Annotated in this window: 51 protein-coding genes (1 of these 51 running past the window's edge); 37 read left to right on the forward strand and 14 right to left on the reverse strand. The window is 64.8% G+C overall.

Going from position 1 to position 57,305, the window contains the following annotated elements; genetic code table 11:
- Positions 1 to 347: 347 nt before the first annotated feature.
- The 15 genes from KVX96_RS14835 to KVX96_RS14905 all read left to right on the forward strand — a co-directional run bounded on the left by KVX96_RS14835 (position 348) and on the right by KVX96_RS14905 (position 17,291).
- Positions 348 to 554, forward strand: coding sequence for a hypothetical protein (locus KVX96_RS14835; RefSeq protein WP_261195471.1), 207 nt, complete (start codon positions 348 to 350; stop codon positions 552 to 554).
- Positions 555 to 716: 162 nt separating this feature from the next.
- Positions 717 to 1,553: a Flp pilus assembly protein CpaB gene (gene cpaB / locus KVX96_RS14840; RefSeq protein ID WP_261195472.1), complete on the forward strand. Its 837-nt coding sequence runs from the start codon at positions 717 to 719 to the stop codon at positions 1,551 to 1,553.
- Between the two features lie 187 nt (positions 1,554 to 1,740).
- On the forward strand, positions 1,741 to 3,150 hold the full coding sequence (locus KVX96_RS14845; protein WP_261195473.1) for a type II and III secretion system protein family protein: 1,410 nt from the start codon (positions 1,741 to 1,743) through the stop codon (positions 3,148 to 3,150).
- Between the two features lie 4 nt (positions 3,151 to 3,154).
- Positions 3,155 to 3,787 (forward strand): OmpA family protein, encoded by a 633-nt coding sequence (locus KVX96_RS14850; protein WP_261195474.1) that lies wholly within the window; start codon positions 3,155 to 3,157, stop codon positions 3,785 to 3,787.
- Between the two features lie 239 nt (positions 3,788 to 4,026).
- The gene (locus KVX96_RS14855; RefSeq protein ID WP_261195475.1) at positions 4,027 to 5,277 is read left to right on the forward strand and encodes a CpaE family protein; all 1,251 of its coding nucleotides are present in this window, start codon (positions 4,027 to 4,029) and stop codon (positions 5,275 to 5,277) included.
- 16 nt (positions 5,278 to 5,293) lie between these two features.
- Complete coding sequence (locus tag KVX96_RS14860; protein ID WP_261195476.1) at positions 5,294 to 6,733, forward strand: CpaF family protein; 1,440 nt, start codon at positions 5,294 to 5,296, stop codon at positions 6,731 to 6,733.
- 5 nt (positions 6,734 to 6,738) lie between these two features.
- Positions 6,739 to 7,707 (forward strand): type II secretion system F family protein, encoded by a 969-nt coding sequence (locus KVX96_RS14865; RefSeq protein WP_261195477.1) that lies wholly within the window; start codon positions 6,739 to 6,741, stop codon positions 7,705 to 7,707.
- Between the two features lie 9 nt (positions 7,708 to 7,716).
- A complete protein-coding gene (locus tag KVX96_RS14870) occupies positions 7,717 to 8,715 on the forward strand; it encodes a type II secretion system F family protein (RefSeq protein WP_261195478.1) in 999 nt (332 codons plus the stop codon).
- Between the two features lie 6 nt (positions 8,716 to 8,721).
- Positions 8,722 to 9,285 (forward strand): tetratricopeptide repeat protein, encoded by a 564-nt coding sequence (locus tag KVX96_RS14875; RefSeq protein WP_261195479.1) that lies wholly within the window; start codon positions 8,722 to 8,724, stop codon positions 9,283 to 9,285.
- A 28-nt stretch (positions 9,286 to 9,313) separates the two neighbouring features.
- Positions 9,314 to 10,168: a tetratricopeptide repeat protein gene (locus tag KVX96_RS14880; RefSeq protein ID WP_261195480.1), complete on the forward strand. Its 855-nt coding sequence runs from the start codon at positions 9,314 to 9,316 to the stop codon at positions 10,166 to 10,168.
- A gap of 4 nt (positions 10,169 to 10,172) precedes the next feature.
- Entirely contained in the window at positions 10,173 to 10,670 is a 498-nt protein-coding gene (locus KVX96_RS14885; RefSeq protein ID WP_261195481.1) for a prepilin peptidase, read from the forward strand.
- Between the two features lie 110 nt (positions 10,671 to 10,780).
- Entirely contained in the window at positions 10,781 to 12,091 is a 1,311-nt protein-coding gene (locus KVX96_RS14890) for an ATPase (RefSeq protein ID WP_261195482.1), read from the forward strand.
- A 42-nt stretch (positions 12,092 to 12,133) separates the two neighbouring features.
- Complete coding sequence (locus KVX96_RS14895; protein ID WP_261195483.1) at positions 12,134 to 14,539, forward strand: ligase-associated DNA damage response DEXH box helicase; 2,406 nt, start codon at positions 12,134 to 12,136, stop codon at positions 14,537 to 14,539.
- 46 nt (positions 14,540 to 14,585) lie between these two features.
- The gene (gene pdeM, locus KVX96_RS14900; RefSeq protein WP_261195484.1) at positions 14,586 to 15,251 is read left to right on the forward strand and encodes a ligase-associated DNA damage response endonuclease PdeM; all 666 of its coding nucleotides are present in this window, start codon (positions 14,586 to 14,588) and stop codon (positions 15,249 to 15,251) included.
- Between the two features lie 126 nt (positions 15,252 to 15,377).
- Positions 15,378 to 17,291 carry a response regulator gene (locus tag KVX96_RS14905; protein WP_261195485.1) on the forward strand — a complete coding sequence of 638 codons (1,914 nt, stop codon included), beginning with the start codon at positions 15,378 to 15,380 and terminating at the stop codon, positions 17,289 to 17,291.
- 23 nt (positions 17,292 to 17,314) lie between these two features.
- Here KVX96_RS14905 and KVX96_RS14910 read toward each other — a convergent pair whose 3' ends face one another.
- Positions 17,315 to 17,884 (reverse strand): hypothetical protein, encoded by a 570-nt coding sequence (locus KVX96_RS14910; protein WP_261195486.1) that lies wholly within the window; start codon positions 17,882 to 17,884, stop codon positions 17,315 to 17,317.
- 377 nt (positions 17,885 to 18,261) lie between these two features.
- Here KVX96_RS14910 and KVX96_RS14915 point away from each other — a divergent pair, with 377 nt between their 5' ends.
- The 11 genes from KVX96_RS14915 (at position 18,262) to KVX96_RS14965 (ending at position 30,830) form a co-directional block, all read left to right on the forward strand.
- On the forward strand, positions 18,262 to 19,800 hold the full coding sequence (locus KVX96_RS14915; RefSeq protein WP_261195770.1) for an arylsulfatase: 1,539 nt from the start codon (positions 18,262 to 18,264) through the stop codon (positions 19,798 to 19,800).
- Positions 19,801 to 19,886: 86 nt separating this feature from the next.
- Positions 19,887 to 20,861, forward strand: coding sequence for an HAD family hydrolase (locus KVX96_RS14920; protein WP_261195487.1), 975 nt, complete (start codon positions 19,887 to 19,889; stop codon positions 20,859 to 20,861).
- A gap of 5 nt (positions 20,862 to 20,866) precedes the next feature.
- Positions 20,867 to 21,865 carry an AAA family ATPase gene (locus KVX96_RS14925; RefSeq protein ID WP_261195488.1) on the forward strand — a complete coding sequence of 333 codons (999 nt, stop codon included), beginning with the start codon at positions 20,867 to 20,869 and terminating at the stop codon, positions 21,863 to 21,865.
- 4 nt (positions 21,866 to 21,869) lie between these two features.
- The gene (locus KVX96_RS14930) at positions 21,870 to 22,865 is read left to right on the forward strand and encodes a DUF58 domain-containing protein (protein WP_261195489.1); all 996 of its coding nucleotides are present in this window, start codon (positions 21,870 to 21,872) and stop codon (positions 22,863 to 22,865) included.
- A complete protein-coding gene (locus KVX96_RS14935) occupies positions 22,862 to 23,335 on the forward strand; it encodes a DUF4381 domain-containing protein (protein WP_261195490.1) in 474 nt (157 codons plus the stop codon). The genes KVX96_RS14930 and KVX96_RS14935 overlap by 4 nt, the downstream gene beginning before the upstream one ends.
- Positions 23,332 to 24,339 (forward strand): VWA domain-containing protein, encoded by a 1,008-nt coding sequence (locus KVX96_RS14940; protein WP_261195491.1) that lies wholly within the window; start codon positions 23,332 to 23,334, stop codon positions 24,337 to 24,339. The genes KVX96_RS14935 and KVX96_RS14940 overlap by 4 nt, the downstream gene beginning before the upstream one ends.
- The gene (locus tag KVX96_RS14945) at positions 24,336 to 25,865 is read left to right on the forward strand and encodes a vWA domain-containing protein (protein WP_261195492.1); all 1,530 of its coding nucleotides are present in this window, start codon (positions 24,336 to 24,338) and stop codon (positions 25,863 to 25,865) included. Before KVX96_RS14940 ends, KVX96_RS14945 begins: the two co-directional genes overlap by 4 nt.
- A complete protein-coding gene (locus tag KVX96_RS14950; protein WP_261195493.1) occupies positions 25,862 to 27,193 on the forward strand; it encodes a hypothetical protein in 1,332 nt (443 codons plus the stop codon). Before KVX96_RS14945 ends, KVX96_RS14950 begins: the two co-directional genes overlap by 4 nt.
- Positions 27,190 to 29,133, forward strand: a complete 1,944-nt coding sequence (locus KVX96_RS14955) for a multiheme c-type cytochrome (RefSeq protein WP_261195495.1) — start codon at positions 27,190 to 27,192, stop codon at positions 29,131 to 29,133. Before KVX96_RS14950 ends, KVX96_RS14955 begins: the two co-directional genes overlap by 4 nt.
- 115 nt (positions 29,134 to 29,248) lie before the next feature.
- Positions 29,249 to 29,656, forward strand: a complete 408-nt coding sequence (locus KVX96_RS14960) for a globin family protein (protein ID WP_261195496.1) — start codon at positions 29,249 to 29,251, stop codon at positions 29,654 to 29,656.
- 181 nt (positions 29,657 to 29,837) lie between these two features.
- Positions 29,838 to 30,830, forward strand: coding sequence for an MDR family oxidoreductase (locus tag KVX96_RS14965; protein ID WP_261195497.1), 993 nt, complete (start codon positions 29,838 to 29,840; stop codon positions 30,828 to 30,830).
- Positions 30,831 to 30,970: 140 nt separating this feature from the next.
- Here KVX96_RS14965 and KVX96_RS14970 read toward each other — a convergent pair whose 3' ends face one another.
- The 8 genes from KVX96_RS14970 to KVX96_RS15005 form a co-directional block, all read right to left on the reverse strand.
- A complete protein-coding gene (locus KVX96_RS14970) occupies positions 30,971 to 32,260 on the reverse strand; it encodes an MFS transporter (RefSeq protein WP_261195498.1) in 1,290 nt (429 codons plus the stop codon).
- Positions 32,261 to 32,401: 141 nt separating this feature from the next.
- Entirely contained in the window at positions 32,402 to 33,118 is a 717-nt protein-coding gene (locus KVX96_RS14975) for a type 1 glutamine amidotransferase (RefSeq protein WP_261195499.1), read from the reverse strand.
- Positions 33,118 to 34,458, reverse strand: coding sequence for an NAD(P)/FAD-dependent oxidoreductase (locus tag KVX96_RS14980; protein ID WP_261195500.1), 1,341 nt, complete (start codon positions 34,456 to 34,458; stop codon positions 33,118 to 33,120). The genes KVX96_RS14975 and KVX96_RS14980 overlap by 1 nt, the downstream gene beginning before the upstream one ends.
- 2 nt (positions 34,459 to 34,460) lie before the next feature.
- A complete protein-coding gene (locus KVX96_RS14985; RefSeq protein WP_261195501.1) occupies positions 34,461 to 35,804 on the reverse strand; it encodes a glutamine synthetase family protein in 1,344 nt (447 codons plus the stop codon).
- Positions 35,801 to 36,619: an ABC transporter permease gene (locus KVX96_RS14990; RefSeq protein WP_261195502.1), complete on the reverse strand. Its 819-nt coding sequence runs from the start codon at positions 36,617 to 36,619 to the stop codon at positions 35,801 to 35,803. Before KVX96_RS14990 ends, KVX96_RS14985 begins: the two co-directional genes overlap by 4 nt.
- Positions 36,616 to 37,506, reverse strand: coding sequence for an ABC transporter permease subunit (locus KVX96_RS14995; RefSeq protein ID WP_261195503.1), 891 nt, complete (start codon positions 37,504 to 37,506; stop codon positions 36,616 to 36,618). Before KVX96_RS14995 ends, KVX96_RS14990 begins: the two co-directional genes overlap by 4 nt.
- An 8-nt stretch (positions 37,507 to 37,514) precedes the next feature.
- Positions 37,515 to 38,654 carry an ABC transporter ATP-binding protein gene (locus tag KVX96_RS15000; RefSeq protein WP_261195505.1) on the reverse strand — a complete coding sequence of 380 codons (1,140 nt, stop codon included), beginning with the start codon at positions 38,652 to 38,654 and terminating at the stop codon, positions 37,515 to 37,517.
- A gap of 61 nt (positions 38,655 to 38,715) precedes the next feature.
- Positions 38,716 to 39,801 (reverse strand): polyamine ABC transporter substrate-binding protein, encoded by a 1,086-nt coding sequence (locus tag KVX96_RS15005; RefSeq protein WP_261195506.1) that lies wholly within the window; start codon positions 39,799 to 39,801, stop codon positions 38,716 to 38,718.
- A gap of 180 nt (positions 39,802 to 39,981) precedes the next feature.
- On the opposite strand from KVX96_RS15005, the gene KVX96_RS15010 reads away from it, so the two are divergent.
- The 5 genes from KVX96_RS15010 to KVX96_RS15030 all read left to right on the forward strand — a co-directional run bounded on the left by KVX96_RS15010 (position 39,982) and on the right by KVX96_RS15030 (position 46,444).
- Positions 39,982 to 40,638, forward strand: coding sequence for a GntR family transcriptional regulator (locus KVX96_RS15010; RefSeq protein ID WP_261195508.1), 657 nt, complete (start codon positions 39,982 to 39,984; stop codon positions 40,636 to 40,638).
- A gap of 141 nt (positions 40,639 to 40,779) precedes the next feature.
- Positions 40,780 to 42,144 (forward strand): glutamine synthetase family protein, encoded by a 1,365-nt coding sequence (locus KVX96_RS15015; protein WP_261195511.1) that lies wholly within the window; start codon positions 40,780 to 40,782, stop codon positions 42,142 to 42,144.
- A gap of 25 nt (positions 42,145 to 42,169) precedes the next feature.
- Complete coding sequence (locus tag KVX96_RS15020; RefSeq protein ID WP_261195513.1) at positions 42,170 to 43,567, forward strand: aspartate aminotransferase family protein; 1,398 nt, start codon at positions 42,170 to 42,172, stop codon at positions 43,565 to 43,567.
- 112 nt (positions 43,568 to 43,679) lie between these two features.
- Positions 43,680 to 44,984 (forward strand): NAD(P)/FAD-dependent oxidoreductase, encoded by a 1,305-nt coding sequence (locus KVX96_RS15025; protein ID WP_261195514.1) that lies wholly within the window; start codon positions 43,680 to 43,682, stop codon positions 44,982 to 44,984.
- 26 nt (positions 44,985 to 45,010) lie between these two features.
- Positions 45,011 to 46,444, forward strand: a complete 1,434-nt coding sequence (locus KVX96_RS15030; RefSeq protein WP_261195516.1) for an aldehyde dehydrogenase family protein — start codon at positions 45,011 to 45,013, stop codon at positions 46,442 to 46,444.
- 162 nt (positions 46,445 to 46,606) lie between these two features.
- Here KVX96_RS15030 and KVX96_RS15035 read toward each other — a convergent pair whose 3' ends face one another.
- From KVX96_RS15035 to KVX96_RS15050, 4 genes are read right to left on the reverse strand one after another with little or no spacing between them, the layout of a single operon-like run.
- Complete coding sequence (locus tag KVX96_RS15035) at positions 46,607 to 47,194, reverse strand: membrane integrity-associated transporter subunit PqiC (protein WP_261195518.1); 588 nt, start codon at positions 47,192 to 47,194, stop codon at positions 46,607 to 46,609.
- A gap of 2 nt (positions 47,195 to 47,196) precedes the next feature.
- Positions 47,197 to 49,848, reverse strand: a complete 2,652-nt coding sequence (locus KVX96_RS15040; protein WP_261195520.1) for an MlaD family protein — start codon at positions 49,846 to 49,848, stop codon at positions 47,197 to 47,199.
- Positions 49,845 to 50,483 carry a paraquat-inducible protein A gene (locus KVX96_RS15045; protein ID WP_261195522.1) on the reverse strand — a complete coding sequence of 213 codons (639 nt, stop codon included), beginning with the start codon at positions 50,481 to 50,483 and terminating at the stop codon, positions 49,845 to 49,847. Before KVX96_RS15045 ends, KVX96_RS15040 begins: the two co-directional genes overlap by 4 nt.
- Entirely contained in the window at positions 50,450 to 51,076 is a 627-nt protein-coding gene (locus KVX96_RS15050) for a paraquat-inducible protein A (protein WP_261195524.1), read from the reverse strand. The genes KVX96_RS15045 and KVX96_RS15050 overlap by 34 nt, the downstream gene beginning before the upstream one ends.
- 242 nt (positions 51,077 to 51,318) lie before the next feature.
- Between KVX96_RS15050 and bioB the strand changes: the two genes are divergently transcribed.
- From bioB to KVX96_RS15080, 6 genes are read left to right on the forward strand one after another with little or no spacing between them, the layout of a single operon-like run.
- Positions 51,319 to 52,299: a biotin synthase BioB gene (gene bioB, locus KVX96_RS15055; protein WP_409977135.1), complete on the forward strand. Its 981-nt coding sequence runs from the start codon at positions 51,319 to 51,321 to the stop codon at positions 52,297 to 52,299.
- A 10-nt stretch (positions 52,300 to 52,309) separates the two neighbouring features.
- Positions 52,310 to 53,443 carry an 8-amino-7-oxononanoate synthase gene (locus KVX96_RS15060; protein ID WP_261195527.1) on the forward strand — a complete coding sequence of 378 codons (1,134 nt, stop codon included), beginning with the start codon at positions 52,310 to 52,312 and terminating at the stop codon, positions 53,441 to 53,443.
- A complete protein-coding gene (gene bioD / locus KVX96_RS15065) occupies positions 53,440 to 54,063 on the forward strand; it encodes a dethiobiotin synthase (RefSeq protein WP_261195528.1) in 624 nt (207 codons plus the stop codon). The genes KVX96_RS15060 and bioD overlap by 4 nt, the downstream gene beginning before the upstream one ends.
- Positions 54,060 to 55,343 (forward strand): adenosylmethionine--8-amino-7-oxononanoate transaminase, encoded by a 1,284-nt coding sequence (gene bioA / locus KVX96_RS15070; protein ID WP_261195529.1) that lies wholly within the window; start codon positions 54,060 to 54,062, stop codon positions 55,341 to 55,343. Before bioD ends, bioA begins: the two co-directional genes overlap by 4 nt.
- A complete protein-coding gene (locus tag KVX96_RS15075; protein WP_261195530.1) occupies positions 55,343 to 55,960 on the forward strand; it encodes a pimeloyl-ACP methyl esterase BioG family protein in 618 nt (205 codons plus the stop codon). Before bioA ends, KVX96_RS15075 begins: the two co-directional genes overlap by 1 nt.
- On the forward strand, positions 55,957 to 56,733 hold the full coding sequence (locus KVX96_RS15080) for a methyltransferase domain-containing protein (RefSeq protein WP_261195531.1): 777 nt from the start codon (positions 55,957 to 55,959) through the stop codon (positions 56,731 to 56,733). The genes KVX96_RS15075 and KVX96_RS15080 overlap by 4 nt, the downstream gene beginning before the upstream one ends.
- 134 nt (positions 56,734 to 56,867) lie before the next feature.
- Here KVX96_RS15080 and KVX96_RS15085 read toward each other — a convergent pair whose 3' ends face one another.
- Positions 56,868 to 57,305, reverse strand: the 3' portion of a protein-coding gene (locus KVX96_RS15085; RefSeq protein ID WP_261195532.1) for a GntR family transcriptional regulator. Its footprint extends 174 nt past the window's final position; only the last 438 of its 612 coding nucleotides appear in the window; its start codon lies off the right edge, out of view; it ends in the stop codon at positions 56,868 to 56,870.

Below are 57,305 nucleotides of genomic sequence, written 5' to 3' on the forward strand. Positions count from 1 at the left end.
TCCTGTCCACCGTTGCCACGGGCGTTGACAACGTCAACACCGACCTGTCGGCCTCCTTCACCTCCGGCCAGACCTTCTCCACGCAAGGCGACGGCGTGACCGCCACCGTGATCGACTAAGATTTTCCACGGCGGCTACCCGCCAGGAAACAAAAAGCCGCCCCTCGGGGCGGCTTTTCTTTTGCGCCATTCCAATTGGAAAGTCCGACAGATTGGCAGAAACGCCAAAAATTGGCCGCAATCATGTGGTTAACAAAACATGCTGCCGCAGAGCTCCAGGCCCGGGCGGCTTGTATCTGTTCGCAAGTGGCGTGTTGAGGGAGATAGAAAATGCACCAGAACAAACAGATGAAAGACTTTACGGAAGAGGAAGACGGCGCTGTGAGCGTCGACTGGGTTGTACTGACGGCCGCGCTTGTTGCGATGACGATCGCCATCCTGCCCGCGCTCTATGTTGGCGTCGACAACTCCATGGACGACATGGAAGCCACCTTTGTGAGCGGCGAGACTTTCTCATCGCAGGGCGGCGGTGTCACGGCGACGGTGATCGATTGATCACCGCTTTCCCGCAGATTGTTTTCAATAGTGAGCTAAAAAAGCAAAATCCCTCCGTTTGATCATCTTTTTGCCCAATTCGCCAATTAGTGTCTGAGCAAAGGGGAGCAGTGCGCCGTTCATCCGGCCAGCTGCCGCCAGAAAAACCGGAAGGACAAGTTCATGCGTGCTGTATTTGTACTGGTGTTGATGCTGGGCGTGGGCCTTGCAGGCTTCGCCGTTTACATGGCCAAGGACTACGTGGGCGCCTATGAGCGCGCGTTGCAGGCCGAACGGGCCGTCACCGCTCAGATGGTACCGACCGTCGAGGTCCTCACCCTCAATCGCCCCCTCAAATACGGCGAACGCATCCGCCCGGACGATGTCCAGAAAATCCGCTGGCCGGAAAACGCGATCCCAGAGGGCGCGTTCAAAACAGCCGAGGAGCTGTTCCCGAAAGGCGAAGAAGAGCTGCGTACCGTTCTGCGCGCGATGGAGAAGGATGAGGCCATTCTGGCCGTGAAGGTGACCGAGCCTGGCGAGGATGCTGGCCTGACCTCGCGGCTCGACAAAGGCATGCGCGCTTTCGCAATCAAGGTGGATGTGGCCTCCGGCGTGTCCGGCTTCCTGCGCCCCGGCGACCGCGTCGATGTCTATTGGACGGGTTCCAGCCGCGACAAGGACGTCACCAAGCTGATTGAGGCCGGTGTGGAACTGATCGCCATCGACCAGATCGCCGACGGCGACCGCAACGAGGCCCGCATCGCCCGCACGGTGACGGTTCAGGTCACGCCGCAGCAGGTCGCCTCGCTGGCGCAGGCCCAGTCCACCGGCAATCTCTCGCTCTCTCTCGTGGGCGCCGAGGACGACACGGTCGCCGAGGCCATCGAGGTGGACCAACAACTGCTTCTGGGCATCGAGGACGAAAAAATCGTTGAAAAGCAGCAAGAAAAGGTCTGCACCATCCGCACCCGGCGGGGCAATGAGCTGGTCGAGATCCCGATCCCCTGCACCAACTGACAGAGCACATGGAAGGGCCACAGCACGCTGTGGCCCTTTTCACATTTTGCGATGTGTTGCCACATATCCACATCAGAACAGGGCCGCAACACATTGATTCTTGCAAAAAAACCACATGGCATGCATGGTTGACAGGAAATGGGCGCAAGACCCGGAACACATGTGATCATAGAGGCAGGGTCACTCGATGCTTAAGAATTGGATTTCGGCGGCCCTTTGCGGTGCCGCTCTCTTCGTCGCAAGCGTGCCAACCGGGGCGCATGCCGAAACCCTTCGCGTTTTGCGTGGCTCCGTCACCAGCGCCCTGGCCGTTCCGATGAACCGGGCCGTGGTCGTTGAAAGCGATGTCCCCTTCGCGGAGCTCTCCATCGCCAACCCGACGATCGCGGATCTTTCCACGCTGTCGGATCGCACGATCTACGTGCTGGGCAAAGTGCCGGGCCGCACGACGCTGACATTGCTCGGCGTGGACGGCGGGCTGATCGCCAATGTCGAAGTGCAGGTCACGCCGGATGTGGCGGAGTTCAAGGAACGCCTGCGCCAGATCCTCCCCGGTGAGAAAATCGAAGTGCGCACCGCCAATGACGGCATCGTGCTGTCGGGCACGGTGTCCAGCGCCGCGAAGCTCGACCGTGCCCTTGATCTCGCCGAACGCTACGCGCCGGAGCGTGTGTCCAACCTCATGGTCGTCGGCGGCACCCAGCAGGTGATGCTGAAAGTCCGTTTTGCCGAGATGCAGCGCTCGGTGGCCAAGAGCCTGAACCTCAGCGCCGCCGCCTCCGGCACGCTTTTCTCCGGCGACGCCACCGTTGACGCTGGGAACAATGCTTTCAGCGACGGCGGCCCTTTCAACGGCAACCCCGTCACCTCTCCCAACGAGGCGCAGGGCCGGTTGCAGCTTGGCTTCAACGCGGGCAGCGTTGAGTTTGCCGTGCTTCTGGAAGCCCTTGAATCCAAAGGCGTTGTCCGCACGCTCGCGGAGCCCAACCTCACCGCTCTCTCCGGGCAGGAGGCGAAGTTCCTTGCTGGTGGCGAATACCCGGTCCCGGTCGCGCAGGACAACGGCACCACCTCGGTGGAATTCAAACCCTTCGGCGTGGAGCTCAACTTTACCCCCCGCGTGGTGGACGGCGATCTGATCAACCTCTCCATGGTGGCGGCCGTCAGCTCGCTTGATCCGACCAGCGGCATCGTGGCCGATGGCTTCCAGGTCAACGCCTTCAAGCGCCGCGAAACCTCCACCACAGTGGAAATGCGCGACGGCGAGAGCTTTGCCATCGCCGGCCTGCTGCTGGACGATTTCCAGGACAACGTGGCGCAAGTGCCGTGGATCGGGGATATCCCGGTGCTGGGCACGCTGTTCCGCTCCACCGATTTCCAGCGCGACCAGAGCGAGCTTGTGATCATCATCACCCCGCATCTCGTGACGCCGACCCGTGGCGAAGCGCTGGCCCTGCCGACGGACCGCATCAAACCGCCGTCCGAGGCCGATCTCTTCCTGCGCGGCAAGCTCGTGGGCAACGCCAAGATCTCCGGCGCGGCCGGGGAAGTGGCGCGGCAGGATTTCAGCGGGTCCTATGGCTACGTGATGGAGTAAGCACATGAAACAGCCCCTCATTGCCCTCCTCGCCATTGCTGGCATCGCCACGCTCTCGGCCTGTTCCAACAGCGATTTCTACGGCGAAGCCGGCCAGTCCATCGATGAAGGCGGCTTCGGCAACCCGACGATGAACAACGTTCAGCTGCAGACCGGCCAGAAGAGCTACACCGAAAGCCTCGCGCGCCGCTTTGCCGATGAAGTGCCCTCCACGGTGAACTTCGCCTTCGACAGCGCCGTGCTGGATCAGAGCGCCCAACTCACCCTGCGCAAGCAGGCCGACTGGATCCGCCAGTTCCCCGAAGTCCGCTTCCGGGTCTATGGCCACACCGACGCGGTTGGCTCCTCGGGCTACAACAAGAGCCTTGGCAAACGCCGTGCCGATGCGGTGGTGAAGTACCTCGGCAGCCTTGGCATCTCCACCTCGCGCCTTGAAGCCGTTGTTTCCTTTGGCGAAACCCAGCCTCTGATCGTTTCTGAGGGTCGCGAACGCCGCAACCGGCGCACGGTGACTGAGGTTTCGGGCTTCGTGGATCGCCACCCCAGCGTGCTCAACGGCAAATACGCCGAAGTCGTCTGGCGGGAGTATGTCCAGAGCGCGACGGAGCTTTCCACGTCTGCGGAGACCAAGGAATAAACCCGATATCGGCAAGGGTCTGAACCCAAATGCCACAAAAGGCCGCCTCCGGAAACGGTGGCGGCCTTTTTGCAGGATCGTCTTAAGATACCGAATAATTACGGTCTTTTGGCCGCAATCTTGCCCAAGTTGTTCACCATCTTCCTTGACTGAAGAGTAAAGCGGTTCATTGCGAGTCGCGGCTCATAGGCCGCACGTGGGGTGCGGTTGGTTTTTGAGTTACGGAAGGACGTGAGGATATGAGCAGTGGTGCGACAATGCTGAAGCCTGAGCCGGCACCGCTCCTGGCGTGCACGATTTCCCGTGATGTGCAGAACTTTGATCTGCTGATCGAGGATATGGAAACCGAACTAGGCGAAAGCTGGGGCGATCTCGGGTTCGAGGATGCCGCTGTCTTCCTGAAACAGGATGACGCGCTGACGTTGGAATTCGTGGCCATCGCGGTGGATGAGGAAGACGAGGCCGAGATCGATCTCGTTGGCCGCCTCGTGACAACGGCGAAGGAGCGCGGCATCCGCGTGATCCTGATCGCCGACAACGTGAGCCCCAACACGCTACACCGCCTGATGCGGATGGGCGCGCAGGATTTCATCCCCTACCCGCTGCCCGAGAACGAGCTGCACGATGCCATCGAGCGCATTCGCCGCGTCGGTGCCGAACCCGCCGCTCCGTCCGAGGACGCGCCCACCACCAAGCGCAAGGCACGCGGGGACCGCAGCGCGGTGATCCTGCCCGTGCACGGCATGGCAGGGGGCACCGGGGCTTCTACCCTCGCGGTGAACCTCGCCTGGGAGCTGGCCACGATCGACAAGAAAGATCCGCCGCGCGTCTGCCTGCTGGATTTCGACCTGCAGTTCGGCAGCATCTCCACCTTCCTAGATCTGCCCCGCCGCGAGATCGTCTATGAGCTCCTGAGCGCAACCGAAAACATGGACGCCGACAGCTTCATGCAGGCGCTGCTGACTTATAACGACAAGCTGCATGTGCTCACCGCGCCGCCGGAAATGCTGCCGCTGGACATTCTCGGCCCCGAGGACGTGGACGCGATCATCGAGATCGCGCGCACCAATTTCGACTACGTCGTGATCGACATGCCCTCCACGCTGATCAGCTGGACAGAGGCGGTTCTGGCACAGGCGCATATCTATTTCGCGACGCTGGAGCTCGATATGCGCTCGGCCCAGAACACACTGCGCATGATCAAGGCCCTGAAGGCCGAACAGCTTCCGGTGGAGAAACTGCGCTACGTGCTGAACCGTGGCCCGAAGTTCACCGATCTTTCCGGCAAGAGCCGCGTGAAGCGCATGGCCGAGAGCCTCGACATCAAGCTCGAACTGCTGCTGCCCGATGGGGCGAAACAGGTCAGCCAATCCGAGGATCACGGCATGCCGCTGGCCGAAGGCGCGGCCAAGAACCCGCTGCGGAAGGAAATCGCCAAGCTCGCGCAGTCCATCCATGAACGCAATCTCTCCTCTGCCGAAACGGCCTGAGTAAAGGAGGCGCCCTGTGTTTTCCCGTTATAACAAATCCGCAAAACCCGCCGCCAAGGGCAAACCGGCCGAGAAGCCGGCAGAGCTTGCCGCCGTTCCGAGCAGTGAGCCCGCCCCCGCCCGCCTGCGCAAGGACGTGAAGGCGGCCGCGCGCGTGGCCCCGGACGACAAGGAAAAGAAACGCAAGGAACGCCTTGGGGAGATCAAGGTCGAGCTGCACAAGCGCCTGCTCGACAACCTGAACCTCTCCGCGTTGGAAACTGCTTCCGAATCCGATCTGCGCGCCGAGATCATCGACATCGCGTCGGAATCGCTCAACGAGATGGCCGTGGTGCTGAACCGCGAAGAGCGCAACCAGCTGAACCAGGAGCTGTTTGACGAGGTCACCGGCCTCGGCCCGCTGGAGCCGCTGCTGAAAGACGAGACCGTGAGCGATATCCTCGTGAACGGCCCGCAACAGATCTTCGTGGAGCGTTCGGGCAAGCTGCAGCTCTCCGACATCACCTTCAAGGACGAACGCCACCTGCTGCGGATCATCGACAAGATCGTGTCAGCCGTGGGCCGCCGTGTTGATGAATCCAACCCCTATGTGGACGCCCGTCTTGCCGATGGCTCCCGTTTCAACGCGATGGTCCCGCCGATCGCGGTGGACGGCTCGCTGGTGTCCATTCGGAAGTTCAAGAAAGACAAGCTGGGCATCGACGATCTGGTGCAATTCGGCGCCTTCACGGAAGAAATGGCAGCCTATCTGCAAGCCGCCGTGGCCACCCGCCTGAACGTGATCGTCTCCGGCGGTACCGGTTCGGGGAAAACCACCACGCTCAACGCGCTGTCGAGCTTCATCGACGACAGCGAGCGGATCCTCACCATCGAGGATACGGCCGAGCTTCAGCTGCAACAGACCCATGTGGGCCGGATGGAGAGCCGTCCGCCCAACGTGGAAGGCAAGGGTGCCGTCACCCCGCGCGACTGTCTGAAGAACGCGCTGCGGATGCGCCCGGACCGCATCATCGTGGGCGAGACCCGCGGCGAGGAAGTGATCGACATGCTGCAGGCCATGAACACCGGCCACGACGGCTCCATGACGACGATCCACGCCAACTCCGCCCGCGACGGCGTGAGCCGGCTTGAGAACATGATCGCCATGGCCGGGATCGAAATGCCGATCAAGGCGGTGCGCAGCCAGATTTCCTCGGCTGTGAACCTCATCGTGCAGGCCAGCCGCCTGCAGGACGGCTCCCGCCGTATGACGTCGATCACCGAAATCACCGGCATGGAAGGCGACGTGATCTCCATGCAGGAGGTCTTCCGCTACCAGCGCGTGGGCCTCACCCCCGACAACAAGATCATCGGGCATTTCACCGCCACCGGCGTGCGCTCCCACTTCTCCGAGCGCTTCCGCATGTGGGGCTATGACCTGCCCGCCTCGATCTTCGAGCCCATGGCCGCGGAGTAACGATCATGCCCATCAACATGGAACTCATCATCTACGGCGTGATCTTCGTGGCGGTGCTGCTGCTTGTTGAAGGCATCTACCTGACGGTCTTCGGCAAATCGATCAGCCTGAACAGCCGCGTGAACCGCCGCCTTGAGATGCTCGAAAAAGGCATCGGGCGCGAACAGGTTCTGGAACAGCTCCGCAAGGAGATGGGCCAGCACATGCGCTCCAAATCCTTCCCGCTCTACTCGATCCTCGCCGAGAAGGCGCAGAAGGCCAACATCGCCTTCTCGCCCACGCAGATCATCATGGTGATGATGCTTCTTTCGGTGGTGGCCTTCTTCGGCCTCACCATCGGCACCAGCGCCGGGCTGCCCGTGCGCCTGCTCGTGGCGCTGATGATGGGCGTGGGCGGCGTCTACTTCTGGATCAACGGCAAGGCCAAGAAGCGCCTTGGCCTGATCGAAGAACAACTGCCCGATGCGGTGGACCTCATGGTGCGCTCGCTGCGCGTGGGGCACCCGTTTTCCTCCGCGATCCAGATCGTGGCGCGCGAAGTGCCCGATCCGCTGGGCTCGGAAATGGGGGTGATCGCCGACGAGGCCGCCTATGGCCGCGACATGGGCGAAGCCCTGAAATCCATGGCCGAACGGCTCGATATGCAGGACATGCGTTTCCTCGCCGTGGCCGTTGCGATCCAGCAGCAATCCGGTGGTAACCTGGCCGAGATCCTTGCAGGCCTCTCGCAGGTGATCCGTGCCCGCTTCCGCCTGTTCCGCCGCGTGAAAGCCATCACGGCTGAGGCGAAATGGTCCGGCATGTTCCTGTCGGGCTTCCCCTTCGGCGCGCTGATCATGATCAACGTGATCCAGCCGAACTATTACGACGACGTGAAGGAAACCTCCGTCTTCATCCCCGCGTGCCTTGTGGTTGCCGGCTTCCTCTTTGCCAACGTGATCGTCATGCGCCGCCTCGTGAACATCAAGGTGTAGGAGGCCCAGATGGATTACCTGAACACATTCAATGCCATGCTGAAGGAAAACTTCGGCGATCTGGGCCCCTTCGTCATCGTCGGCGTGCTTGGCATCCTGCTGATCGCGCTCACCCTGCCCTTCCTGCTGAACCGCAAGGAAGATCCGCTGGACAAGCTGAAGAAGGCGCAGAAGCAAGGCGGCACCGGCGCGGAGAAAACCGCGTTACGCTTCGAGACGAAGAACGACAAGCTCGAAAAATACGCCAACTTCCTTGAACCGCAGGACGAAGAAGAACTGTCTGCCGCGCGGCTGCAACTGCTGCGCGCCGGTTACCGTACCAAGGGCGCAGTGCGGATGTTCCACTTTGCCCAGTTTGCCCTTGGCCTTGGCCTGCTGGGCGCGGGCGCGATCTTCGCCGTCATCCAGAGCCAGACAAACCCCGACGTGGGCATGCAGAAGATGCTCATGACGGTGCTGATCCCCGGCGTTGTCGGCTACTACTTGCCGCGCTACTGGGTAAACAAGCGGGTGCAGGAGCGCCAGGAACAGATGGTTAACGGCTTCCCGGACGCGCTCGACATGATGCTCGTCTGCGTGGAAGCGGGCCAGTCGATGGACCAGGCGATCATCCGCGTCAGCCGCGAGCTGCAGGCCGGTTTCCCGGCGCTGGCCGAGGAATTCGCCACCGTCGCTTACGAGCTGAAAGCGGGCAAGGATCGCCCCACCGTGCTGAAGGACATGTCCGAACGCGCCGGGGCAGCAGACATCGCGAGCTTCGTGACGGTGCTGATCCAATCGGCGAGCTTCGGCACCTCGGTGGCGGATGCGCTGCGGGTGTTTGCCGGGGAAATGCGGGACAAACGCGTGATGCGGGCCGAGGAAAAGGCCAACACGCTGCCCACGAAGATGACGCTGGCAACTATGATGTTGACCGTGCCGCCGCTGCTGATCATCCTGATCGGGCCGTCGGTCTACGGGATTGCCACCCTGCTCGGCGGAGGCGCTGCAACGAGCATCGGGAACTGATCCAAGGTGACAGTCAAACAACTGCTGATTCCGATCCTTCTGGGATCGCTCGCCGCCTGTAACACCACAGGCGGCGAGCCGCTTTCCGAGGCCAGCCCCTACGCCCCCAGTGTGGACCGCAGCGCGGACTCGGTGGATGGGCTGATCGTGGGGCACCGGCTGATGGAGGCCGGTGAATATGAGCTTGCGCTGAAATCCTACTATCGCGCCGCCGCCGATACGGGCGTCACACCCGATCTTCTCTCGGCCCTTGGCTCGGCCAACCTGCGGCTCGGGCGGCTCGGACAGGCCGAAGGGCTGCTCCGGCAATCGGTTGAGATGAACCCCGACTTCGTCCCGGCCTGGAACAATCTCGGCGTGCTCCTCATGGAGAAGGGCGAATACGGAGAGGCGAAAGAGGTGTTTCGCCGGGCCTATGCGCTGGATAGTGGCGAAAGTGACGCCATCCGCGAGAATTTTAGAATTTCTGCTGAAAAGGTGAACGAACCCGGCTATGGTGCCGAGAATAATAACGAATTCGCGTTGGTAAGGCGGGGTAGCAACGAATACCTGATCCTCCACGCACCCTGAGGAAACGAGCAGTAAGGGACGCAGGAATATGCGCCACAGGTTTCTTGTATCGCTGTGCCTTGTCAGCAGCGTCGCCCTCGCGGCATGTGACAAGAACGTAAACGCCGACGCCGAGGTCGAGCGCGCCGTGAAGGATCTGAACGTCATCGACGAGACGAACCTGAACGACATCATGCTCACCGTGGCGGACCCGGACGAATCGATCCAATACTTCAAGAAAGCCACGCTGGCAGACCCGGACCGGCTGGATCTGCAGCGCGGGCTGGCGATGTCCTACATCCGCGCCAAGAAGCCGCGTGAAGGTGTGACGGCCTGGCAGAAGGTCGTCGCCCACCCGGACTCCACCAGCAACGACAAGGTTGAACTGGCCGGGGCCCAGATCCGCAACAGCGATTGGAAAGGGGCCGAGGCGACGCTCAACAGCGTGCCCCCCACGGTAGAGACCTACACCCGCTATCGGCTTGAGGCCATGGTGGCGGATTCCAAGCAACAGTGGAAGAAGGCCGACAGCTTCTATGAAACCGCACTCGGGCTCACGACAACACCCGCAGGTGTGCTCAACAACTGGGGCTATTCCAAGCTAACCCGCGGCGATTTCGTCGGCGCCGAGAAGCTTTTCGCCGATGCCATCGGCTATGATCCCAAGCTCTTCACTGCCAAGAACAACCTCGTTCTGGCCCGTGGCGCCCAGCGCAAATACGATCTGCCGATCCTCAATGTCACGCAGGACGAGCAGGCCGAACTGCTCTACACGCTCGCGCTTTCGGCGATCAAACAGGGCGATGTGAAAACCGGTCAAGGCCTTCTGAAAGAGGCCATCGAGGTCCATCCGCAGCATTTCGAGGCCGCCTCGCGCGCGCTGAAGGCGCTGGAAACGGGCTGAGCCGATGCTTGAGATCAGCAGCTTTTCCGCCTGGTGCTTCCTGCCGCTCGCTACGCCCATCGGCGTTTGGGTGGCCTATAACGACATGAAATTCATGAAGATTCCCAACATCTCCGTGATGGCTTTGTTGGCTGTCTTCATGGTGGTCGGGCTCATTGCCCTGCCCTTCGATCAATACCTCACACGGCTGCTGCAAGGCGTTGTCGTGCTGATCGCGGGTTTCATCATCAGCACGCTGGGGCTGGTTGGCGCAGGCGATGCAAAATTCGCCGCTGTCATGGCCCCCTTCGTGGCGCTTGGGGACGTCACGCGCTTCATGATCCTCTTCGCCATGGTGCTGCTGGCAGCCTTCGCCACGCATCGTACCCTGCGCTCCATGAGCGCGGTGCGGCGGCTGGCCGACGGCTGGGCCAGCTGGGAAACCCGCGATTTCCCCATGGGCCTCGCCCTTGGCGCGTCGCTGATTTTCTACCTGCTCCTCGGAGCCCTCTACGGCGCGTAAACAGCGCCGTTTTCCCCTGCTTCTGCCCGAATTTCGACAGGTTTGGCTGATCTAGTGCCGTCAAAGCACCGGGTGTCTGCACGCGCCCGCACAAGAGATGAGGGCACGAGATGAACATGCAAACCGGCGCCGTGATGGCCCCCCCGGCCCCGCGCTCCCTCGCGGAGATGCAGCTTCCCATCGTGATGATGCGGGACATCCTGCTGAAAACGATCTTCCGCAAGAACGTGGATGTGGCGACAGAAATCGCCCGCGCCGTCTGCCTGCCGATCCCGGTGACGCAAGAGCTGATCGACATGGCGCGCGACCAGCGTCTGCTGGAGGCCACTGGCACGCTGCACGCAAACTCCGGCAATGAAATGGGCTTCCAGCTCACCGATGCAGGCAAGGCCCGCGCGCTGGACGCACTTGCACAAAGCGAATATTACGGCGCGATGCCGGTGCCGCTGGATGTCTACCGCGAGCAGGTCAAGCGGCAGTCCATCCGCAACATCCAGATCACCCGCGATCAGCTCACCGGTGCGATGGGCCACCTGATCCTGCCTGACAATCTGCTCGGCCAGCTCGGCCCGGCCGTCAGCTCTGGCCGTTCGATCCTGATGTATGGCCCGCCGGGCAACGGTAAATCCTCGATTTCAAACGGGATTCGCGATGCGCTTGGCGATAAGATCTACGTGCCGCGCGCCATCGAATACTCCGGTCAGGTGATCACGGTTTACGATCCCATTGTGCACTCCGCTGCCGAAGAACAGGTGGATGATCCAAACTCCCTGCGCCGCACCTCCGGCCGCTATGACACGCGCTACGTGCGCTGCGAACGACCCACGGTGATCACCGGGGGTGAACTTTCACTTTCCATGCTTGATCTCGTCTACAACCCTGTCGCCCGCACCTATCAGGCCCCGCTCCAGCTGAAATCCACCGGCGGCGTCTTTATCGTGGATGACCTTGGCCGCCAGGCCGAGCCGCCGCAATCGCTGGTGAACCGCTGGATCGTGCCGCTGGAGGAAAGCAAGGACATCCTCGCGCTGCAGTCGGGCGAGAAGTTCGAGGTGCCGTTTGACACGCTGGTGATCTTCTCCACCAACTTCCACCCCAACGAGATCTTCGACAAGGCCGCGCTGCGCCGGATCTTCTTCAAGATCAAGATCGACGGCCCCTGTCAGGAGGATTTCCTCAAGATCTTCGCGCTGGTGGCCCGCAAAAAGAAGATGCCGCTCAACGAGAAGGCGCTCGTGCACCTACTGCAGAAGCGCTACCCCGAGATCGACAACGTTTACGCCAACTACCAGCCGGTGTTTCTGATCGACCAGATGATCGCCATCTGCGAGTTCGAAGGTATCCCCTACCAGATGACGCCCGAGTTGATCGACCGCGCCTGGGCCAACATGTTCGTCAAGGACGAGGTGATCGTGAAGTAAGGGGCTCTTCCCTTTTCGCCGCGCCCGCCTATCTTGGCGGCCATGCGCGATTTGCCCCCTGTGTTCGAAAGCTGGTTTGCCAGCCTTGGCTGGGCCCTGCACCCGCATCAATCCGCGATGCTGGCGCAGGCTCAGGCCCCCTGCCAGCTGCTGATCTCGCCCACGGGCGGCGGCAAGACGCTTGCAGGATTTCTACCTACGCTGATCGAATTGGGCGAGAAACCCGCCCCCGGCTTGCACACTCTCTACATTTCGCCGCTCAAGGCGCTTGCGGCGGACATCAAGCGCAACCTGCGCACGCCTGTGGAAGAGATGGGCCTGCCGATCCGCATCGAGGATCGCACCGGCGACACCTCGCAGACCCAACGCAAGCGGCAGCGGGCCGATCCGCCGCACATCCTGCTCACCACGCCCGAAAGCCTCGCGCTGTTGCTCTCCTACGAGGAGTGTGCGCGCACTTTCGCCGGTTTGCAGCGGGTGGTGGTGGATGAGATCCACGCGCTGGCGGAAAGCAAACGCGGCGATCAGCTGATGCTGGGCCTGTCCCGCCTGCAGGCGCTCTGCCCCGGTCTGCGCCGCGTCGGGCTCTCGGCCACGGTGGAGGATCCGCAGGCCATCGCCACCTATCTGGCGCGCAACCCGGACCCTTGCGCCATCCTCAACGCCGATCCCGGCCCAGAGCCGGATATCGCCATGCTGGAAACCGCCGAGGCCCCACCCTGGGCCGGTGGCGGCGCGGCCCATTCCATTCCGGCGGTTCTGGAGCAGATCAAGGCGCATAAGACCACGCTAATCTTCCACAACACCCGCGCGCAGGCGGAGCTGTTCTTCCACAACCTCTGGCTCGCCAATACCGAGGCCCTGCCCATCGGCATCCACCACGGCTCCCTCGCCCGCGAGCAGCGCGAGAAGGTAGAGGCCGCCATGGTGCGCGGCGATCTGCGCGCCATCGTCTGCACCGGCTCGCTGGATCTGGGCATCGACTGGGGCGACGTGGATCTGGTGATCCAGATCGGCGCGCCGAAGAACGTCAAGCGGCTCGTGCAGCGGATCGGGCGCGCCAACCACCGCTACAACGCGCCCTCCAAGGCGCTGCTGGTGCCTGCCAACCGCTTTGAGGTGGTGGAATGCGTGGCCGCGCTTCAGGCCGTGCGCGCGCAGGATCTGGACGGCGATCCCCGTGGCCCCGGCCCGCGCGACGTTCTGTGCCAGCACATCCTGATCCGCGCCTGCGCCGGGCCATTCGCGGCAGATGATCTGTTTGAAGAGGTGCGCAGCGCAGGCGCGTTTCGCGATCTGACGCGCGCTGGCTTTGACGCCTGCCTCGACTACTGCGCAACCGGCGGCTACGCGCTGCGCCGCTACGATCAATGGCAACGCCTGATGCAAACACCCGACGGGCTCTGGCGTCTGCGCGATCCGCGCGCGGCGGCCCGCATCCGCATGAACATCGGCACCATCATGGACACCGAACGCCTCAAGGTGCGCCTGCGCGGGCGGCGCGGCGGCAGCCCGCTGGGTGAGGTGGAGGAAGGCTTCGCCAGCACCCTCACCCCCGGCGACACTTTCCTGATCGGCGGCGAGATCGTGCGCTACGAGGGCTTGCGCGAAATGGTGGTCGAAGTCACCCGCCGCGCCGACAAGAAGCCCAAGATCGCCACCTTCATGGGCACGAAATTCGCCACCTCCACCCGGCTCACCCACCGCATCCTCGAGATGATGCAGGCCCGTGACTGGCCCGATCTGCCACCCCACACCGCCGAATGGCTGCATCTGCAGCGGCGAATGTCCAAGATGCCCCGCGCCGACAGGCTGCTCTGCGAGAGCTTCCCCCATCAGGGCCGCGCGCATTTCTGCGTCTACGGTTTTGCCGGGCGCAACGCGATGCAGACGCTGGGGCTCCTGCTGACCCAGCGGATGGAGGCCGAGGGGCTCGCGCCGCTCGGCTTCGTCGCCACCGATTACGCCACGCTGATCTGGGGGCTGGACCCGGTGGAAGATCCCGCGCCCCTGCTCGCGCCCGATGATCTGCGCGAGGGGCTGGAGACATGGCTTGCCGGCAATGCCGTGATGAAGCGCACCTTCCGCACCTCCGCGATCATCGCAGGGCTGATCGAGCGCAACAGTACCAGCGCGCGCAAGTCAGGCCGCCAGACGGCGTTTTCTTCCGACATTCTCTACGACACGTTGCGCAAATACGATCCCGATCACCTGCTGATGCAGATCACCCGCGAAGAGGCCCTGCGTGGGCTGGTGGATTTCGGCCGTATCGAGGAGATGCTGGCGCGCACCACTGGGCGCGTCGACCATGTGCGCTGCCGCCATGTCACGCCGCTGGCCGCGCCGCTGCTGCTGGAGGTGGGCAAAGTGCCGGTGAAAGGCGCCGCGGAAGAGCGGCTCCTGCGCGAGGCCGAAGAGGCGCTGCTGGCCGAGGCGGGCATGGCGTGAGCACAAAACCCTTGCGGGGCGCTGCGCCACGGGCCATGAACGAAGCATGAACGCCCACGCTTTCTCCTTCCACGGCCACGCCCTTGAAGCCCTGCCCTCCGGCGCGCTCTGGTGGCCCGCCCAGAGCTTGCTCTGCGTGTCTGATCTGCACCTTGGCAAGGCCGGACGGATCGCGCGGCGCGCGGGGCCTCTGGTGCCGCCTTACGAAACGAAGGACACGCTCACCCGGCTGGAAACCGCCCTTACGGTAACGGGCGCGCGGCAGGTGATCTGCCTTGGCGACAGTTTTGACGATCTGGACGCCGCCGGCGGTCTTTCGGAAGCGGAAACGCTGTGGATTGCGCGGCTGCAGGCCGGGCGGCGCTGGATCTGGATCGAGGGCAACCACGATCCCGGCCCGCTGCGGCTGGGCGGCGAGCATCGCCTGGAGCACCATTGCGATGGGCTGACCTTCCGCCACATCGCGCAACCCGGCGCGATGGCTGAGGTCTCGGGCCACTACCACCCCAAGACCCGCGTGCAGGCGCGCGGGCGCAGCATCACCCGGCCGAGCTTCCTCGTGGCCGCCAACCGCCTGATCCTGCCCGCGTTCGGCACCTATACCGGCGGGCTCTTCAGCCACGATCCGCTGTTTGAGGCGCTTCTCGCCCCGCCGGGCTTCGCCCTTCTGACGGGCCAACGCACCACCTGCGTGCCGATGCGCTCAAAGTGACCTAGGGGAAATCTGCGCGATTGCGAAAACGCCCAAAAGTTGCAATACTCTAGCCAACACACTTAAAGAGTGCCGCCGCCGTTGATCCGGCGCAGGCAGGCCGTGACGGTTGGGGGAAAACGGCGGATGGACAGGGGAACTGCGGGCGCTGAGCAGCGCTTGTTGACCGTTCTGGAAGAGATGAACGTGGCCGCCTTTGTTGTGCCAGCCCCAGAAGAAAACACGCAAACATGGCTCAATCTGCCCGCCCAACGGCTGGCAACGGCGCTTGGCCACACGCCCGGCCCGCGGCTGCTGCAGGGCGATCTGGCCGACGGCATAGAAGACCTTCTGAAAGCCGGAACCTCCCCCGGCGCGACCGATTGGCAAGGCTTCATGCAGGCGATCCGAACCGGCGCGCGCTTTGCGCGGTTCGAGTTGAATTTCCCCCCCGGGCGGCACCAGCTTGTCACCTTTGTTCACGCCGAGGACGGCACGGCCGCCCTGTTCATGTCCGACATCAGCGAGCTGACCCAGTTCCGCCTGCAACGACACCGCACCGACAAGCTAGCCACGCTGGGGCGGCTGGCAGCGAATTATGCCCATGATTTCAACAACTACCTTGCGGTGATTGATCGTCAGCTGGAGCTGATGTCGGTGCAGGAGGGGCTCAGCCCAGACCTCGCCCGCCTGCTGGAGCGGGCGCAGTCCACCACGCGTTCCGCTGCCGGGCGTTCTCAGGAATTGCTGACCTTTTCCAAGCCCAAACACGACTCCCGCAAATGGATCCGCGCCCGTGAAATCGTGGGGCGCCTGCGGGCCTCCACCGCCTTCATGCAGTCCGAACAGCTAAAGCTGCATTTCGACACGCAAAGCCCGCTCTCCGTGCATTGCGACGCCATTTTCCTGCATTCGGCGCTGCTCAACCTCGTGATCAACGCCTGCGATGCCTGCGAGGGGGCAGGCGCGGTTTCGATCCTTGCGCAGGAGGCGCGCCCCGACGAGGTGGCCCGTTGGCTGCCCGACGCCGCCCCTGCCCCGCGCTGGCTCAAATTCTCCGTCACCGACACCGGCCACGGCATCTCGGAATCCGACCGCGCGCATATTTTCGATGCCTTCTACACTACGAAATCCGCCCATGGCGGCAGCGGGCTGGGGCTGAGCATCGTGGAGAATTTCGTGCGCATGAACAACGGCTTGACCTATGTGGAGGACACCTCCCCCGGTGGGACGACGATCTCGATGCTGCTTCCGGCGGGTCTGCCCCATGCACCACACGAACGGCCCAGCCCCACCGAGGATCAGGTTCCGGACGGCTTCTGCGTGCTGATAGTCGAGGACGAGTTCCACCTCGCCGAATCCACCCGCCACCTGCTGGAGCGCAAGGGCTTCCGCGTGGATGTGGCCCGGTCGCTGGACGAGGCGCTCTCGCTGCTACAGGCCACGGACGCCTGCTATGACGTGGTGCTGTCGGATGTGGTGCTGCCCGACGGCAACGGCGTCGAGCTGTGCCGCCGCAGCAAGGCCATGGCGCCTGACCGCCCTGTCCTGCTGATCTCGGGCAACATCCCCGAAAGCCTGTCGGAGATGCTTGCCAGTTGCGGCGCGGAGCAAGTGCTCATCAAGCCGACACCCATCGCCGAGCTTGCCGCCGCACTTCTTGCCAGTGCGCCCCGCACGCGTGTGTGCCCCCGCCACCCGCCAGAACTCGGGCAAACCGGGGCTGGCCCCGGCTCCGGCCTAGCGCAACCTGCCACCGCCACCGCCGCCGGGGCGAGAGGGGCGGCTGGGCAAGGTGCCAATGGGCGGGGTCGGCCGCGTCGGCGGCTTGGCGATCGGCGGCACCGGTTTGGGCGGCTTTACATCGGGCCTGTCTGGCCTGTCCGGGCGATCCGGCCGATCCGGGCGGTCGGGCCGATTGTCGTCATGCACATAGATCGAGGTGCGATAGGGGTAGTAGTCATAGCCGTAGCCGTAGGACGCGCCGACGGTGACGCCATCACAGGCGGCAAGGCCGAGCCCGGCCACGGCAAGAAGGGCGATGGGGGTTTTGCGGGATAGGCGTTTCATGGCGTGTCTCCCTTTCACATCGGCCGGAACGAGCGCACGAGCGCTGTAATTTCATCGCGGTAAAGGCCACGGGCTCCGTTTTCGCCCACGATCACCCCGATCACGGTGCGCGCGCCGGGCATGTCGATCAGCGCGATGGTAAAATTCACAGGCCGCCCTTCTCGCGTGCCGGTGCCCGTGTAGGTGCGCGCGCTGCGCCCGCCGATCACCACCCGTTCGGGCGCGCCAACTTGCGGATCCTCGACAAGGCGCAAGTCCAGCGACTGGATATAGGCCTCGGCCTCGGCAATCGTCGCCACGCCATCGGGCGAAACAAAGCCGACCCAGATGCGCGGATCCTCCTCCGGGCGAAGGCCCAGCACGCGTGGCACCGCACCGATGCCTTCCGGGGCCTGCCGTGCCTCGAAACCTCCGGCGCTCACCACCCAGTTGTCGGGCACGCGAACCGAGAAGAGATCGCGCCCCCCTGTCTCGTAGCTGGCCAGAATGTCAGCCGCCGCCGGCAGGGCCATCCCCGCAAAAACGGCTGCCGCCAGTACGGCGCGCCGCGCCGCTTCACAGCTCACTCGGTACGATGTCAACATGGATCCTCCGCCATCGCTTTGGTCAAACTCCCCCGACTAGATACCACCCGCCCCCGCAAAACAAGAGGGGCGGCATATGCTACCGTTTTCAGCCATCGCTCTGGAAAGACATGGATTTCCGGTTTCAATGTCACGCAGAGCCTGTATCCTGCCCAAGCGCGCACCATGGCTTGCCGCGCATCCCTCAGCCCGCACTTGCGGTCTGGCCAAGCCATGCAACAGGGCGAAAAGCCCCCAGTACCTGAGTGCCGCTGCCCCGCACCGGAGCCGCGGAAAATGTGTTCGTGTGGGGCGAAAGCCCCGTCAGGGAGGAAACCATGCGTTCCCGAAATCCATTCCGTTTATCAACTTTGATCGGCCCCGGCGCCGCCGCCCTTGTGGCCGGTATAGCGCTCCTCACCACGCCGGTGGCCGCGCAGGACGGCAAGCCCAATATCCTCGTGATCTGGGGCGATGACGTCGGACAATCCAATATCTCCGCCTACACGATGGGGCTGATGGGCTACAAAACGCCCAACATCGACCGCATCGCCGATGAGGGCATGATGTTCACCGATTACTACGGCGAGCAATCCTGCACCGCCGGGCGCTCCTCCTTCATCATGGGGCAATCGGTGTTCCGCACCGGGCTTTCGAAAGTCGGCCTGCCGGGCGCCGAAGAAGGCATGCAGATCGAGGATCCCACGATCGCGGGCCTCTTGAAGGCGCAGGGCTACGCGACCGGCCAGTTCGGCAAGAACCACCTTGGCGACCGCGACGAGCACCTGCCCACGAACCACGGGTTTGATGAGTTCTTCGGCAACCTCTATCACCTCAACGCCGAGGAAGAGCCGGAGAACGAGGATTACCCGCAGAACCCCGAGTTCCGCGAGCGCTTTGGCCCGCGCGGCGTGATCAAATCCTCCGCCGATGGCCAGATCGAAGACACCGGCCCCCTGACGCGCAAGCGCATGGAAACGGTGGACGATGAAACCGTCGCCGCGGCCATCGATTTCATCAAGCGCCAGGAAGAAGCGGGCACGCCGTGGTTCGTGTGGTGGTCCGGCACAAGGATGCATTTCCGCACCCATGTGTCCGCCGAAAAACGCCAGCTGGCAAATGAGATCGCAGGCAAGAACGTCGATGAGTATCAAGCCGGCATGATCGAACACGATCTGCACATCGGGGAGTTCCTCGATCTGCTGGACGAGCTTGGCATCTCCGACAACACATTCGTGTTCTACTCCACCGACAACGGCCCGCATATGAACTCCTGGCCGGATGCCGCCATGACGCCGTTCTGGGGCGAGAAGAACACCAACTGGGAAGGCGCATGGCGCGTGCCGGCGATGGTCCGCTGGCCGGGCAAGATCGCGGCGGATACCGTCTCTAACGAGATCGTTCACCACATGGACTGGCTTCCGACCCTGCTTGCCATGGCCGGAAACGAGACCGTGAAGGAAGATCTGCTGGACGGGATCACCGTGGCCGAAGTCGGCGGCGGGCGTGATTACCGCGTGCATCTGGACGGCTACAACATCCTGCCGATGCTCACCGGGGAAACCGACAAGAGCCCGCGCAACGAGATCTTCTATTTCTCCGATGACGGGGATCTGATGGCCCTGCGCTATCAGGATTGGAAGATCACCTTCTTGGAGCAAAAGGCTTGGTACACGCTGCGCGCCTGGATCGAACCGCTGACCCCGCTGCGCACGCCGCTGATCTTCAACCTGCGGCGCGACCCCTACGAGCGCGGCTACCGCACCTCCAACACCTTCTACGATTGGATGCTGGATCGCGCCTACATGCTGGTGCCAGCCCAGCAATACGTGGCCCAGTTCCTTGAGACCTTCAAGGAATACCCGCCACGTCAGGAGGCCGCCTCCTTCAGCCTTGATAAGGTCATGGAAAAGCTTTCTGAGCCCAGCTCGCAATAGCGCGCGACGGCGTCTGAAAGCCCCGATACAGTCACAAGGCAGGGCCCCTCCCCGGGGCCCTGCTTTCCCCACCCGGAGATCCGAGAATGCGCCACATCGCCCTTGCCGCCTGTTTCACCGCCGCCCTCCCCGCCTTCGCCGATCCGCTGCCCTCGTGGAACGACACCGACACCAAGAGCCGCATCATCACCTTCGTGGAAGAGGTAACCGACCCGGCCGCAGATGGCTTCATCCCCGTCAAGGACCGGATCGCGACCTTCGACAACGACGGCACCCTCTGGGCCGAACAGCCCGCCTATTTCCAGCTTGTCTTCGCCATTGACCGCGTGGCCGAACTGGCCGCCGCTGATCCCGCAATCGCCGGCAGCGATGCCCTGAAAGCCGCCGCTGCGCGGGATTTCGCGGGCGTGTTGGCCAGCGGGGAAGAGGGGCTGATCGAGATCGTCAAAGCCTCCCACACCGGCATCGATACCGAAGCCTTCATCGCCTCGGTGTCCGAGTGGCTCGCCACCGCGCGCCATCCGCAAACCGGGCTTCTCTACAAGGAGATGACCTATCAGCCGATGGTCGAGCTGCTGCGCTACCTGCGGGATGAGGACTTCCAGACCTTCATCGTCTCTGGCGGCGGCATCCATTTCGTGCGCGCCTTCGCGGAAGAGGCCTACGGTATCCCGCCGCAGAATGTCGTCGGCAGTCAGGTGGCCACGACGTATGAGGTCGCCGGGGATGGCACGCCCAGCCTGATCAAACAGCCCGAGCTGTTCTTCGTGGACGACAAGGAGGGCAAGCCCGTGGGCATCGACAACCACATCGGCAAGCGCCCGGTGATCGCGGTTGGCAATTCCGACGGCGATTTCGCCATGCTCGAATACACCACCGCCGGCGAAGGCCCCCGCCTTGGCATCCTGTTGCACCACACCGATGCCGAACGCGAGTTCGCCTATGATCGCGAGGGCCATATTGGTGTGCTGAACCGGGGGCTCGACGAGGCCGAGGCTCGCGGCTGGGTTCTGATCGACATGGCCTCCGACTGGAGCCGCATCTACACGGGAGCACGGTAGCCACCATGAGCGCGCGAGACCAGATCGAGGCCCTGAAGGGCCGCATGGGCCAGTCGATCATCGGGCAGGAAGCGGTGATCGACCGCCTCCTGATCGGGCTTCTGGCCAATGGCAACCTGCTGGTTGAAGGCCTGCCCGGCCTTGCAAAAACCCGCGCCATCAAGGCGCTGGCCAAGAACCTTGAGGCCGATTTCAGCCGCATCCAGTTCACGCCTGATCTGCTACCGGCCGATGTGACGGGCACCGAGGTCTATCATCAGGGCGCAGAAGGCGCGGAGTTCCGGTTTGAAGCCGGGCCGATCTTCGCCAACATCGTGCTCGCCGACGAGATCAACCGCGCGCCTGCCAAGGTGCAATCGGCGCTTCTGGAGGCGATGGAGGAGCGGCAAGTTACAGTGGCGGGCAAGACCCACAAGATGCCGCCACTGTTCATGGTGATGGCCACCCAGAACCCGGTGGAGCAGGAAGGCACCTATGCGCTCCCCGAAGCGCAGATGGACCGTTTCCTCATGCATGTGCTCATCACCTACCCGCCCATCGAGGATGAGGTGGAGGTGATCCGCCTTGTGCGCGGCGAGGAACAGGCTGCCGTGGCTGCGGCTTCGGGCACGGACGCGAAAGCGAAAGCCCCTGCCCCTGCGGTGATCCCGCAGCAGGCGGTGTTTGAAGCCCGGCAGGAGATCGCCGCGCTGCATGTATCTGATGCCATTGATCAATATTGCGCCGCGCTCGTCTATGCCACGCGCACGCCGGAGGCTTACTCCGAGGATCTGGCCCGCTGGATCGAGGTCGGCGGCAGCCCGCGTGCCTCGCTCGCGCTTGATAAATGCAGCCGCGCGCACGCCTGGATGGCGGGGCGCGATTACGTCGATCCGCAGGACGTGCAGGCGGTCGCGCCTGATGTCTTCCGCCACCGTCTGGCGCTCAGCTTTGAAGCGCAGGGCGAAGGCATCTCGCCCGATGCCGTGACGGCGGAGATCCTGAAACTGGTGGCTCTGGGATAGCGCCATGCGGGATCGGGCGGCCAGAACACGGGCGGGGCTGGACAAGCCTCCGCGCGGCGCGCAGGCGCCCCGCGATCCGCGCCTCTATGCCGATCTGGATCACCTGCGCGCTCTGGAAGCGCAGGCCCGCAGCCTCACCTTCCTGCCGCGCCAGCCCGCGGGCAGCGTGCTCAACGGTCGCCACGCCTCCCGCCTGCGCGGGCGCGGGCTGAACTTCGAGGAATTGCGCGACTACCTCCCCAGCGACGACGTGCGGTCGATCGACTGGAAGGTCACCGCCCGCACCGGCACACCCCATGTGCGCGTCTACACCGAGGAGCGCGACCGCCCTGCCCTTATCGTGGTGGACCAGCGAATGAGCATGTTCTTCGGCTCGGTGCACAACCTCAAAAGCGTCACCGCCGCCGAAGCCGCCGCGCTGGCCGCGCATCGCATTCTGGATCAGGGTGATCGCGTTGGCGGCATCGTCTTTGGCGACGGCGCGGACCCGCTGGAGTTCCGCCCCAAACGCAACCGCGCCGCTGTCTCCGCCTTCCTCACGGCGCTGGCCAAGGCCAACCTTGCCTTGCACGCCGAAGCCCCGCCGCAAGCCCCCTTGGCGCTGAACACGGTGCTGAAATCCGTCTCCCGCCTCGCCACGCGCGATCACCTCGTGCTCCTGATCAGCGATTTTGACGGGATCGACGCCCGCACAGAGATCCTGATGAAGGGCATCGCGCGGCACAATGATCTGATCCTTCTGCCGGTCTGGGATCCGAGCGCCCGCGCCATGCCCTTCCGCGAGCGGCTGGTGATCTCGGACGGCGATCTGCAGGCCGAGATCGACATGGAACGCGCCGACACCACCCGCGCGCTGGAGGCCGCCGGAGCGGCGCGGCTCGAACGTGTGCTTGGCTGGCAAAACACCGCCGGCGCGCCCGTGCTGCCGCTCTCCACCGCGGAAGACACCCTGCCCCAGATCCGCCGCCTGATGGGCCTTGGGGCCGGGAGGCGCAGATGAGCGATCAGCCCACCTCCCTTGCCGGAATGATCGACACGCTCAACGACGTGGAAGCCCCCGCGCCGATCTCCATGCTGCCGCAAACCGGCGGCTGGATCGTGGCCGCCGTGCTGCTGGCCGCGCTACTGATCTGGCTCGCCCTGCGCTGGCACCGCAGCTACAAGGCCGAGGCCTATCGCCGGGCCGGGGTGGCGGCCCTGAAAGCCCTGCCCGAAGGCGATCTGGCGGGGGCCGAGATCCTGCTGCGCCGCACCGCCATCGCCGGCTTCGGCCGCGCCCGCGTGGCCGGATTGCAGGGCGAGGACTGGCTCGCCTTCCTCGAAACCACCTGCCCCGGCGCGGGATTTCACTCCGAGGCTGGCCGCAGCCTCGCCGCCGCGCCCTATGCGCCTGCCGCCGCCCAAGCGCCCGAGGCCCGCGCGCTTGCCGCCCGCTGGATCGACCAACACCGAAGGGAGGCCGCCGGATGATCGAGCTGCTCTTCCCATGGGCTTTCCTCGCCCTGCCCCTGCCATGGCTCTGGCGGCGTTTCACGCCCCCGCATCGCGAGCAGGTGCCCGCCCTGCGCGTGCCCTTCTTCGGCGATCTGGCCGAGGCCGCCGGGGCCAATGTGGGCGCGGGCTCCGTGGTGCTGCGCCATTCGCGCTGGCAGCTGGCGGCGGGCTGGGTGGCGTGGATCCTGATCCTCACCGCGCTCGCCCGCCCGGTGCAACTGGGCGAGGCCATCGAGGAAACCCGCGCCGCGCGCGACGTGATCCTCGCCATCGACATCTCGGGTTCCATGGACGAGCGCGACATGCCTGATGCCGCAGGCAATCCGCAGCAGCGCCTTGCCACCGTGAAGGACGTGGTGGGCGAGTTTATCACCGCCCGCGAGGGTGACCGCGTGGCGCTCATCGTCTTTGGCACCAAGGCCTTCCTGCAGGCCCCGCTGACCGAAGATCTGGAAAGCCTGCGCGAACTGCTCGATCAAACCACCGTCGGCATGGCCGGGCCGCACACCGCCATCGGCGATTCCATCGGTCTTGCCATCCGCACGTTCGAGAACTCCGAGATAGAGCAGCGGCTGATGATCCTGCTGTCGGACGGCTCCGACACCGCCAGCCGCATGACGCCGATCAACGCCGCCGAGATCGCCGCCGGGGAGGGCGTCACGATCCATACCGTCGCCGTGGGCGATCCCGATGGGGAGGGCGAAAACCGGGTGGATCTCTCCACGCTGGAAGATATCGCCCGGCGCACCGGCGGGCAGACCTTCTTTGCCGGAGACGCCGAAACGCTCGCCGGGATCTATGCCGAAATCGACGCGCTCACCCCGCGCGAAACCGAAACGCTCTCCTACCGCCCGCGCACGCCGCTTTCGCATCTGTTCCTCGGGGCCGGGCTGCTGGTGGGGCTTTCTTTTCTGCTCTCCATGCTCGCAGGCCAGCGGCGACGGGCACAAGCGCCGAAAACGGAAGGGACTGCCGCATGAGCGCCCTTGCCGCCAGCCTTGAGGCCTTCCACTTTCTGCGCCCGCTCTGGCTCTTGGCGGTGCCGGTGCTTGCACTGCTGTGGTGGCTGGCCCGCCGCGCCAACCGCCCCGACACCAGCGCCATCGCCCGCCTGCCTGCGCACATTGCCGCCGCGCTCACCATCGGTGCGCCGGAGGGCCGTCGCTTCCAGCCGGTAGACGGCGTGGCGCTGGCGCTGCTCTGCGCCGCCATCGGCGCCGCCGGGCCGACGTGGAGCCGGGTGCCCAACCCTTTCGTCTCCCAACTCGCGCCCGTGGTGATCGTGATGGAAGCGGGCAAGGAGATGCGCGAGACCGACATCGCGCCTGACCGCATGGAGCGCGCCAAGCAGAAGGTGCGCGATCTGCTCAGCTTGCGCGCCGGCGGGCGCAACGCGCTCGTTACCTACGCCGGAAGCGCCCATCGCGTGGTGCCTTTCACCGAAGATCCCAGCGTGATCACCCCTTATCTGGAGGGCCTTGGGCCCGAGATCATGCCGGTGGACGGGCGCGATGCGTCTCAGGCGCTCGCTCTGGCACAAGAGGTGGCCGCAAGCGAAGGCGCGTCGGCGATCCTTTTCGTGCTGGCCACGCTGGATCAGGCCGATGTCTCCACCTTCACACCCGCCGCGCCCGAAATCGCCTTTCTGGTAATGGCCCCGGAAGGGGTGAGCGCGGGCGGGCTGGACGGGCTCTCCACGCTGATCACCCAGCGCGTCACGCCTGACGGGAGCGACGTGGCCGCAATCGACCGCCGCCTCAACGCCGCCTACCGCGCAGCGCTTCTGCAGGATGAGCGCCAGCAATGGGATGATCGGGGCTGGCTCTTTGCCTGGCCCGCTGCGCTCCTGTTGCTGCTCTCCTTCCGGCGCGGCTGGGTGATGCGATGGGCCATGATCGCCGGGCTGGCGGTCACGATGCTTCCCGCCCAGCAGGCCCGCGCGGACGGGCTGGCGGATTGGTTCCTCACCCCCGACCAGCAGGGCCAGATCGCCTTCAACCGCAAGGACTACGCCCGCGCGGCCGAGCTCTTTGTGGATCCGGACTGGCAGGCCTACAGCCTTTACAAAAGTGGCCAATATGCCGAGGCCGCCGAGGCCTACGCGCGTCTGGACAGCTCCAACGCCGCCATGGGCGAAGGCATGGCCCACATCAAGAACCGCGCCTACCGCGACGGCGTGCGCGCCTTTGAAAAAGCGGTGGAGCGCGACCCGGACAACGCCGCCGCCGCCGAGAACCTCGAGATCTCCAAAGAGATCGTGGAATATGTGGAAAGCACCCGCGAGCAAAGCGACACCGGCGAGGATCAGGGCATCGGCGCGGATGATGTCGTGTTCGACAACGAAGCCGCGCGCGGCGCGGAAACCGAGATCGACGCGCAGGAGAACGGCCCCGAAATCCTGACCGCCGAGCAATGGATGAACACGGTGGACACCCGCACCGGCGATTTCCTCCGCCAGAGATTTGTTCAGGAAAACGCGGCGCGCACGCAGGGAGACGGGCAATGAGGCGCGCCCTGATCCTGCTCACGCTCACGGCGCTTCTGCCGCTGCCTTCGGCCGCGCAGGTGTTTGACATCGGCTCGGGCAACACGGCCACAAGCCAGCAACAGCAGCAGGAAACCCCACCAGAAACCCTTGCCGAGCCGCAGCTTACGGTGGATCTCCCTGAGGCGCCCGTCATCCCAGGCCAACCCGTGGTGGTGCGCATGAAGGTGCTGGTGCCAACGTGGCTCTCCAAACCCATCACCTTCCCGCCGCTGGAGGTGCCCAACGTCATCACCCGGCTGGGCGAGCGTTCCACGACGCCGGTGAGCGAGACAGTGAATGGCGAAACATGGTCCGGCGTAAGCCGCACCTACAGGCTCTATCCGATGGTGGCCGGCGATTTCGCGATCCCGCCACAGGAGCTGCAAGTGCTCTATGCGGAGCCGGGCAAAACCGAGCCGCTGCAGGCGAGCCTGCAAACGCCCGAAATCCGCTTCTCTGCCGCTCTGCCTCAGGGTGCGGAAGGGCTTTCGCCCTTCGTGGCCGCGGAGAGGCTTGAGATCAGTGAGACCATCGAGGGCACCCCCGATGCATTGATCCCCGGCGCGAGCTTCACCCGCACGATCACTGCTAAGATCACCGGCACCACACCGATCCTGCTGCCGCAGCTTCTGGGGGCCGACAGCCTGCCGGGGCTCGCCGCCTACCCTGCCGAGCCCGTGATCACCGAGAGCGAGAACCGCGGCGTGCTATCCGGCACGCGGGTTGAGAAGACCACCTATGTGGCCGAAGCCGGCTTCGAGGGCAGCCTGCCCGGCGTCGCTCTTTCGTGGTGGGACCTGTCCAAGAACGCCGTTCAGGACGCCGGGACGGACCCCCTCGCCCTCTTTTCCGACGGCCCAACACCAGCAGCGCCTGAATCCACGCCGGAAAGCCGTCTTCGGCTCTATCTCGCGCTCGCCGCCGGGGCCCTTCTGCTGCTGGCCACTGGGATGTTGGCGCGCTTTCTCGCCCCGCGCCTCAAAGCCCGGCGAACTGCCCGCCATGCCGCCTATCTTGCCTCCGAGGCCCATGCCTATGCGCTGCTGAAAGAATCCGTCGCGGCGCAGGATTACGGCGCGAGCCTCACAGCGCTTTCGCTGTGGGAGGCCCGGCTGGGCGGCGCCCGCGCCACAGAACTGCGCACAGCCCTTCAATCCGCCTCCGCTTCTGCCTACGGTGGCCAGAGTGCCTCCGATTGGAGCGCCGTGTGCCGGGCGATGGAAAAGGCCCGCGCTGCCGCCAGCCGCACCGAAACCTCCAAACGGCAGGCCGCCCTGCCGCCGCTCAATCCCGGAACCCCTGCATGATCTTGCGCCGCGTCGCCTCTGCCCTGTTCTTCTGCCTGGCCGCCCTGCCCGCTTTTGCCCAATCCGACGCGCCCGGGTCGGTCCCGGCCTATGTTGGCTCCGCGGCCTGCGCCGACTGCCACGAAGGCGAAACCACCGCATGGCAGGGCTCCCACCACGCCAAGGCCTGGCTGCCGCCCACCCCCGGCAACGTGCTGGGCGATTTCGACAACGCCACCTTCACGCTGGACGGGCTCACCACGCGCTTCTTCCGCGAAGACGGCGCCTATATGGTCGAAGTGCAGGAGCCCGACGGCAGCCAGCGCATCTACCCGATCCACTCCACCGCCGGGATCGCGCCCCTGCAGCAATATCTGATCGAAACCGAACCGGGGCGGCTGCAGAGCTTCGACGTAGTTTGGGACGTGGAAGAAGAGCGCTGGTATCACCTTTACCCCGAAAGCGATCTGTCGCCCGCCGACGGGCTGCACTGGAGCGGAGCTTACAAGAATTGGAACGCCCGCTGCGCGGAGTGCCACGCGACAAATTACGAGAAAAACTACGACCCGGTATCAAAGACTTACGCCAGCACGCAGACCGAGATCGGCGTCGGCTGCGAAGCCTGTCATGGGCCCGGTCAGGCCCATGTGGAATGGGCGCAGCTTGGCGTGATCAACCCGGCCTTCACTGACGCGACCGATGACGCCGGTTTCACCATGAGCTTCTCCCCGGATGATCCGATCGCCGAGCGCGAACAATGCGCCGGCTGCCACTCCCGCCGCGAGGCTTTCGGCAACGGCAACCCCCTCCCCGGTACCGCCTACGACGAAGCCTACCGGCTCGCCCTTCTGCGCCCCGGCCTCTACCACGACGATGGCTCCATTCTGGACGAGGTCTATGTCTACGGCTCCTTCCTGCAGTCGAAAATGGCCGCCAAGGGCGTGCGCTGCTCCAACTGCCACGAGGTGCACTCCGCCGGGCTGATCGCTGAAGGCAACGCCACCTGCACACAATGCCACTCACCGGCCGGAAACCCCGATTTCCCGAGCCTGGCGCTGGCCGACTACGACACGCCCGAGCACCATTTCCATGAAGCGGGCAGCGAGGGTGCGCAGTGCAAATCCTGCCATATGATCGAACGCACCTACATGGGTGTGGATGGCCGCCGCGATCACAGCTTCCGCGTGCCGCGCCCGGATCTGGCCACTACGAGCAACGCGCCCGATGCCTGCACCGGTTGCCACACGGATCAGACGCCTGCCTGGGCTGCCTCTGAGCTGGAAGCGCGCTTCCCGGAGAGCCGCCACCGGGGGCCGCATTTCGCCACCACCTTCGCCAATGCCCGCGCCAATCCGGCGCGCCAGATCAACGCGCTGGCGCAGATCGCGCTGGCCACGGATCAGCCCGCGATCATCCGCGCCACCGCGATGGAACTGATGCGCGGGGCCGAAAGCCCGGAGGCCGCCGCCGCGCTCGCCAGCCTGCTTACCGATCCCGACCCGATGGTACGTGCGGCGGCGGCCAGCTTGCAGCGCGCCGCGCCGGATCTGGACAAGGTTCAGCGCCTGCTGCCGGCCCTGTCGGACCCGTCCCGCCTCGTGCGGCTGGCGGCGGTGCTGGAGATGTTCGCCGCCCCCATCGCGCGGCTGCCGCAGCCCTCCGCACAGGCCTTTTCCGCCGCGGCGAGCGACTGGCGCGACACGCTGATGGTGCGCGCCGATTTCCCCGAGGCGCATCTGATCATGGGCGGCGCGGCCCTGACCCTGCGCAACATTCCCGCCGCCACCCAAGCCTTCAGTGAAGCTGTGCGGCTGGATCCGCAACTGGTGCAGGCCTGGTCCATGCTGGCGCGCATCAAGGCCGCCACCGGGGATCCCGACGGCGCCCGCGCAACGATTGCGGACGGGCTGCAGGCCAACCCGTCCGATCCGCTGCTGCTGCAAACGGCAGACCAGCTCTGAAGACTGCCTGTCAAACAGGCAGCCGCCTTAGGCCGACGGGCCGAAAGCGGCTTTGGCGCTTGCATGCGCGCCGCTGCGCCGGGCTTCATCACGACAGGACAGCAAAGGAGACGCCATGACGCCCGCAACAATCGCCACAGTTCAGGACAGCTTCGCACAGGTGGCACCGATCGCCGACACCGCCGCCGACCTTTTCTACGCGCATCTCTTCGAAACCCACCCAGACCTGCGCCCGATGTTTCCAGCAGAGATGGCCGAGCAAAAGGCGAAACTGATGAAAACCCTCGCCTTCGCCGTCAACAGCCTGTCCGCGCCTGAAACGCTGCTGCCCGCACTGGCCGACCTCGGCGCCCGGCACGTGGATTACGGCGTTGAGCCGCACCACTACGACGCCGTCGGCGCGAGCCTCATCCATACCCTGCAGCAAGGGCTTGGCCCGGCGTTCACCGAAGAGGTGAAATCCGCCTGGCTCGAAACCTACGGTGCAATCGCATCCACGATGCAGGGCAGTGCCCACGGCTGAGGGCGCAAAAGGGGGCTCTGCCCCCGCCGCCTTTGGCGACTCCCCCGAGATATTTAGGGAACAAAGTGGGGCCCTTTCAGCTTGGTGAAAATATCCCCGCCGGAGGCATGAAAGTTGACTCCGCCTGCCCCATGGCGTTCCCTCCCCCCTTGAGAGCGATTGCAGATTTGGGAGAGTGAGCATGTTCAAGGCATTGCTGGTGGACAAGGCAGAGGATGGCACCGTCAGCCAGACGATCGAGGAAATCGGGGAGGACCGGTTGCCCGAGGGCGATGTGACCGTCGCCGTCGCCTATTCGACGTTGAACTATAAAGACGGGCTCTGCGTGAACGCCACGGGCGGGCTCGTGCGCAATTTTCCCCATGTGCCGGGCATCGATTTTGCCGGTACCGTCGAGGAGAGCAGCGATCCGCGCTACAAGCCGGGTGACAAGGTGGTGCTGACCGGCTGGCGTGTGGGCGAAGTGCAATGGGGCGGTTATGCCCAGAAGGCGCGTGTGAAGGCCGACTACCTCGTGCCGCTTCCCGCGGGCCTCAGCATGAAACAGGCGATGGCTGTCGGCACGGCCGGGTTTACCTCCATGCTCGCCGTCATGTCGCTGGAAGATCACGGGCTGCGGCCCGAAAACGGCCCCGTGCTGGTGACCGGCGCGGCGGGGGGTGTTGGGTCGGTGGCGACAGCCATTCTTGCCAATCGCGGCTACGAGGTAGCAGGTGTCACAGGGCGGGCGGATCAGGCCGACTACCTCAAGGACTTGGGGGCCAGTACGATCATCCCGCGCGAAGAACTTGCGGAGCCGTCGGGCAAGCCGCTGGAGCGCGAGGTCTGGGCCGGTTGCGTGGATGCCGTGGGCGGGGCGATGCTCTCCAAGGTTCTGACGCAGATGCAATATGGCGGCTCTGTCGCCGCTGTGGGCCTCGCTGGCGGCGCGGCGATGACGGGCGCGACGGTGGTGCCTTTCCTGCTGCGCGGCGTGAACCTTCTGGGCATCGACAGCGTGATGCAGCCCTTCGAGAACCGCCAGCGCGCCTGGCAGCGGATCGTGGAGGATCTGCCCATGCGCAAGCTTGAGGCCATGATCCGCCCGGCGATGCTTTCGGAACTTCCGCAACTGGGCCGCGACATTCTGAAAGGCCAGGTCAAGGGGCGCGTCGTGGTGGATGTGAACGCCTGACACACCGGCCTTTGGCAACCGAAGGCCCCTCCTAGGGGCGATGAGATTGCTCAGGGCCGAGACCCGAAACACAGGCCCGGCGGCGGGCCTGTGACGCCCTGGCCGAGCAAGCGCAGCCTGAACCGCTGCCCTGCCAGTGGCTATCGCTGATCCGCGGCCAGATGTCGGGCCAGCACCAGCGCGACCACCACCGCCAAGGCCAGAAACCCAGCACCGAGGGCCCAAGCCACCGCCGTGCCATAGGCCTCGGCGATGGCCCCGGCGACCAATAGGCCCACGGCAGCCCCCAACTGCTGGATCAGCGAGCGCAGGGAGAGCATCGTCGAGCGCTGACGGTCGTCCACGCTCTGATGCAGCAGGCTGCTGGCCGGGGTTTCGCTGATCCCGAGGCACAGGGCATAGAGCAGGAAGACGGCCACGAAGCCAAAGATCTCCCCCTGCAGCGCGAGGGCGAGTTGTAGCCCTGCCAGGCAGGCAAAGGCCGCCGCGAGCGTCAGCGCATGTCGCCGCCCAAAGATCCGGCTGACGACGGGAGAAAGCGCCGCCCCGGCGGCGATGGCAAAGAAATAGCCGGCCGTCAGCACGCCGATGACGGTGTTGCCGCGGGTTTCGTTCAACATCGGTTTGACTTGCGGCGGCCAGAACACCTCCACCGGGTTGGTTGCCATCAGGAAGAACGCCAGCGCCACCAGAAGCAGCGACAGCGGCGGGCGGCTCGCGGCAAGGCGGGCCGCGCCCCCGATCAGCGATGGCACCTCGGCGAAGCCCTGCCACAGGGCACCGGCGGGTTTGGGGCGCGGCGCTTCCGCGATGGCCCGCATCGTGAATAGGAACACGCCCAGCATCACCCCGAAGCTGGCCACATAAGACACATCATAGCGTCGGAGCCCAAGGCCTTCCGCCGCCGGGCCCAGCACGTCGGGCAGCAGGCCGCCAAGGACAGCGCCCGTGGCGAGGCCCAGCGCATTAGCCCATTGCGCCCTGGCCAGCGCGGGCTGAACGTCCACTCGCGGCGCGGCGGCCCAGAAGCCCTCGACAAACCACGCATCGAGCGTCCCGGACCGAAGCGCCCGCCCGAAGCCGATGAAGGCGAAAGACAGTGCGAGGCCGGGGAAGCCGCTGCTCGAAAGGAAAAGCGCGATGGAGATCAGGCTGGCCACGACGGCGCTCAGGAAGACGGGCTTGCGTCCGAGGCTGTCGGCCACGCCGCCGAAGGGCACTTCCATGGCCATGGTCGTGAGCGCGTAAACTGCAAAGAGCGCCGAGATCTGCACCGGGTCCATGCCCCTGTCCGCCAGCGCGAGCACGACAATGGACACCGTGAGCCCCATGGCGAGACGGTCCAGAAACTGGTGGACCTGAAACACCCGGATGTGCCGGCGGGCCGGGGGGCTGAGTGCAGCAAAAGAAAACGCGGTCTCGGGTGCCATTCTGGCAGCATCGGGGCTGCGCCCTACGGGCACAAGGGCTTTGGAGGGGCGCGCAGGACCCGCACAAAGGGCCGGTCTAGCCGCGCTCATATCGAAGGGCCACGGTGGCGCTCGAAAGCGCCGCCGCTGGGGGATGACCGATCAGATCGCCGTGTGATGCGCCGCGATGCGTTCCGCCAATACGTCAGCGTTGGTCGGTTTGGACATCGTCTCTTGCGCTTCCTCCACCAGAGCGGGCGCAAGAATGCTGCCCTTGCGGCAGTCCAGAAGCGCGCTGGTGTAGGGCGCGCGGAACTCAGGGTGGCCCTGGAAGGTGAGCGCAAAGCCCGGATACCAGAGCCCGGCGATGGGGCAGAAATCGCTGGCGGCGATCACTTCGGCACCGTCCGGCGCGGCGTCGACCTGATCCTGATGGTAGGCCTGCAGCGTGATTGCCTCGGGCGCGGCGCCCAGCCCTTCGGGCCAGCCCGTGACCGCGTAATCCTGCACGCCGAGCGACCAGCCCTTGTGGGATTTGCTCACCTTGCCACCCAGCGCCTGCGCGATGATCTGGTGGCCGAAGCAGATGCCGATCATTTTCTTGCCCGCATCCCGGCAGGCGCGGATGAAGCCTTCGAGCGGCGCGATCCAGCTGTGGTCCTCATAGACGCCAAACTTGGAGCCCGTGATCACCCAGAGGTCGCAGACAGAGGGCTCCGCCGGGATTTCACCATCAAGTACGGCAAAGCTCGTGAATTCCGCTGGCAGCGGCGCAAGCCACTCCGCCACCATGCCCGGATAGTCCGGGTAGGACGGGGCCAGCTCTTCCGGCGGGCGGCCGGTTTCAAGGATGCCAACGCGCAAGGGGGTGCTCTCCATCACGATCTCCGATCTTTCAGGCCATAGGCCACATAGGCTGCATGCAGCAGGAGCCGCCGGGCGCGGCCCAAGGGGTAACGGCGCAGGGGGCGCCGCATGATATCGGGCAGCGGGGCTTTGGTTTCAAGCCCCAGCGCCATCTCGGCCAGCCGCGCGCCCGCGAAAGAGCCCATCGCCACACCGTTGCCGTGGTAGGCCAGCGCGGTGAAGGCCCCCTCCATCCCCGGCACCGGGCCGGCGTAGGGTGTCAGATCGCAGCTGACGCAGAGCAGCCCGGCCCAGAAATGCGGTGTTTCCACATGGGCCCAGGCGGGGAACATGGCGTCGAAGTCGGCCCGGATCTGGGCTTTGCGGCGTGCCATCTCGGCCGGTTTCGCCGTCACCCCGCCGCGCATCCCGAAGAGGAAGCGCCCATCGGGCATCAGGCGGAAGTAGTGCAGCAGGTGGCGGCTGTCGTAAGCCATCTGCGCGGACGTCCAGCCCTGCGCTTCCTGCTCTGCCGTTGTGAGCGGGCGAGTGACGATCACGTTGGATTGCACCGGCAGGTAGCGCGACGCGTACCAGCCCGGCAGATCCTCGCGCGAATAGCCGTTGGTGGCGAAGATCAGTTTGCGGGCCGTCACTTCGCCTTGCGGCGTGCGCAGGGTGAAGCGCCCGTTGGTTTGGGTGACGGAGACCACGGGCGTCTGGCTGTGGATGCGCGCACCGGCTGTGGCGCAGGCTCGCGCGAGCCCCAGCGCGTATTTTCGCGGGTTCAGGGCAAAGCCAACCGGCACATGCAGCGCGCCGTGGGCGTTGGCGGCGGCCATACCTGCCTCGGCTTGTGCCTCCGCTGATAGCACCGAGCATTCAAGGCCCAGCATCTGGCGGTAATACTCGGCCTCGCCCGGATACTGGGCGAAGGCCGCCTTGCTGTGGGCCAGTTGCACTTCGCCGTCCGAGTGCCGGTCCGCGTCGATACCGTGTGAATCGAGCAGGTTGGCCACGTGATCCACGGCGGCGCGCTCGGCCCCGAGGAAGGCGCGGGTCGCCTCCTGACCGTATCTCGCCACGAGCTGGTGGCCCTCAAGAGCGGTGCCGCCGAGGCAGCAGAAGCCGCCGTTGCGCCCGGACGCACCCCATCCGGGCGTCTGCTCTTCCAGCACCACCACGTCCTGCCCCGCCTGCGCAAGTGCCAGAGCGGCATTCAGGCCGGTGTAGCCCGCGCCGATCACCGCCACATCGCAGGAGGTGGCCGCCGTGAGCGGGCCGTCGAAGGCCTCCGGCGCGATTGTCTCGCGCCAGAAACAGCCCGCGTCGGACTCTGCCCCATAGGCGCTGTCTTCGTAGAGGCGGCTCATGGTCAGAGGCGGGACAGATACGTCCGGTATTCCGCCGGGGTGATCTCCGACATCATCCGCGTGATCTCATCGCGGCGCACGGCGACATAGACGTCGCGGTAGGCGGCGGTGAAAATATCGGCGGCAGCCTCGGAAGCGGCAAAACGCTCCACCGCGCGGCGCCAATCGTGGGTCAGGCGGCGGGCTGGTTTGGCCTCGGGATCATCCAGCGGCAGCGGCAGGGGCGGATCGTTTTCCAACCCGTAGAGCACGCCGCCCAGAATACCGGCAAGCGCCAGATAGGGGTTCACATCCGCGCCGCAGATGCGGTGCTCCAGACGTGCGCCCGGGCCGGAGACCTCAGGCAGGCGCACGGCCGCGCCGCGGTGATCCAGCCCCCAGTCCGGCGCGCTCGGCGCGAAGCTTTCCGGCGCAAAGCGGCGGTAGGAGTTCATATGCGGCGCGAAAACAGCCTGCAGATCGCGCATCGTCGCCAGCACACCAGCCACAGATTGCTTCAGAAGCGGCGACGGCTCATCAGAGCCGTCGTCATAGAGGTTGCGCCCTGCCCCATCCACAAGGCTCATATGGGCGTGCATCCCGTTGCCGGGGTAATCGGCATAGGGTTTGGCCATGAAGGTGGCTTCATAGTCGTGGCTGTCGGCAATCTCGGCCACCAGCCGCTTGAAATGCAGCGCGGTTTCTGCCGCCGCCAGCACATCCTGCGTGTGGTGGAAGTTGATCTCGAATTGGCCGGGGCCGTATTCGGCGATCAGCGTATCGGTGGCGAGGCCTTGCGTGGCACAGGCATCGGTGATCTCGCGCAGCACGTGTTCGAGCCGCCGCAGCACGTCCAGATCGTAGTTCTGCGCGGTGGGCGAGCCCGAGGGCGGCACCGGCGGCGCATCGGGGCTTTCGCGCTTCTGCAGCAGGTAGAACTCAAGCTCGGTGGCGACAACCGGACGCATGTCGCGCGCGTTGAAACGATCGAGCACGGCCTGCAGCCGCGCCTGCGGGCAGAGGTAGCTGACCTCGCCGCTGTCGTCCGTCATCACCACCTGCACCTGCACCACGTTGCCATCGACCCACGGCACGCGCTGCAGCGAGCCCGGGATCGGCTGGATCTCCCCGTCGGGGTCGCCCACGACGATGCCGAGCCCCGTGGCCGAGACCTCCTCGCCGAAGATATTGGGCGCGTAGGTGGAGAGCGGCAGGCGCACGCCGCCGCGCGCCAGTTTGCCCGCGCCATCCCCGGGCAGCCATTTGCCGCGCAGCACCCCGTTCAGATCGCAGAGCATCAGCTCGATCCGGTCGGGTTTGCCATGATCCGCCACATAGGCTTTGAATTCGTCGAGGAAGGTATTCATTGCTGGAAGGCTCTTTGTTCGTCCCGCTGGCGCTTCACGAGCGCGCGTTTTGACATCAGCGAGGCGGTTATCACGCCGACCGTCACGATGGAAATCATGATGGTGGACAGCGCGTTGATCTCGGGGCTGACGCCAAGGCGCACGGCCGAGAAGATCTTGATCGGGAGCGTGGTGGAGCTTGGCCCCGAGGTGAAGGAGGCGATCACCAGATCGTCGAGCGACAGGGTGAAGGCCAGCAGCCAGCCCGAAATCACGGCAGGCGCGATCACAGGCAGGGTAACGGATTTGAAGGCGTCAAAGGGCGTGCAGCCCAGATCGAGCGCGGCTTCCTCCAGCGAGCGGTCAAAGCTCGCCAGACGGGAAGAGACGACGACCGAAACGTAGCACATCGAAAAGGTCGTATGCGCCAGCACGATGGTAAAGACGCCCCGCGGCACGTTGAGCGAGATGAACAGCAGCAAGAGCGACAGGCCGGTGATCACCTCTGGCATCACAAGCGGGGCGTAGATCATGCCGGAAAACAGCGTCCGGCCCCGGAAGCGCCCGGCCCGCACCAGCACATAGGCCGCCATCGTGCCGAGCACCGTGGCCAGCGTGGAGGACATCACGGCGACCTTGATCGTCACCCAGGCGGCGTCAAGGAAGGCCTGGTTGCGGAACAGCTCGCCATACCATTTGGTGGAGAAGCCGGCCCAGACGGTCACAAGCTTGCTTTCGTTGAACGAATAGACAACCAGCACCACCATCGGGATGTAAAGGAAGGCAAAGCCCAGTGTGAGCGCCGTGGCGTTGAACCATGTGAACTTGCGGCTCATTGCTCTGCCTCCCGCTGTTTCTGCTCGTTGCGCTGGAACAGCACGATGGGGATCACGAGGATCAGCAGCAGCACAACGGCCACGGCCGAGGCCACGGGCCAGTCGCGGTTGGAGAAGAACTCCTCCCACAGCACCTTGCCGATCATCAGCGTGCGCGAGCCGCCCAGAAGCGAGGGGATCACGAACTCACCCAGAGTCGGGATGAAGACAAGGAAAGAGCCCGCGATGACGCCGGGCTTGGCCAGCGGCGCGGTGATCAGCCAGAAGGCCTGCAGACGCGAGCAGCCCAGATCCTCTGCCGCTTCCAGAAGGCTTCCGTCGATCCGCTCGAGCGAGGCGTAGATCGGCAGGATCATGAAGGGCAGATAGGTGTAGATGATACCGATGTAGACGGCCTTGTTGGTGTTCAGGATCTGCAACGGCTCGGCGATGATGCCGATGTTCATCAGGAACTGGTTCAGCAGACCTTCCGTGGAAAGGATCCCAATCCAAGCGTACACGCGGATCAGGAACGACGTCCAGAACGGCAGGATCACCAGCATCATCAGCGTCGGGCGCCAGCTTTCATTGGCGTTGGCCATGCCATAGGCGATGGGGAAGCCCACGAGCAGACAGCCCAACGTGGAGATCAGCGCGATCTGCAGCGAGGAGAGATAGGCCCGCCAATAAAGATCATCCTGCGTGAGCCAGACGAAATTCTCGAAATCCAGCTCCGCAAACAGCGCCTTGATCCCGGCCCAACCTTCGGACAGATCGAGCGTCGGCGTGTAAGGCGGAATGGCGAGGGCCGCGTCCGAGAGCGAGATCTTGAAGACGATCCCGAAGGGCACGAGGAAAAGCGCGAGCAGCCAGAGGTAGGGAACGGCGATGACGGTGAAACGGCGCATGATGCCCCCTAGCTCGCCAGCAGGACGCCGGCGGTCGACGTCCAAGAGAGCCACACCGGATCTTCCCATGTGAAACTGCGGCGCGAGATACGGCGGTCGTTGGCTGTCTGCGCCTTGATGATCACGCCGCCGGGCAGTTCCACGTGGTAGGTGGAAAGATTGCCGAGATAGGCGATATCAAGGATCTTGCCCTGCACCGCGTTGGGGCGGTCCTCCGGCTTGTCGGCAGAGATGGCGATTTTCTCGGGGCGGATCGCGAAGAAGCAGCGATCCCCCTTGCCCAGTTCGGTGGCCGATTTCGCCGTCAGATGCGGCTGGCCTTCCGCCCAGGCGATGGCGTAGCCCTCTTCGCCCGCAGAGGCGATGGTGCCTTCGATGATGTTCACGTCGCCAATGAAATCCGCCACATAGGTGGAGTTCGGCGTCTCGTAGATGCGGCCGGGGGTATCGACCTGCACGAGCAGGCCGTCGTTCATCACCGCGATGCGGCTCGCCACTGTCATGGCCTCTTCCTGATCGTGGGTCACGATCACGAAGGTGGTGCCGGTGCGCTCCTGAATGTCCATCAGTTCAAACTGGGTTTCGGTGCGCAGTTTCTTGTCGAGCGCGCCGAGCGGCTCATCGAGCAGCAGCAGTTTGGGCGCCTTGGCGAGCGAGCGGGCAAGCGCCACGCGCTGGCGCTGACCGCCAGAAATCTGGTGCGGCTTGCGGGAGGCAAACTTGCCCAGCCGCGTGAGCTTGAGCATCTCCTCAACCCGGCCCGCGATCTCGGACTTCGGCATGTCGGAGCGCTTCAGCCCGAAAGCGATATTGTCGTAGATGGTGAGGTGCGGAAACAGCGCGTAGGACTGGAACATCATGTTCACCGGGCGCTTGTTGGGCGGCACCGGGCCAATGTCCTTGCCGGCCAGAAGGATCTTGCCTTCGGTTGGCGTTTCAAAGCCGCCGAGCATCCGCATCATGGTTGTCTTGCCGCAGCCCGATGGCCCCAGCAGCGCGAAGAACTCTTTCTCGTAGATGTCGAGCGAGAGGGAGTCGATCGCGGTGAACTCGCCGAAGCGCTTCGTCACGTTCTGGAACTGGATGAGGGGTTTTTCTGCCGGATCGTTCCAGGGTTCGAACACCGGGCGGGGGGCCACTTGCGCCATGTCTGCCTCGAAAATTGAAAGCGGCCCCGCCCTTCCTCAGGGCGGAGCCGCGTTTTTGGGATCAGGAGCCGGATTTCACCTTGGTCCAGAGGCGCGTCACGACGCGCTGGACCTTCGGCTCATAGGGCGAGGTGGTGTAAAGGTTCTCCAGAGCTTCGGGGCTCGGGTAGATGGCCACGTCACCGATCACATCCTCGTTCAGCAGAGCCTGAGAGGCCTTGTTGCCGTTGGCGTAGTAAACGTAGTTGGAAGCATCGGCCATGTTCTGAGCATCGAGGATGAAGTTCAGGAACTTGTGGGCACCTTCCGGGTTCGGCGCATCGGCCGGGATGGCCATCTGGTCGAACCACATCAGCGCGCCTTCCTTCGGCGCGTAGTACTCGATGGTCACGCCGTTGTCGGCCTCATCGGCACGGTCGCGCGCCTGCAGGATGTCGCCGGACCAGCCGAAGGCCACGCAGATGTCGCCGTTGGCAAGCGCGGAGATGTACTCGGACGAGTGGAACTTCAGCACGTTCGGCGCCATCGCGGTGAGGATCTCTTCTGTTTTCGCGATCACGTCCGGGTCCTGGCTGTCCGGATCTTCGCCAAGATAGGCCAGCGCCGCCGGGATCACCTCAACCGGGGCGTCCAGCACATGCACACCACAGGCTTTCAGCTTTTCCATATTGGCCGGGTCAAACAGCATGGCGAGCGAGTCGACCGGCGCGTCCGGGCCAAGCACCTCGGCGACCTTCTCGGCGTTGATACCGATGCCGGTGGTGCCCCACATGTAGTTGATGGAGTACTGGTTGCCCGGGTCGTATTTGTCGGTGCGATCCTTGATCACGTCCCAGAGGTTCTCGGCGTTGGACAGCTGCGCGAAATCCAGCGGCTGGAACACGCCAGCGGTGATCTGGCGCTGCAGGAAGGTGCCGGAGGGCACGACCACGTCATAGCCAGTGGAGCCGGCGAGCAGCTTGGTTTCCAGCACTTCGTTGGAATCGAACACGTCGTAGATCAGCTTGATGCCGGTCTCTTCTTCGAATTTCGTAAGCAGCGCTTCGTCGATGTAATCCGACCAGTTGTAGACGCGGACTTCTTCCGCGACGGCCGCACCAGCACCTATGGCAAGGGCCAGCGTGGCGGGGACGAGGGTTTTCTTCATGTGCATCTCCCGATGTTGAGGCGTGTTATGCGTGGGGCTTTCTTGCCCCTTTCCTTTTTTCGTATTTTGATCAAAAATCCAAACTCAAGGCAATATGATATTTGCAGCCAACGTGGCGCAGTGCAAATATCAGCCAAGGCAAAGGGTTTCGGATCGCTACGGGAGGGCATGTTAAAAGAGATGGACGAAACGACAAGGAAAATCCCTGCGCATGAGATCGTCTACCGCCAGATCCGGGAGATGATCCTGTTTGGCGATCTTGCGCCTGCGCAGCCTGTCACCATCCAGGGCCTGGCCGAGGCGCTCTCCGTCGGCATGACTCCGATCCGTGAAGCCCTGCGCCGCCTGACTGCGGAAGGCGCATTGCTGCCAATGGGCAATCGCCGCATCTGCGTGCCCGAACTGACCTTGAAAGACCTTGAACAACTGGCCTTCCTGCGGCTCCACGTGGAGCCGGAACTGGCCCGCCAAGCGGCTATTAACATTGATAAACAGGGCATCCACACCCTGCGCGCCATCGACAACAATCTCAACGCGGCCATCGATGCGGGCGATGTGGGCGGCTACTTGCGCCACAACCACGCCTTCCACATGCATCTTTATGGTTTTGCCGAGGCTCCGATTCTGCTGGCCACCGCCGAAGCGCTCTGGCTGCGCGCAGGCCCCTCATTGCGCGTTGTCTGTGGCCGCCACGGCACCGCCAACCTGCCCGACAAGCACGACGAAGCGCTGGATGCCCTTGCAGAGCGTGCGCCCGACACCGTCTGCGCCGCCATCCGGCAGGACATCCACCAAGGGCTCGAACAAATCCGGCAGACCTTGAGCGATGAGATTTGATCAAAACCGTTTGACAGGAATTTTTTTGATCATATTCTGACGGCAAGCTGACGGTTCGGCGTAAAATCCGGGCGGTTTCATAACGGCCCGCACCTCCGAGGCGCGAATCAGCAACCGAAACTTGCAACCAACAGGTGCCCTGTGACCGCTGACTGGACACAATCGCTTCCCGAGGCGTTCCGCGCCTATCAGGGAGAAGGCCGGATCGAAGAGGTGGAATGTATCATTCCCGATCTCACCGGCATGTCGCGCGGCAAATCCATGCCGTTCTACAAATTCACCCCGGACAGCACCTTCTTCCTGCCCGTCTCGCTGTTTTACCAAACGATCACCGGCGAATACGTGGACATCGCCGACATCCCGAACCAGTGGACGGAGATGGACATCCGTCTGCGGCCCGATATGTCCACCGCTTCCGCCGTGCCGTGGGCGGACGACAAAACCTTGCAGGTGATCAACGATCTGGAGATGCGGGACGGCACGCCTCTGGCCGTGGCACCGCGAAACGTGCTCAAGCGCGTGCTGGCGATGTATCGCGCCAAGGGCTGGGAGCCCATCGTCGCGCCGGAGCTGGAATTCTACCTGACCAAGCCCAACGTCGACCCGAACGAGCCGATCGAGCCCCCCGTGGGCCGCACCGGGCGCAAAGGGGCCGGGCGTCAGGCTTACTCGATGGTGGCCGTGGATGAATACGGCCCGGTGATCGACACGATCTACGATTACGCCGAGGCGCAGGGGCTGGAGCTGGACACGCTGATCCAGGAAGGCGGCGCGGGCCAGATCGAGATCAACCTGCTGCACGGCGATCCGCTGGCGCTGGCCGATCAGGTTTTCTATTGCAAACGCGCGATCCGAGAGGCGGCGCTGAAGAACGGCACGTTTGCCACCTTCATGGCCAAGCCCATGCGCGATGAGCCGGGCAGCGCCATGCACATCCACCAGAGTGTCGTGGATGCGAAAACCGGGCAGAACATCTTCTCCAACGCCGATGGCAGCGCGTCGGACGCCTTCCTGCATTTCATCGGCGGCAGCCAGAAGCACCTGATGAGCGTGCTGCCCCTGCTCGCGCCCTATGTGAACAGCTACCGCCGCTTTACCGCCGGACAGAGCGCGCCGACGAACCTTGAGTGGGGCGCGGACAACCGCACCACGGGCCTGCGCATCCCCACGTCGGGGCCAGAGGCGCGGCGCGTGGAGAACCGGGTGATCGGTATTGACTGCAACCCCTACCTCGCCATCGCGGCCTCGCTGGCCTGCGGCTACCTCGGCATGGTCAACGCCACCGCGCCGCGGCCCGAGGTGAGCGGTGAAGTCTACGCCGGGGAAGCAGAACTGCCCGACAACCTCGGCGATGCGCTCGACCTGTTCGAGGGCGACACCGCGGTGCAGGAGGTGCTCGGTGCCGAGTTCTGCACCCTCTTTGACGCCATCAAGCGCGCCGAACTTGAAGAATTCAAACGCGAAATTTCCCCCTGGGAACGCCAACACCTTCTGCTGAACGTCTGATCAGCGACAGGACGGAGACACGAGAATGAACATGATTTCCAACCACCTTCCCACCGAGGAACTGCAGGCGCTGGACGCCGCGCACCACATGCACCCTTTCACCGCGGGCGCACAGCTGGCCAAGAAAGGCGCGCGCGTCATCACCCGCGCCACGGGTGTCACGCTGACCGACAGCAACGGCATCGAGATCCTTGATGGTATGGCGGGCCTGTGGTGCGTGAACGTGGGCTATGGCCGCGACAGCATCGCCGAAGTCGCCGCGCGCCAGCTCAAGGAACTGCCCTACTACAACACCTTCTTCCAGACGACCCACGTGCCCGCCATCGCGCTGGCCCAGCGGCTTGCCGAGCTGGCACCGGGCGATCTGAACCACGTGTTCTACGCCTCCGGCGGCTCCGATGCGAATGACACCAACCTTCGCCTCGTGCGGCACTATTGGGCGGCCAAGGGCAAGCCCGAGAAGAAGATCGTGATCAGCCGCAAGAACGCCTACCACGGCTCCACCATGGCCGGCGCAAGCCTTGGCGGCATGCAGCCGATGCACGCGCAGGGCGGTCTGCCGATTGCCGATATCGTGCACATCGGCCAGCCCAACTGGTGGGCCGAGGGCGGCGAGATGAGCCCGGAAGAGTTCGGCCTCATGCGCGCCCGCGAGCTGGAAGAGAAGATCGCCGAACTTGGTGAAGATAAGATCGCGGCCTTCATCGCTGAGCCGATTCAGGGCGCGGGCGGCGTGATCGTGCCGCCGTCCACCTACTGGCCCGAGATCCAGCGCATCTGTGATGCCCACGACATCCTGCTGATCGCTGACGAGGTGATCTGCGGCTTCGGGCGCACCGGCCAGTGGTTCGGCTCGCAAACGATGGGCATCCGCCCCGACATCATGACGATCGCCAAGGGGCTTTCCTCGGGCTATGCGCCTATCGGCGGTTCGCTGGTGAGCGACGAGGTGGCCAACACGGTGGCCGAGGCTGGCGATTTCAACCACGGCTACACCTACTCCGGCCACCCGGTGGCCTGCGCCATCGCGCTGGAAAACCTGCGCATCATCGAAGACGAAAAGCTGGTTGAGAACGTTGCCGTGCACACCGGCCCCTATCTGGCCGAGAAATGGGCGCAGCTTGTCGATCATCCGCTGGTGGGCGAGGCCAAGATCGTCGGCTTCATGGGCTCCATCGCGATGACCTCCGACAAGGCCTCCCGCGCCGCTTTCGCGGCAGGCTCCGGCACTGCCGGGCTGATCTGCCGCGATCATTGCTTCGGCAACCAGCTGGTGATGCGCCACGTGGGCGATCGCATGATCATCTCCCCGCCGCTGATCCTGCAGAAGAGCGACGTGGACACGCTGATCGAACGCGCGGTGAAATCGCTGGATCAGACCCACGCCAAGCTGAAAGCCGAAGGCCTGATGGTCGCCGCGTAAGCAATAAGGGCAGCGCCCGCCCCGGGGTGGGAAGCAAAGCGCCCGCCCATGGGGCGGGGCGGGCGCTGCCCGGCGTGCCGCCGGGCAAACTAAGAATCCTAAGAGGCACGCAATGCTCGACATCCTGACCGCCAACGACACGCCGGGCCGCTACCCGAAAAGCTGGTACGCCGAGAGCGCCACCGAACTGCCCCCCTTCCCTGCCGCACAAGGCGATCTGACGTGCGATGTCTGCGTGATCGGCGGCGGCTTCACCGGCCTCTCCGCCGCCCTGCATCTGGCGCGCGCGGGCTATGACGTGGTGCTGCTGGAAGCCCAGCGCGTGGGCTTCGGCGCCTCGGGGCGCAACGGCGGGCAGGTCGGCACCGGTCAGCGGCTGGAGCAGGACGAGTTGGAAGCGATGCTGGGCAAGGATCACGCCCGCGCGCTCTGGGATCTTTCGCTCGAGAGTGTGGATCTGGTCAAAACCTTGATCACCGAGGGCGGCATGGACACCGCCTTCACCCCCGGCATCCTGCACGCCGATCACCGCGCCCGCTACGTGCCCCATTCCAAGGCCTACGCCGAGAAGCTGCAGACCGAATACGGCTACGACAAGATCCGCGCCATCGGCCCCGAGGAGATCCGTTCACTCGTCGACAGCCCCGCCTACTATGGCGGCAGCCTCGACATGGGCGGCGGCCACATCCACCCGCTGCGCTACGCCTTCGGCCTTGCCCGCATGGCGCAAGACGCCGGGGTGCGCCTCTATGAACAAAGCACCGTAACAGGGATCGACATGGCCGAACCGGCCATCGTCTCCACCGCTCAAGCCAAAATCACCGCGCGTTTCGTGGTGATGGGCTGCAACGGCTATCTGGGCAATCTCGACGGGCAGGTCGCGCCGCGCGTCATGCCGATCAACAATTACATCCTCGCCACCGAACCGATGAGCGAGGAGGCCGCCGAAAAGCTGATCGCCCACAACCACGCCGTGGCCGACAGCAAATTCGTGATCAACTACTTCCGCTTTTCTGAGGATCGCCGCCTGCTCTTTGGCGGCACCGAAAGCTACGGCTACCGCTTCCCCGCGGACATCGCCGCCAAGGTGCGCAAGCCGATGCTCGAGATCTTCCCGCAACTGGCCGAAACGCGGGTCGATTACGCCTGGGGCGGAACGCTCGGCATCACCATGAATCGCATGCCCCATTTCGCCCGCCTGCGCGGCCATGTGCTCTCGGCGAGCGGCTATTCCGGCCACGGCGTGGCCATGGCGACGCTGGGAGGCAAACTGGCGGCGGAAACGGTACAGGGCCAAGCCGAACGCTTCGATATCATGGCGCAGGTGCCCACCCGGCGCTTCCCCGGCGGGGTGGCCATGCGCCATCCGCTGCTGGTGCTGGCCATGGTCTATTTCGCCCTGCGCGACAAACTTTAGAAACGCAAAAACCAAGGGAGGGTTGCATGGCAATCCTGGACAGACGCAAGTTCTACATCAACGGCGCGTGGGTCGATCCGGCCACGCCGAATGATTTTGGGGTGATCAACCCGGCCACCGAAGAGGTCTTTGCCACCATCTCCATGGGCAGCGAAGCCGACGTGGAGGCCGCCGTCGCCGCCGCCCGCGCCGCATTCGCGAGCTACAGCCGCACCAGCGTTGAAGATCGCATCGCGCTTCTGGAAAGCATCCTTGCCGTCTACAAGCGCCGCTACGACGAGTTCGCCACCACAATCACGCAGGAAATGGGGGCCCCGGCCTCGCTGTCGAAGAACGCACAGGCGGCCGTGGGCGTGGGCCATCTGGAAGGCTTCCTGCAGGGGCTGAAAGAAACCGCCTTCCGCTCCACCAATGTCAACGGCGACACCATCCTGCGCGAGCCCATCGGCGTCTGCGGGCTGATCACGCCGTGGAACTGGCCGATGAACCAGATCGTGCTGAAGGTGCTGCCGGCGCTGGCGGCGGGCTGCACCATGGTGTTGAAGCCGTCCGAACTGACCCCGATCGACGCCATGCTCTATGCCGAGGTGCTGGATGAAGCGGGCGTGCCGGCGGGTGTGTTCAACCTCGTGAACGGCGAAGGCCCGGTGGTCGGCGCGGCGCTCTCGCGTCATCCGCGGGTGGATATGATGTCCTTCACCGGCTCCACGCGTGGCGGCACCGCCGTGGCCCGCGATGCGGCCGCCACCGTGAAGCGCGTGACGTTGGAACTGGGCGGCAAGAGCCCGAACCTCGTCTTCGCCGACACCGATGTGGAGGCCGCCGTGAAGCGCGGCGTGCGCCACTGCTTCCAGAACACCGGCCAGTCCTGCAACGCGCCGACCCGGATGATCGTGGAAAAGAGCGTCTACGATCAGGCCGTCACCGTGGCGCAGGCCGCTGCCGAGGCCACCGTGGTGGGCGATCCGGCGGAAGAAGGCAGCCACATCGGCCCGCTCGTGAGCCAGCTGCAGTATGACCGCGTGCAGACCCTGATTCAGGCCGCCATCGATGAGGGCGCGCGGCTTGTGGCGGGCGGCACCGGCAAGCCTGATGGTCGCAACGTGGGGTATTTCGTGAAGCCGACCGTCTTTGCCGATGTCCACAACGGCATGCGCATCGCGCAGGAGGAGGTCTTTGGCCCGGTGCTGGCGATGATCCCCTTCGAGAGCGAAGACGAGGCCATCGAGATCGCCAACGACACGCCCTACGGGCTGGCCGCCTACATCCAGACGGGCGATGCCGAGCGCGCCGAGCGCGTCTCCACCCAACTGCGCGCCGGGATGGTGCATATCAACGGCGAGGACATGGGCTACGGCAGCCCCTTCGGCGGCTACAAGATGAGCGGGCTGGGCCGCGAAGGTGGCCACTTCGGGATCGAGGATTTCCTTGAGGTGAAAGTGGTCAGCCGCCCGAAGTAACGCCCCCCCCTTCAGGTGAAAAGCAAGCCCGTGCCGATCAGGCGCGGGCTTTTTCGTTGTCATCCACCCCAGAGGGCGGCCCCAGCCCGCAGGTGGGGGCTGAAAGCCCCCGCCTGGGGGGCGGGCGGGGGCTGCCCGGCGGTGCCCGCCGGGCTTTTCCCCTTAAACCTGACCCCGGCTCACGCGAGAGATGTCCTGTGCGATCTGGCCGGCGAGCTGGGCAATAGCGCGCGATTGCGCATCCGCGAGGCTGGTCAGCCCCTCGCCGTTCACCGGCACCACGATGTTGAACCGCTGCGCGCGCTCCAGCGGTCCACCGGCAGGCGAGGTCAGGAAGTACTGCCCGGCAAACGTCAGGCTGCCGCCCAGCGTGCCGTGGGATTTCGACACGTTCACCACCACCAGCACATCCGCCGGGGTGAGGAAGGGCCACGGCGCGGGGGCCACCTGCGCCGAAAGTGCCGCATCGAGATTGCCCGCCAGCACGAGCGTCATCGCGCGATCCGGCGAATCCGCCCATTCGACCCCATCCTGCGCACGCAGCACGCCGTTCTCCGTGAGCACGGCGATGCCCACATCCTTGGCGTAATCCGGCAGGTTGATCGTCTCGACCTCCACCGTGCGCGCCGCGGTGCCCAGCTTTTGGGCGACGGGTTGCTCGGGGAGCAGGTAGAGATCGGACGGCCCGCTGCAGGCCGCCAGACCAAGGGCGACCACGAAAGCGGAAAAGCCTTTTGCCACGAAGTTCATTCTTATCTCCCCGTCAGAAGCGCATTGGGTTTGCGCTGGATCGTTTTCGCCAGCGAGCTGGCATCCTCGGCAGCCTGGCGCACGGCGCGCACCGCGAGAACCGCCTCGCGGTTGATCGGCGAGCCGCCACCATAAGCGGCCAGCGTGGCTTCGGCGGTGCTGGCGAGGCGATCAAGCCGCTCCACCAGTTCCGGCAGGCTCTGGGCCGCCTTGGCCACCTCGTCGGCGGCGTTTTCGGCAGAGGCCAGCGTGCGGTTGAGGTTCTCGACCGCCCCGCCCTGCTGCAGCTCGTCCAGCACCGCGCGCACCTGATCCAGAGCCGCGGAGAGCGAGGCGGGCAGCGCCTGCATCCCTTCCGAGGCGATCAGCGTATCGGCGCTTTGCAGCACGTCGTTGGCAGAGGCTGCCAGATCCTCAAGCGGCAGGCTCTCGGCCTTCTGCACCAGCGCGTCGATGTCTTCCATAAGCTGGGGCAGGCCTTCAGAGGCGCTGCTGACATTGGCCGCCGCCGTGCTCACATCCGCAAGCGCGGCGTTGAGGTTGGCCACGGCGCCACCTTCCTGCACATCGGCCAGAATGCCGCGCAGTTCGGTGAGCGTGCCGGTCAGCTCTGCCGGCATTGCCTGCATGCCATCGGCCCGCATGAAGCTGTCGATGCTCTGGATCATGTCGTTGGCCGAAGTCACCACCTCGCCCATCGGCAGCTCGCCCAGCGTCGCGACAACGGTGTTGATGTTGTCCAGAAGCTCCGGGAACTCGCTGCTGGCCGTGGCCACATTGGCCGCCGCCACATTGGCGTTGTCCAGAACCGCCGTCAGCTTGGCTATCGCCTGCCCGCCTTCCAGCTCTTCCAGAAGGCGGCGCACCTCGGCCACCGAGGCGGCCAGATCTTCCGGCATCGCCTGCAGCGCCTCAGAGGAGACGATTTGATCGGCACTCGCCAGAAGCTCGCTCGCGGAGGCCGCGATGTCGCCCAACGGCAGCGCGTTGATGTTCTGCACCAGCACCTCGATCTCCTGCACAAGGCCCGGCAGCGTCTCGCTGGCCTCGGCCACCTGTTTGGCGGCCACATCGGCGCTTCCCAGAACCGAGGTCAGGCTGGCGATGGCGCTGCTTTCCTCGACCTGATCCAGAATGCTGCGCAGATCGGCAATCGCGCCGCTCAGATCATCCGGGATGGATTGCAGTTTCTCGTTGGTCACGATGCCCTCGACGCCCTGCAGCACATCGGCCACGGAGCCCGGAATCTCGCGGATGCGCGGATCCCCGGCCACGGTGCGGATGCTGGCGAGCGTCTGGATGGCCTCATCCAGAAGCTCTTCAATCGGCAGGTTGCCCACACGCTCCAGCACGCCCTCGGCAGCGCTGGCCAGCGTATCGGGTGCAGCCGGGATCGTCGGGAAGCTCGGGTAAGGCGTGGCGAAAAGGTTGATCTGCGCCGGCTCCGCCTCGGGCGCTTCCACGAGCGCGATGAACAGGCTGGAGGCCAGCAGGCCCTGAGAGGAGATCTGCGCCCGCAGGCCGCGTTTCACCAGCTCGTTCAGGAAGGCCAGCGTGGTGTCGTTTTCCTCATCCGGGTTCAGGCCCAGACGGTTGGGCTGCACGGCGAAATTGGCCACAAGGCGAACGCTTTCCTCGCCGTTGTCGTCGGTGTGCACGCGGGCGGACATTTCCGTCACCTCGCCCACCTTGAGCCCGTTGTAGGAGACTTCCGCCCCCACTTTCAGCCCGCGCAGGTTGCCTTCAAACTCGCTCGACAGGTAGACGAGGCTATCGAGGCTGTCATCAAACAGGCTGTTTCGCGCCTCTTCCTCGTTGCGGTAGAGATCGAACACAGGGGTACTGCCCAGCGGATCGCCGCCGGAGAAGAGCGTATCAAACACGATGCCGCCCTGCACGATGGAGGTCAGGCTGTCGACGTTGAGGTTCAGCCCGCCGCTGCCCAGCGACACGTTGATGCCGGAGGCGTTCCAGAAGCGGGTGCCGGTGGTGATGAAATCATCATAGGGCGCATCGACAAAGGCCGAGAACAGCACGGAATCCCCCGCGTCAGAAAGCTTCACGCTCTCGACCTTCCCCACGCCGATCCCGCGCAGCAGCAGGGGGGCGCCGACGGAAACAGAGCCCGTGTTCTGCGACCGCAGGGTGATCCGGGTGCCCGGCTTGTTGTTCGCAACGAGCGGCGCATCGTCGAGGCCAACGAATTCTCGCTTCGCGGTTCCGGGCGTACTGTCCCAACTTGCCGCGATATAGGCGCCGGACAGAACCGTATCGAGCCCGCTGATGCCCTGCGCGCTCACTTCAGCGCTCACAACCCAGAACTCGGTGTCCGCATCCAGAAAATGCGCCATCTCAGGATCGATGGCCGCATGGACGAGCACGGTGCTCAGATCCTCGGAGAAGGTCACCTCTTCCACATGGCCCACGTCCACGTCGCGGAACTTGATCACCGTGGAATGGGCCTTGATGCCATTGGCCTCGGAGAACTCGATCACGATCGGCACATCCTGATCGCGGTAGGCGGTGTAGGCAAAATACAGCGCCCCCGCGAGGGAGATCAGCGGGATCAGCCAGACAAGCGAGATCCGGCTCAGGAAGGAGCGTTTGGGCGGCTCCACCATCATCGTGGTGGAATTGGGAGGTGTATCGGTCACTGTTCTTCCTGTCCTTCTAGGCGGTCCCAGATCGATCTTGTGTCAAAGCTTTGGGCTGCAATCATCGTGAAGGCAACAGAGACGGCAAAGCACACAGCGCCGGGGCCCGGCACGATGGTGATCACGAAGCCCAGTTGCACAAGCGCCGCCGTCAGGGCCACGACGAACACATCAACCATCGACCAGCGGCCAATGAACTCCACCGCTTCATAGAGCACATGTCGGCGGTGTTTGCGGATCTTCAGGCCGAACTGCACGCTCAGCGCGAGATAGGCCACGGCAATGAACTTGCCCACGGGAATGGCGACGGAGGCCAGCAGCACGACGATGCCGACGAAATAATCGCCATGGGCAATGAACTCGACAACGCCGCCGATGATGGTGCTGTCGATCGACGTGCCCAGCAGGTCGGTGCGCAGCATCGGCAGCATGTTGGCGGGGATATAGGCGCAGAGCCCGGCAAACCACCAGGCCCAGACGTGCTGCAGGCTCATCCGGTCGCGCGAATGCAGGCGCGCGCCGCAGGTGCGGCAGGCGCGCGTGCCCGGCTCATGGACTGTGCCGCATCGCACGCAGCCCACCAGCCCGGCTTGGCGCGCGGTCAGGCCGCGGCGGGCTGGTTCAGCAGTTTCCATATCGTCCACTTGCAAACAGAGGCATCCTTGAAGGCCACGACGACCACGAGGATGCAATACAGCCAGAAGGCAGGCCCGAAGCCGACCGAGGCCAGCCCCATCAGTTTCACCAGCGCCACCATCGTGCCGACGATGAAGATTTCCGTCATCGCCCAGGGCAGCAGCCATTGCGCGAAGAGAAACACCTGCTTGGCCCCGGGCGCGGGCTTGCGGCCCAGCCTCAGGGGCAGCAGCGTATAGATCAGCGCGCCCGCGCGCACCAAGGGCAAGGCAATCACGTTGAGCGCCACGAAGGCCCCCGCCACGATCATCCAGCCGCCGGAAAAGATCGTCACGAGGCCAAGGATCGAGGTGGACTGCTCAAGCCCGGACTGGCTCATGGTCAGGAAGGGAAAGCTCACCGCGCCGATCATCAGCATGGCGGTGGTAAGCGCCAGCGCAATGGCAACATCCATCGACTGCCGCCGCGGCGCGATCAGCAGCGTATGGCAGCGCCGGCAGCGTGCCTTGTGGCCCGGCGCGACATCCACGACCTCATGGAGCAGGTCGCAGGTCGGACAGGCGATCAACCGATCCAGCTCGTTCCTCGTCATTCTTGTAATCGTTACCCCGTTTCCGGATGCGAGACAAAGGCGGAAATCCGCGCCCGCGCAACAGGTTTTTGAGATACCCCAAGCCGCCCTTGCGCCAGCGTGGCACAAATCCGCCAAAAGCCTCACAAATTCCCTACAGGCCTGACACAATACAACTTTATCTATAATTATTAGGCATTGACCTTCGGCGCGCTTTGAACAATCTACAAAAAACCACAGCCATCGCCAGGAGCCCTACAGTGCTGGACAACATCGACACGAGCGTGCGCACCGACTGGACACGCGAAGAAGCCGAAGCCCTCTACAACCAGCCCTTCAACGATCTCCTGTTCCAGGCGCAAACCGTGCACCGGGCGCATTTCGATCCGAACCAAGTGCAGATGTCCAAGCTGCTGTCGATCAAAACCGGCGGCTGCCCGGAGGATTGCGCTTACTGTTCGCAATCGGCCCGCAACGGCGCGAAGCTCTCGGCCTCCAAGCTGATCGAAGTGGAGCGTGTGCTGTCGGAAGCCCGCAAGGCCAAGGACGCCGGCGCAACACGTTACTGCATGGGCGCCGCCTGGCGCTCTCCGAAAGAGCGCGACATGGATCAGCTCGTGGCCATGGTCGAGGGCGTGAAGGCGATGGGCATGGAAACCTGCATGACGCTGGGCATGCTCGATGACGATCAGGTCATCCAGCTCAAGGGCGCGGGGCTCGATTACTACAACCACAACATCGACACCTCCGAGCGCTACTACGAGGAAATCATCACCACCCGCACCTTTGCCGACCGGATCGACACGCTGAACCGCGTGCGTGAGGCGGGCATCAAGGTCTGTGCTGGTGGGATCATCGGCATGGGCGAGGAGCAGATGGACCGCATCGATATGCTGCTGGCGCTGGCCACCCTGCCCGCGCATCCCGACAGCGTGCCGATCAACCAGCTGATCGCCATTCCCGATACGCCGCTGGCCGATGTGGCCCCGCTCGACCCGCTGGAATTCGTGCGCACGATTGCGCTTGCGCGCATCCTGATGCCGAAATCCCACGTGCGCCTCTCTGCAGGCCGCACCGAGATGAGCGACGAGATGCAGGCGATGTGCTTCTTTGCCGGTGCGAACTCGATCTTCGTGGGCGACACGCTGCTGACGGCGGACAACCCGGAAGAAGATCACGACGTCGCGCTCTTCTCCCGCCTCGGCATTCAGGCGATGGCGCCGGGCTGCGACGGCGCGAAATAGGCGCTGCCGCGTGAGCCTGCTCACCCGTCATGCCGAGGCGCTGGCCTCGCTTGCGGCCCGTGGCCGCCGCCGCGCGCTGATCCCGGCGGGCGGGCATGATTTTGCCTCCAACGATTACCTCGGCCTCGCACAGGCCCCCGAGCTTGCGCAGGCCGCGCAAGCCGCCCTTGCGCGCGGCGTGCCTGTCGGGGCCGGGGCCTCGCGCCTTCTGCGTGGCAATCATGCGGAACATGAGGCGCTGGAAGCTGAAGCAGCCGCCTTCTTTGGCACGCAGGCCGCGCTGTTCATGCAGGGCGGCTTCGTGGCCAATACGGCGATCCTTTCCGCCCTGCCCCGGCAGGGCGATCTGATCCTGCATGACGCGCTGATCCATGCCTCAAGTCACGACGGCATGCGGCTGGGCCGCGCCGAAACGCAGTCCTTCGCCCATAACGACGCGCAGGATGCCGAAGACAAGCTGCGCGCCTGGCGCGACGCCGGCAACACCGGGCTGATCTGGCTCTGCTTTGAAAGCCTCTACAGCATGGACGGCGATCTGGCCCCGATTGCAGATCTGATGGCGCTGGCCGACCGTTTCGGCGCGATCTGCGTGGTGGACGAGGCCCATGCCACCGGCGTCTTCGGCGATCTGGGGCGCGGGCTGTCGCACCCCTTTGCCGATCGCGAGAACGTTCTGACGCTGCACACCGGCGGCAAGGGGCTTGGGGCCTCCGGCGCGCTGGTCTGCGGCGATGCGCGCCTGATCGACACGCTGATCAACCGCGCGCGGGGCTTCATCTTCGCCACTGCGCCAGCGCCCCTCACGGCGGCGATCCTGCGCGCTTCGCTGGGGCTCTTGCAAAGCCAGCCCGAACGGCAGGCCCGCCTTCAGGCCCGCATCTCCGAGGTGCGCGCGCTTTGCGCTGGCCGTATCGCGCTGCCCGCGCAAGCCACCCAGATCCTGCCCGTGATCATCGGCGGCGATCACGCCACGATGGAGGCCGCCGCCGCGCTGCAGGCAGAGGGCTTCGACATTCGCGGCATCCGCCCGCCCACCGTGCCGCGCGGCACCTCCCGCCTGCGCATTTCGCTCACGCTCAACCCAACAGATACCGCCGTGGCCGAGATGGTCACCGCGCTCTGCACCGTTCTGGAACCCGCATGACACCGATCATCGTCACCGGCACGGACACCGGCATCGGCAAGACGATCTTCTCCGCCGGCCTCACGCAGGCGCTTGCCGCAACCTATTGGAAACCCGTGCAATCGGGGCTGGAGGAAGAAACCGACAGCCAGATCGTCGCCCGGCTGTCCGGCCAGCCCGTGCTGCCCGAAGCCTACCGCCTGCAGCTGCCCGCCTCGCCGCATCTCTCTGCCGAGGCCGAAGGCACAGAGATCGACGATACAAGCCTCACCCTGCCCGCCCTTGAGGGCCCGCTAGTGGTGGAAGGCGCGGGCGGCCTTCTGGTGCCGCTCAACCGCCGCGCGCTCTATCTGGACGTCATCGCCCGCTGGCAGGCCCCCGTGGTGCTCTGCGCGCGCACCCAGCTTGGCACGATCAACCACACGCTGCTTTCCTTCCGCGCCCTACGCGAGGCGGGCTGCACCGTGCTCGGCGTGGCCTTCATCGGGGATGCCGAGGAGGCGGTGGAGGACACCATCACCCAGTTCAGCGGCACCCGCCGCCTTGGCCGCCTGCCTATTCTGGCCGATCTCACCCCCGCCACCCTGCGCAGCGCCTTTGCCGATTCCTTTGACATCACCGATTTCAGAGGCACCCCATGACGCCGCTCGAATTCGACGCCCACCACCTCTGGCACCCCTACACCTCCGTCACCGCGCCGGGGCCGACGCATATGGCCGTGCGCACCGAAGGCGTGCGGATCTATCTCGAGGATGGCACTGCGATGATCGACGCCATGTCGAGCTGGTGGAGCGCCATTCACGGCCACAACCACCCGGCTATCATCGGTGCGGTGAAGGCCCAGCTGGATCAGATGCCCCATGTGATGTTCGGCGGCCTCACCCATCCGCCCGCTGTAGAGCTCGGCCAGCGCCTGCTGGCAATGCTGCCCGAGGGCCTGACCCGCATCTTCTACTGCGACAGCGGCTCGGTCGCCGTGGAAGTGGCGATGAAGATGGCCGTGCAATACCAGCACTCCATCGGCCAGACGGGGCGCAGCCGGTTCGCTTCGATCCGCTCGGGCTACCACGGCGATACGTGGAAGGCGATGAGCGTCTGCGATCCTGTCACGGGCATGCACCACATCTTCAAGGGCGCGCTTTCGGTGCAGCATTTCGTGGACACCCCACCCATCGCTTTCTGGCAGGACTGGGTCGAGGATCCCGCCGCCAACGGGCTAGCAAGCCTTGCCGCCTGTCTTGAAACCCACGGCAGCGAGATCGCCGCGCTGATCCTTGAGCCGGTGGTGCAAGGCGCGGGCGGGATGTATTTCTACCACCCCGAATACCTCAACGCCGCCCGTGCGCTCTGCAATGCCCATGGCGTTCTGCTGATCTTTGACGAAATCGCCACCGGCTTTGGCCGCACCGGCAAGGCCTTCGCCACTGATCACACCCAGATCACGCCCGACATTATCTGCCTCGGCAAGGCGATCACCGGCGGCACCATGTCCTTCGCGGCCACGGTGGCCTCGGACAATGTGGCCGAGGGGATCGGCGGGGCGGAGCCGGGTGTGTTCATGCATGGGCCGACCTTCATGGGCAACCCGCTCGCCTGCGCCGCGGCCGGGGCCAGTCTCGCGCTGCTGCAGGAAGGCGACTGGCAGGCGCAGGTGGCCAGGATCGAAGCGCAGATGGCGGCGGAGCTTGCCCCGGCGCGCGATCTGCCCGGCGTCGCGGATGTGCGCGTGCTGGGTGCGATTGGCGTGATCGAGATGGATCACACGGTGAGCGCCGCGCAGGCGCACCCGATCAGCAAGGAGCTCGGCGTCTGGCTGCGCCCTTTTGGCCGCAACATCTACACGATGCCGCCCTTCGTGACGGAGCCAGACGATCTCTCCCGCATCACCGGCGCGATGGTGCATCTGGCCGGGGTGCTCTGATGGACGGCGCGTGGATCAGGCAGGGCGGCGCGGAGCGTGTGATCTGCGTCTTTGGCGGCTGGGGGCTGGGGCCTGAAGCCGCCGCCGGCCTGCCCTGCGATGCCGATCTCTACTGGCTGCGCGATTACCGAAGGCTCGATGCAGACCTGCCGGATTTCACCGGCTATTCTTCCCGCACCCTCGTGGCATGGTCCTTCGGCGTTGCCGCCTATGGCCATTGGCAGGCCGGGCGGAAGGACGGGTTCGACACCCGCATCGCCCTGTGCGGCAGCCCCGCCCCGGTGGACCGCCGCCTCGGCATCCCGCCGCGCACCTATGAGGCTACGCAAGAGGGTCTTTCGCAGGAGAGCTTCGCCGCTTTCGCCAGCCTTTGCTACGGCGCGCCCGTCACGCCGGGCGACGTGGACATTGCGGCGCTTGGCGAGGAACTGACCGCCGTGAAAGCACGCGGCGCAGCGCCCGTCGTGGCTTGGGATCTTGCCGTGATCGCCACGCAGGATCGCATCTTCCCGCCCGCCAACCTGCGCAGGGCCTTTACCGGGACACCGATCCGCGAGATCGACGCGCCCCATGTGCCTTTCGCCACGCTCTCCCGCTGGGAGGATCTGTTGCCATGAAGGATTGCTTCCAGCCCCTGCCCGACCAGCGCCGCGTGGCCCGTAGCTTCACGCGTGGGCTGGCGAGCTATTCACGGTCTGCCGTGGCGCAGGCGCAGGCGGCTGAACATCTGTTCACTGTGGCGCAGGGACAGGGGCTAAACACGGCAGAGCGCATCTTCGAATTCGGCGCGGGCACCGGTTTTCTGACTCAGCATCTCTCGACACTGGCACCAAGCACCTTTACCGCCAACGATTTGGTGCCGGTCTGCGCCGACGGTCTGCGCGCGCTGGTGCCCGGGGCTGCGTTCCATTTCCTGCCCGGCCCCGTGGAAGCCCTGCCGTTTTCTGGTCCGTATGACGTGATCGCCTCGGCCTCCACCTTGCAATGGTTGCCCGACCCGGCCCCGCTGCTTAGGCGGCTCTGCGAAGCGCTTGTACCGGGCGGCTGGCTGCTGCTGTCGGCCTATGGCCCTGCCCATTTCCCGGAGTTACGCGCGCTTGGACTGCCCGAGGGCGCGCCGGGGTATCGCGATGCAGCGGGGATGGCCGCGCTGTTGCCGGAAGGTATCGAGATCGCTTGCGCGCAGGATCAGGAGATCACTCTGCGGTTTGACTCCGCCCGCGCCGTGCTGCGCCACCTGCGCGACACGGGCGTGAACGGCGGCACCGGCCACCGTTGGGGACGCGCGGATCTGGCCGCCTTCTGTGCGGCCTACGAGGCGCGGTTTGGCGGTGAGGACGGCGTGCGCCTGACCTATGCGCCGAGCTATTTGGTGGCGCGCAAGCGCTAGATCCAACCGCCCGTCACGCCAGTGACGGGCACGCGTTCGCCCGCCCGTCACACCGAAGGTGTGCTTCCAGCACAACGGCGGGCGCGTTCCGCGCCCACCCGGGCGGACGCTCAGCGCTTCTCAATGGCGTTTTTCTAACCCAACCGCTTCAAATGCCGCTGCAGAATGGCCACCGCGCTTTCAGCGTTCTTCTGCGAAATCGCCACCATGATCGCGCGGTGATCGCGGTCGCTGCGCTCTTCCCAGTGGCTGCGGTAAGTCGCCAGCAGGTAGCGACCGCTCAGCCGGTGCAGATCGTCGATCTGATCGAGCATCCGGGGCATGGCGCAAGCGGCGAGGATTGCGCGGTGAAAGCGGCGGTTCTCGGCCTCCCATGTGGCGATATCGCCCGCCTCATCGCAGGCCACGCGGGCGGCTTCGGCCTCTTGCAGCTGCACAGGCGTCAGGCGCGGCACGGAGTGGCGCAGGGCGACAGGCTCCAGTGCCAGCCGCATCTCGCGGATCTCGCGCATTTCCGACGGGTTGAACGGGGCCACGCGCATCCCGCGCCGGGGCAGCGAAACCGCCAGCCC

Source organism: Pseudoruegeria sp. SHC-113 (assembly GCF_025376885.1).
Classification (GTDB): Bacteria; Pseudomonadota; Alphaproteobacteria; order Rhodobacterales; family Rhodobacteraceae; genus Pseudoruegeria.

Excerpts from the sequence above, each read along its gene's own strand:
- KVX96_RS14880 (WP_261195480.1), top strand. The coding sequence starts at position 9,314 with ATGCGCCACAGGTTTCTTGTATCGCTGTGCCTTGTCAGCAGCGTCGCC.
- pdeM (WP_261195484.1), top strand. The coding sequence starts at position 14,586 with ATGAACGCCCACGCTTTCTCCTTCCACGGCCACGCCCTTGAAGCCCTG.
- KVX96_RS14950 (WP_261195493.1), top strand. The coding sequence starts at position 25,862 with ATGAGGCGCGCCCTGATCCTGCTCACGCTCACGGCGCTTCTGCCGCTG.
- KVX96_RS14845 (WP_261195473.1), top strand. The coding sequence starts at position 1,741 with ATGCTTAAGAATTGGATTTCGGCGGCCCTTTGCGGTGCCGCTCTCTTC.
- KVX96_RS14835 (WP_261195471.1), top strand. The coding sequence starts at position 348 with ATGAAAGACTTTACGGAAGAGGAAGACGGCGCTGTGAGCGTCGACTGG.
- KVX96_RS14945 (WP_261195492.1), top strand. The coding sequence starts at position 24,336 with ATGAGCGCCCTTGCCGCCAGCCTTGAGGCCTTCCACTTTCTGCGCCCG.
- KVX96_RS15010 (WP_261195508.1), top strand. The coding sequence starts at position 39,982 with ATGGACGAAACGACAAGGAAAATCCCTGCGCATGAGATCGTCTACCGC.
- KVX96_RS14975 (WP_261195499.1), bottom strand. The coding sequence starts at position 33,118 with ATGGAGAGCACCCCCTTGCGCGTTGGCATCCTTGAAACCGGCCGCCCG.
- KVX96_RS14910 (WP_261195486.1), bottom strand. The coding sequence starts at position 17,884 with ATGTTGACATCGTACCGAGTGAGCTGTGAAGCGGCGCGGCGCGCCGTA.
- cpaB (WP_261195472.1), top strand. The coding sequence starts at position 717 with ATGCGTGCTGTATTTGTACTGGTGTTGATGCTGGGCGTGGGCCTTGCA.
- KVX96_RS14960 (WP_261195496.1), top strand. The coding sequence starts at position 29,249 with ATGACGCCCGCAACAATCGCCACAGTTCAGGACAGCTTCGCACAGGTG.
- KVX96_RS15030 (WP_261195516.1), top strand. The coding sequence starts at position 45,011 with ATGGCAATCCTGGACAGACGCAAGTTCTACATCAACGGCGCGTGGGTC.
- bioA (WP_261195529.1), top strand. The coding sequence starts at position 54,060 with ATGACGCCGCTCGAATTCGACGCCCACCACCTCTGGCACCCCTACACC.
- KVX96_RS14965 (WP_261195497.1), top strand. The coding sequence starts at position 29,838 with ATGTTCAAGGCATTGCTGGTGGACAAGGCAGAGGATGGCACCGTCAGC.
- bioD (WP_261195528.1), top strand. The coding sequence starts at position 53,440 with ATGACACCGATCATCGTCACCGGCACGGACACCGGCATCGGCAAGACG.
- KVX96_RS14985 (WP_261195501.1), bottom strand. The coding sequence starts at position 35,804 with ATGAATACCTTCCTCGACGAATTCAAAGCCTATGTGGCGGATCATGGC.
- KVX96_RS14855 (WP_261195475.1), top strand. The coding sequence starts at position 4,027 with ATGAGCAGTGGTGCGACAATGCTGAAGCCTGAGCCGGCACCGCTCCTG.
- KVX96_RS14885 (WP_261195481.1), top strand. The coding sequence starts at position 10,173 with ATGCTTGAGATCAGCAGCTTTTCCGCCTGGTGCTTCCTGCCGCTCGCT.
- KVX96_RS14870 (WP_261195478.1), top strand. The coding sequence starts at position 7,717 with ATGGATTACCTGAACACATTCAATGCCATGCTGAAGGAAAACTTCGGC.
- KVX96_RS14890 (WP_261195482.1), top strand. The coding sequence starts at position 10,781 with ATGAACATGCAAACCGGCGCCGTGATGGCCCCCCCGGCCCCGCGCTCC.
- KVX96_RS14865 (WP_261195477.1), top strand. The coding sequence starts at position 6,739 with ATGCCCATCAACATGGAACTCATCATCTACGGCGTGATCTTCGTGGCG.
- KVX96_RS15045 (WP_261195522.1), bottom strand. The coding sequence starts at position 50,483 with ATGGAAACTGCTGAACCAGCCCGCCGCGGCCTGACCGCGCGCCAAGCC.
- KVX96_RS14995 (WP_261195503.1), bottom strand. The coding sequence starts at position 37,506 with ATGCGCCGTTTCACCGTCATCGCCGTTCCCTACCTCTGGCTGCTCGCG.
- KVX96_RS14930 (WP_261195489.1), top strand. The coding sequence starts at position 21,870 with ATGCGGGATCGGGCGGCCAGAACACGGGCGGGGCTGGACAAGCCTCCG.
- KVX96_RS15025 (WP_261195514.1), top strand. The coding sequence starts at position 43,680 with ATGCTCGACATCCTGACCGCCAACGACACGCCGGGCCGCTACCCGAAA.
- KVX96_RS14970 (WP_261195498.1), bottom strand. The coding sequence starts at position 32,260 with ATGGCACCCGAGACCGCGTTTTCTTTTGCTGCACTCAGCCCCCCGGCC.
- KVX96_RS14920 (WP_261195487.1), top strand. The coding sequence starts at position 19,887 with ATGCGCCACATCGCCCTTGCCGCCTGTTTCACCGCCGCCCTCCCCGCC.
- KVX96_RS15080 (WP_261195531.1), top strand. The coding sequence starts at position 55,957 with ATGAAGGATTGCTTCCAGCCCCTGCCCGACCAGCGCCGCGTGGCCCGT.
- KVX96_RS14935 (WP_261195490.1), top strand. The coding sequence starts at position 22,862 with ATGAGCGATCAGCCCACCTCCCTTGCCGGAATGATCGACACGCTCAAC.
- KVX96_RS14940 (WP_261195491.1), top strand. The coding sequence starts at position 23,332 with ATGATCGAGCTGCTCTTCCCATGGGCTTTCCTCGCCCTGCCCCTGCCA.
- KVX96_RS14980 (WP_261195500.1), bottom strand. The coding sequence starts at position 34,458 with ATGAGCCGCCTCTACGAAGACAGCGCCTATGGGGCAGAGTCCGACGCG.
- KVX96_RS15020 (WP_261195513.1), top strand. The coding sequence starts at position 42,170 with ATGAACATGATTTCCAACCACCTTCCCACCGAGGAACTGCAGGCGCTG.
- KVX96_RS15075 (WP_261195530.1), top strand. The coding sequence starts at position 55,343 with ATGGACGGCGCGTGGATCAGGCAGGGCGGCGCGGAGCGTGTGATCTGC.
- KVX96_RS14850 (WP_261195474.1), top strand. The coding sequence starts at position 3,155 with ATGAAACAGCCCCTCATTGCCCTCCTCGCCATTGCTGGCATCGCCACG.
- KVX96_RS14895 (WP_261195483.1), top strand. The coding sequence starts at position 12,134 with ATGCGCGATTTGCCCCCTGTGTTCGAAAGCTGGTTTGCCAGCCTTGGC.
- KVX96_RS14990 (WP_261195502.1), bottom strand. The coding sequence starts at position 36,619 with ATGAGCCGCAAGTTCACATGGTTCAACGCCACGGCGCTCACACTGGGC.
- KVX96_RS15050 (WP_261195524.1), bottom strand. The coding sequence starts at position 51,076 with ATGACGAGGAACGAGCTGGATCGGTTGATCGCCTGTCCGACCTGCGAC.
- KVX96_RS15000 (WP_261195505.1), bottom strand. The coding sequence starts at position 38,654 with ATGGCGCAAGTGGCCCCCCGCCCGGTGTTCGAACCCTGGAACGATCCG.
- KVX96_RS15005 (WP_261195506.1), bottom strand. The coding sequence starts at position 39,801 with ATGAAGAAAACCCTCGTCCCCGCCACGCTGGCCCTTGCCATAGGTGCT.
- KVX96_RS14955 (WP_261195495.1), top strand. The coding sequence starts at position 27,190 with ATGATCTTGCGCCGCGTCGCCTCTGCCCTGTTCTTCTGCCTGGCCGCC.
- KVX96_RS14925 (WP_261195488.1), top strand. The coding sequence starts at position 20,867 with ATGAGCGCGCGAGACCAGATCGAGGCCCTGAAGGGCCGCATGGGCCAG.
- KVX96_RS15035 (WP_261195518.1), bottom strand. The coding sequence starts at position 47,194 with ATGAACTTCGTGGCAAAAGGCTTTTCCGCTTTCGTGGTCGCCCTTGGT.
- KVX96_RS14905 (WP_261195485.1), top strand. The coding sequence starts at position 15,378 with ATGGACAGGGGAACTGCGGGCGCTGAGCAGCGCTTGTTGACCGTTCTG.